General features: G+C 73.3%; 46 protein-coding genes (1 of these 46 running past the window's edge). 31 read left to right on the forward strand and 15 right to left on the reverse strand.

Annotation, left to right across the window (positions count from 1 at the left end):
- A protein-coding gene (gene hemW / locus IE106_RS17910) for a radical SAM family heme chaperone HemW (RefSeq protein WP_189535195.1) crosses the window boundary here: on the forward strand, window positions 1–1,133 show its 3' portion. It extends 100 nt beyond the left edge of the window; the window shows 1,133 of its 1,233 coding nt (coding positions 101–1,233); its start codon lies beyond the left edge, outside the window; it ends in the stop codon at window positions 1,131–1,133.
- 3 nt (window positions 1,134–1,136) lie between these two features.
- Here the strand turns inward: hemW and IE106_RS17915 are convergent, their stop codons facing one another.
- Both IE106_RS17915 and IE106_RS17920 read right to left on the reverse strand, forming a co-directional pair.
- A complete protein-coding gene (locus IE106_RS17915; RefSeq protein ID WP_189535197.1) occupies window positions 1,137–1,943 on the reverse strand; it encodes a DUF3097 domain-containing protein in 807 nt (268 codons plus the stop codon).
- Window positions 1,944–1,953: 10 nt separating this feature from the next.
- Window positions 1,954–2,691 carry an MBL fold metallo-hydrolase gene (locus IE106_RS17920; protein WP_189535199.1) on the reverse strand — a complete coding sequence of 246 codons (738 nt, stop codon included), beginning with the start codon at window positions 2,689–2,691 and terminating at the stop codon, window positions 1,954–1,956.
- 195 nt (window positions 2,692–2,886) lie between these two features.
- Between IE106_RS17920 and hrcA the strand changes: the two genes are divergently transcribed.
- From hrcA to era, 15 genes are all read left to right on the forward strand, one after another.
- Window positions 2,887–3,903, forward strand: a complete 1,017-nt coding sequence (hrcA, locus tag IE106_RS17925) for a heat-inducible transcriptional repressor HrcA (RefSeq protein ID WP_189535879.1) — start codon at window positions 2,887–2,889, stop codon at window positions 3,901–3,903.
- Window positions 3,904–5,040: a molecular chaperone DnaJ gene (dnaJ, locus tag IE106_RS17930; protein WP_189535201.1), complete on the forward strand. Its 1,137-nt coding sequence runs from the start codon at window positions 3,904–3,906 to the stop codon at window positions 5,038–5,040.
- 145 nt (window positions 5,041–5,185) lie between these two features.
- Complete coding sequence (locus IE106_RS17935) at window positions 5,186–6,259, forward strand: nitronate monooxygenase (RefSeq protein WP_189535203.1); 1,074 nt, start codon at window positions 5,186–5,188, stop codon at window positions 6,257–6,259.
- A complete protein-coding gene (locus IE106_RS17940; RefSeq protein ID WP_189535205.1) occupies window positions 6,256–6,999 on the forward strand; it encodes a 16S rRNA (uracil(1498)-N(3))-methyltransferase in 744 nt (247 codons plus the stop codon). Before IE106_RS17935 ends, IE106_RS17940 begins: the two co-directional genes overlap by 4 nt.
- 67 nt (window positions 7,000–7,066) lie before the next feature.
- Window positions 7,067–7,426: a histidine triad nucleotide-binding protein gene (locus IE106_RS17945; RefSeq protein ID WP_189535207.1), complete on the forward strand. Its 360-nt coding sequence runs from the start codon at window positions 7,067–7,069 to the stop codon at window positions 7,424–7,426.
- A 5-nt stretch (window positions 7,427–7,431) separates the two neighbouring features.
- Entirely contained in the window at window positions 7,432–8,337 is a 906-nt protein-coding gene (locus tag IE106_RS17950; protein ID WP_189535209.1) for a ribonuclease Z, read from the forward strand.
- Window positions 8,338–8,348: 11 nt separating this feature from the next.
- Window positions 8,349–9,353: an adenosine deaminase gene (locus IE106_RS17955; protein ID WP_189535212.1), complete on the forward strand. Its 1,005-nt coding sequence runs from the start codon at window positions 8,349–8,351 to the stop codon at window positions 9,351–9,353.
- 81 nt (window positions 9,354–9,434) lie between these two features.
- Window positions 9,435–10,556 carry a PfkB family carbohydrate kinase gene (locus IE106_RS17960; RefSeq protein WP_229840574.1) on the forward strand — a complete coding sequence of 374 codons (1,122 nt, stop codon included), beginning with the start codon at window positions 9,435–9,437 and terminating at the stop codon, window positions 10,554–10,556.
- A gap of 116 nt (window positions 10,557–10,672) precedes the next feature.
- Complete coding sequence (locus tag IE106_RS17965; RefSeq protein ID WP_189535214.1) at window positions 10,673–11,668, forward strand: PhoH family protein; 996 nt, start codon at window positions 10,673–10,675, stop codon at window positions 11,666–11,668.
- Between the two features lie 29 nt (window positions 11,669–11,697).
- Window positions 11,698–12,195, forward strand: coding sequence for an rRNA maturation RNase YbeY (gene ybeY / locus IE106_RS17970; protein ID WP_189535216.1), 498 nt, complete (start codon window positions 11,698–11,700; stop codon window positions 12,193–12,195).
- Window positions 12,192–13,487, forward strand: a complete 1,296-nt coding sequence (locus IE106_RS17975) for a hemolysin family protein (RefSeq protein WP_189535218.1) — start codon at window positions 12,192–12,194, stop codon at window positions 13,485–13,487. The genes ybeY and IE106_RS17975 overlap by 4 nt, the downstream gene beginning before the upstream one ends.
- Window positions 13,484–13,840 carry an MmcQ/YjbR family DNA-binding protein gene (locus IE106_RS17980; protein ID WP_189535219.1) on the forward strand — a complete coding sequence of 119 codons (357 nt, stop codon included), beginning with the start codon at window positions 13,484–13,486 and terminating at the stop codon, window positions 13,838–13,840. The genes IE106_RS17975 and IE106_RS17980 overlap by 4 nt, the downstream gene beginning before the upstream one ends.
- 123 nt (window positions 13,841–13,963) lie before the next feature.
- On the forward strand, window positions 13,964–14,680 hold the full coding sequence (locus IE106_RS17985) for a sensor domain-containing protein (protein ID WP_189535221.1): 717 nt from the start codon (window positions 13,964–13,966) through the stop codon (window positions 14,678–14,680).
- A gap of 58 nt (window positions 14,681–14,738) precedes the next feature.
- Window positions 14,739–15,092: a cytidine deaminase-like protein gene (locus IE106_RS17990; protein WP_189535223.1), complete on the forward strand. Its 354-nt coding sequence runs from the start codon at window positions 14,739–14,741 to the stop codon at window positions 15,090–15,092.
- Between the two features lie 85 nt (window positions 15,093–15,177).
- The gene (gene era, locus IE106_RS17995; protein WP_373295956.1) at window positions 15,178–16,128 is read left to right on the forward strand and encodes a GTPase Era; all 951 of its coding nucleotides are present in this window, start codon (window positions 15,178–15,180) and stop codon (window positions 16,126–16,128) included.
- Between the two features lie 42 nt (window positions 16,129–16,170).
- On the opposite strand, the gene IE106_RS18000 is transcribed toward era, so the two are convergent.
- Window positions 16,171–16,455 (reverse strand): protealysin inhibitor emfourin, encoded by a 285-nt coding sequence (locus IE106_RS18000; RefSeq protein ID WP_189535228.1) that lies wholly within the window; start codon window positions 16,453–16,455, stop codon window positions 16,171–16,173.
- A 10-nt stretch (window positions 16,456–16,465) separates the two neighbouring features.
- A complete protein-coding gene (locus tag IE106_RS18005) occupies window positions 16,466–17,542 on the reverse strand; it encodes a M4 family metallopeptidase (protein ID WP_189535230.1) in 1,077 nt (358 codons plus the stop codon).
- Window positions 17,543–17,835: 293 nt separating this feature from the next.
- Here IE106_RS18005 and leuA point away from each other — a divergent pair, with 293 nt between their 5' ends.
- Together leuA and IE106_RS18015 are read left to right on the forward strand one after the other, a co-directional pair.
- Window positions 17,836–19,605, forward strand: a complete 1,770-nt coding sequence (gene leuA / locus IE106_RS18010) for a 2-isopropylmalate synthase (protein WP_189535233.1) — start codon at window positions 17,836–17,838, stop codon at window positions 19,603–19,605.
- A 347-nt stretch (window positions 19,606–19,952) separates the two neighbouring features.
- Complete coding sequence (locus IE106_RS18015; RefSeq protein WP_373295957.1) at window positions 19,953–20,657, forward strand: TerB family tellurite resistance protein; 705 nt, start codon at window positions 19,953–19,955, stop codon at window positions 20,655–20,657.
- 63 nt (window positions 20,658–20,720) lie between these two features.
- Here IE106_RS18015 and IE106_RS18020 read toward each other — a convergent pair whose 3' ends face one another.
- Complete coding sequence (locus tag IE106_RS18020) at window positions 20,721–22,088, reverse strand: FAD-dependent oxidoreductase (RefSeq protein WP_189535237.1); 1,368 nt, start codon at window positions 22,086–22,088, stop codon at window positions 20,721–20,723.
- Between the two features lie 316 nt (window positions 22,089–22,404).
- Between IE106_RS18020 and recO the strand changes: the two genes are divergently transcribed.
- Together recO and IE106_RS18030 are read left to right on the forward strand one after the other, a co-directional pair.
- The gene (gene recO, locus IE106_RS18025) at window positions 22,405–23,151 is read left to right on the forward strand and encodes a DNA repair protein RecO (RefSeq protein ID WP_189535239.1); all 747 of its coding nucleotides are present in this window, start codon (window positions 22,405–22,407) and stop codon (window positions 23,149–23,151) included.
- A gap of 28 nt (window positions 23,152–23,179) precedes the next feature.
- On the forward strand, window positions 23,180–24,040 hold the full coding sequence (locus IE106_RS18030) for an isoprenyl transferase (RefSeq protein WP_189535883.1): 861 nt from the start codon (window positions 23,180–23,182) through the stop codon (window positions 24,038–24,040).
- Window positions 24,041–24,116: 76 nt separating this feature from the next.
- Here IE106_RS18030 and IE106_RS18035 read toward each other — a convergent pair whose 3' ends face one another.
- From IE106_RS18035 to IE106_RS18050, 4 genes are all read right to left on the reverse strand, one after another.
- The gene (locus IE106_RS18035; protein ID WP_189535241.1) at window positions 24,117–24,536 is read right to left on the reverse strand and encodes a Fur family transcriptional regulator; all 420 of its coding nucleotides are present in this window, start codon (window positions 24,534–24,536) and stop codon (window positions 24,117–24,119) included.
- Between the two features lie 117 nt (window positions 24,537–24,653).
- Window positions 24,654–25,544, reverse strand: a complete 891-nt coding sequence (locus IE106_RS18040) for a metal ABC transporter permease (protein ID WP_189535243.1) — start codon at window positions 25,542–25,544, stop codon at window positions 24,654–24,656.
- Window positions 25,545–25,546: 2 nt separating this feature from the next.
- The gene (locus IE106_RS18045) at window positions 25,547–26,311 is read right to left on the reverse strand and encodes a metal ABC transporter ATP-binding protein (RefSeq protein WP_189535245.1); all 765 of its coding nucleotides are present in this window, start codon (window positions 26,309–26,311) and stop codon (window positions 25,547–25,549) included.
- Between the two features lie 37 nt (window positions 26,312–26,348).
- Window positions 26,349–27,359 carry a metal ABC transporter substrate-binding protein gene (locus tag IE106_RS18050; RefSeq protein WP_189535247.1) on the reverse strand — a complete coding sequence of 337 codons (1,011 nt, stop codon included), beginning with the start codon at window positions 27,357–27,359 and terminating at the stop codon, window positions 26,349–26,351.
- A gap of 143 nt (window positions 27,360–27,502) precedes the next feature.
- On the opposite strand from IE106_RS18050, the gene IE106_RS18055 reads away from it, so the two are divergent.
- The 5 genes from IE106_RS18055 (at window position 27,503) to IE106_RS18075 (ending at window position 35,262) form a co-directional block, all read left to right on the forward strand.
- Window positions 27,503–28,885 (forward strand): glycine--tRNA ligase, encoded by a 1,383-nt coding sequence (locus IE106_RS18055; RefSeq protein ID WP_189535249.1) that lies wholly within the window; start codon window positions 27,503–27,505, stop codon window positions 28,883–28,885.
- Between the two features lie 237 nt (window positions 28,886–29,122).
- Window positions 29,123–29,314 carry a DUF6243 family protein gene (locus IE106_RS18060; RefSeq protein WP_189535251.1) on the forward strand — a complete coding sequence of 64 codons (192 nt, stop codon included), beginning with the start codon at window positions 29,123–29,125 and terminating at the stop codon, window positions 29,312–29,314.
- 90 nt (window positions 29,315–29,404) lie between these two features.
- Window positions 29,405–30,541: a tRNA dihydrouridine synthase DusB gene (dusB, locus tag IE106_RS18065; protein WP_189535253.1), complete on the forward strand. Its 1,137-nt coding sequence runs from the start codon at window positions 29,405–29,407 to the stop codon at window positions 30,539–30,541.
- 400 nt (window positions 30,542–30,941) lie between these two features.
- On the forward strand, window positions 30,942–33,653 hold the full coding sequence (gene ppdK / locus IE106_RS18070; protein ID WP_189535255.1) for a pyruvate, phosphate dikinase: 2,712 nt from the start codon (window positions 30,942–30,944) through the stop codon (window positions 33,651–33,653).
- A 580-nt stretch (window positions 33,654–34,233) separates the two neighbouring features.
- Window positions 34,234–35,262, forward strand: coding sequence for an ArsR/SmtB family transcription factor (locus tag IE106_RS18075; RefSeq protein WP_189535257.1), 1,029 nt, complete (start codon window positions 34,234–34,236; stop codon window positions 35,260–35,262).
- Here IE106_RS18075 and IE106_RS18080 read toward each other — a convergent pair.
- Window positions 35,232–36,389 carry an alkaline phosphatase PhoX gene (locus IE106_RS18080; protein WP_189535259.1) on the reverse strand — a complete coding sequence of 386 codons (1,158 nt, stop codon included), beginning with the start codon at window positions 36,387–36,389 and terminating at the stop codon, window positions 35,232–35,234. The two genes, IE106_RS18075 and IE106_RS18080, sit on opposite strands and share 31 nt — an antisense overlap.
- Window positions 36,390–36,695: 306 nt before the next feature.
- On the opposite strand from IE106_RS18080, the gene IE106_RS18085 reads away from it, so the two are divergent.
- On the forward strand, window positions 36,696–37,121 hold the full coding sequence (locus IE106_RS18085) for a VOC family protein (protein ID WP_189535261.1): 426 nt from the start codon (window positions 36,696–36,698) through the stop codon (window positions 37,119–37,121).
- A gap of 97 nt (window positions 37,122–37,218) precedes the next feature.
- Here IE106_RS18085 and nirD read toward each other — a convergent pair whose 3' ends face one another.
- The 3 genes from nirD to IE106_RS18100 are packed head-to-tail and all read right to left on the reverse strand — an operon-like array spanning window position 37,219 to window position 41,244.
- Window positions 37,219–37,542, reverse strand: coding sequence for a nitrite reductase small subunit NirD (nirD, locus tag IE106_RS18090; protein ID WP_189535263.1), 324 nt, complete (start codon window positions 37,540–37,542; stop codon window positions 37,219–37,221).
- Window positions 37,539–40,061 carry a nitrite reductase large subunit NirB gene (gene nirB / locus IE106_RS18095; RefSeq protein WP_189535265.1) on the reverse strand — a complete coding sequence of 841 codons (2,523 nt, stop codon included), beginning with the start codon at window positions 40,059–40,061 and terminating at the stop codon, window positions 37,539–37,541. The genes nirD and nirB overlap by 4 nt, the downstream gene beginning before the upstream one ends.
- Before the next feature lies 1 nt (window position 40,062).
- A complete protein-coding gene (locus IE106_RS18100) occupies window positions 40,063–41,244 on the reverse strand; it encodes an NAD(P)/FAD-dependent oxidoreductase (RefSeq protein WP_189535267.1) in 1,182 nt (393 codons plus the stop codon).
- Between the two features lie 184 nt (window positions 41,245–41,428).
- Here IE106_RS18100 and IE106_RS18105 point away from each other — a divergent pair, with 184 nt between their 5' ends.
- Entirely contained in the window at window positions 41,429–42,208 is a 780-nt protein-coding gene (locus IE106_RS18105) for a sulfite exporter TauE/SafE family protein (protein ID WP_189535269.1), read from the forward strand.
- Window positions 42,209–42,276: 68 nt separating this feature from the next.
- On the opposite strand, the gene IE106_RS18110 is transcribed toward IE106_RS18105, so the two are convergent.
- Window positions 42,277–42,912, reverse strand: a complete 636-nt coding sequence (locus IE106_RS18110; protein ID WP_189535270.1) for a class F sortase — start codon at window positions 42,910–42,912, stop codon at window positions 42,277–42,279.
- A 253-nt stretch (window positions 42,913–43,165) separates the two neighbouring features.
- Window positions 43,166–43,735 carry a GVDTG sorting domain-containing protein gene (locus IE106_RS18115; RefSeq protein WP_189535272.1) on the reverse strand — a complete coding sequence of 190 codons (570 nt, stop codon included), beginning with the start codon at window positions 43,733–43,735 and terminating at the stop codon, window positions 43,166–43,168.
- Between the two features lie 216 nt (window positions 43,736–43,951).
- Between IE106_RS18115 and IE106_RS18120 the strand changes: the two genes are divergently transcribed.
- The 4 genes from IE106_RS18120 (at window position 43,952) to IE106_RS18135 (ending at window position 48,972) form a co-directional block, all read left to right on the forward strand.
- Window positions 43,952–44,572, forward strand: coding sequence for an NADPH-dependent FMN reductase (locus tag IE106_RS18120; RefSeq protein ID WP_189535274.1), 621 nt, complete (start codon window positions 43,952–43,954; stop codon window positions 44,570–44,572).
- Between the two features lie 12 nt (window positions 44,573–44,584).
- Window positions 44,585–46,318, forward strand: coding sequence for an ABC transporter ATP-binding protein (locus IE106_RS18125; protein WP_189535276.1), 1,734 nt, complete (start codon window positions 44,585–44,587; stop codon window positions 46,316–46,318).
- Complete coding sequence (locus IE106_RS18130) at window positions 46,315–48,159, forward strand: ABC transporter ATP-binding protein (RefSeq protein WP_189535278.1); 1,845 nt, start codon at window positions 46,315–46,317, stop codon at window positions 48,157–48,159. The genes IE106_RS18125 and IE106_RS18130 overlap by 4 nt, the downstream gene beginning before the upstream one ends.
- A gap of 132 nt (window positions 48,160–48,291) precedes the next feature.
- A complete protein-coding gene (locus tag IE106_RS18135) occupies window positions 48,292–48,972 on the forward strand; it encodes a SanA/YdcF family protein (protein WP_189535280.1) in 681 nt (226 codons plus the stop codon).
- The last annotated feature ends 10 nt before the right edge of the window (window positions 48,973–48,982 follow it).

Genomic DNA, 48,982 nt, shown 5'->3' on the forward strand with positions numbered 1-48,982 from the left:
TGCACGTGCCGTACTGCGCGACCCGCTGCGGCTACTGCGACTTCAACACCTACACCGCCACCGAGCTGCGCGGCTCCGGCGGCGTCCTCGCCTCCCGCGACAACTACGCGGCGACCCTCGCCGACGAGGTCCGGCTCGCCCGCAAGGTCCTCGGCGACGACCCCCGCCCCGTGCGGACGGTCTTCGTCGGCGGCGGCACGCCCACGCTGCTCGCCGCGGAGGACCTCGTCCGCATGCTCGGCGCCGTCCGGGACGAGTTCGGCCTCGCGGACGACGCCGAGATCACCACGGAGGCCAACCCGGAGTCCGTCGACCCGGCATACCTGGCCGCGCTCCGCGAGGGCGGCTTCAACCGGATCTCCTTCGGCATGCAGAGCGCCCGGCGGCACGTCCTGAAGGTCCTCGACCGCACCCACACCCCCGGCCGTCCCGAGGCGTGCGTCGCCGAGGCCCGCGCCGCCGGCTTCGACCACGTCAACCTCGACCTGATCTACGGCACCCCCGGCGAGAGCGACGACGACTGGCGGGCCTCCCTCGACGCCGCGATCGGCGCCGGCCCCGACCACGTCTCCGCGTACGCGCTGATCGTCGAGGAGGGCACCGGGCTCGCCCGCCGCATCCGGCGCGGCGAGGTGCCGATGACCGACGACGACGTGCACGCCGACCGGTACCTGATCGCGGACTCCGTCCTCGCCGAGGCCGGGTTCCACTGGTACGAGGTGTCGAACTGGGCCGCCTCCGAGGCGGGCCGCTGCCTCCACAACGAGCTGTACTGGCGCGGCGCCGACTGGTGGGGCGCCGGGCCCGGCGCGCACAGCCACGTCGGCGGCGTCCGCTGGTGGAACGTGAAGCACCCCGGCGCCTACGCCGCCGCCCTCGCGGAGGGCCGTTCCCCGGGCGCCGGCCGGGAGGTCCTGACGGAGGAGGACCGCCGCGTGGAGCGCGTCCTGCTGGAGCTGCGGCTCCGGGACGGCATCCCCCTGTCGCTGCTGCGCCCGGCGGGCCTGTCCGCGGCGGAGCGCGCGGCGGGGGAGGGGCTCCTGGAGACGGGCCCCTACGCCGAGGGCCGCGCCGTCCTCACCCTGCGCGGCCGGCTGCTCGCCGACGCCGTCGTGCGGGACCTGGTGGACTGAGCGCTACGCCGGGGCCGTCACCCAGTCGATCAGCTCCTCGACCCGGCCCAGCAGCGCCGGCTCCAGGTCCCGGTACGACCGGACCCGGCCCAGGACGTGGCGCCAGGCCGCGCCGGTGTTCTCCGGCCAGCCCAGGGCCCGGCACACGCCCGTCTTCCAGTCCTGGCCGTGCGGCACGGCCGGCCAGGCCGGGATGCCCAGCGACGACGGCTTCACCGCCTGCCACACGTCGACGTACGGGTGCCCCACCACCAGGACGTGCGGGTCCGTGACCGACGCGGCGATCCGCGACTCCTTCGACCCCGGCACCAGGTGGTCCACCAGCACCCCGAGCCGGGCGTCCGGGCCGGGTCGGAAGTCGCGGACGATCGCCGGCAGGTCGTCGACGCCCTCCAGGTACTCCACGACGACGCCCTCGATGCGCAGGTCGTCGCCCCACACCTTCTCCACCAGCTCGGCGTCGTGGCGGCCCTCCACGTAGATCCGCCCCGCCCGCGCCACCCGGGCCCGCGCGCCCGGCACGGCGACCGACCCGGACGCCGTACGGGACGGCCGCGCCGGCGCGGGGGCGGCCGGGCGGACCAGGGTCACCGCGCGGCCCTCCAGCAGGAAGCCGCGCGGGACGAGCGGGAAGACCCGGTGCCTGCCGAACCGGTCCTCCAGCGTCACCGCGCCCGCCTCGCACCGCACCACCGCCCCGCAGAACCCGGTGCCGGCCTCCTCGACCACCAGGTCCGGCTCGGCGGGCACCTCCGGCACGGGGGCCTGCTTCTTCCACCGAGGGGTCAGATCCGGGTCGTAGGCACGCATGCGCCAGACGCTACGACACCGCGAACCGGCGGGCCAGCTCATCGCGTTGGGCGCGTACGAACGCGGCGTCCACCACCGCGCCGTGCCCCGGCACGTACAACGCGTCCCGCCCGCCCAGCTCCAGCAGCCGGTCCAGCGCGGCCGGCCAGCACGACGGGATCGCGTCCGGGCCCGCCTGGGGCTCGCCCGACTCCTCCACCAGGTCCCCGCAGAACACCACCTCGGGCGGCCCGTCGCCCGCCGCGCCCGGCACCAGCAGCGCCAGGTCGTGGCCCGTGTGCCCGGGCCCCACGTTCGCCAGCAGCACCTGCCGGCCGCCCAGGTCGAGCGTCCACTCGCCGCACACCAGGTGGTGCGGGTGCACCAGCACGTCCACGGCCTCGCCCGCCTCGTCCGGGGCGACGCCCTCCCGCACCGCGTCCGCCCGCAGCGCGTCCCGCTCCCGCACCAGCACCTCGTCCAGGCCCACGGCGCCGAACACCTGCGCGCCCGCGAACGCGGCGGCGCCCAGCACGTGGTCGAAGTGCGGGTGGCTCAGTGCGATGTGCGTCACGCGCCGCCCGCCCAGCAGCCCCTGGACCTGGGCGCGGATCCGCGCGCCCTCCCCCAGGGTGGAACCCGCGTCGAACAGCAGGGCGGCGTCGTCCCCGACGACCAGCCCGACCGTGGCGTCCCAGCCGGGCAGGCGCCTGCGGCCCACCCCGGCCGCGAGCCGTTCCCACCCTGACTCTTCCCAGCCGACGTCCATACCGCGACGCTATCGGCAATGCCCGCGACCGGCGCGCGGTACGGTGATCGACCGCCGTGCGCCGTCGCGCTCGTCACGTCGCCCTTGCCAGGCATTGACCTCGGCGCCGTACACTGGCCGCGGGGATGATTGGCACTCGAACACGGTGAGTGCCAGCAGACGTCAGCCGACCGGAGCCAGCTGGAGGTGCGCGCCGTGCTCAGTGAACGCAGACTCGAAGTGCTGCGCGCCATCGTCCAGGACTACGTCGGCACGGAGGAGCCCGTCGGCTCCAAGGCGCTCACCGAGCGCCACAAGCTCGGCGTGTCGCCGGCCACCGTGCGCAACGACATGGCGGTGCTGGAGGAGGAGGGCTTCATCGCCCAGCCCCACACCAGCGCCGGGCGCATCCCCACGGACAAGGGCTACCGCCTCTTCGTCGACAAGCTCGCCGGAGTCAAGCCGCTGTCGTCGCCGGAGCGCCGGGCCATCCAGAACTTCCTGGACGGCGCGGTGGACCTGGACGACGTCGTGGGGCGCACGGTCCGCCTGCTCGCCCAGCTGACCCGCCAGGTCGCGGTCGTGCAGTACCCGTCGCTGACCCGGTCGACCGTGCGCCACGTCGAGCTGCTGTCGCTGGCCCCGGCCCGGCTGATGCTCGTCCTGATCACGGACACCGGGCGGGTGGAGCAGCGCATGGTCGACTGCCCCGCCCCCTTCGGCGAGACGTCCGTCGCCGACCTGCGCGCCCGGCTGAACAGCCAGGTCGTCGGACGGCGGTTCACCGACGTGCCGCAGCTGGTGCAGGACCTCCCGGAGTCCTTCGATCCGGAGGACCGCGGGACCGTCTCCACGGTGCTCTCCACGCTGCTGGAGACGCTGGTGGAGGAGACCGAGGAGCGCCTGGTGATCGGCGGGACCGCCAATCTCACGCGCTTCGGGCACGACTTCCCGCTCACCATCCGGCCCGTGCTGGAGGCACTGGAGGAGCAGGTCGTGCTCCTCAAGCTGCTCGGTGAGGCGACGGATCCGGCCATGACCGTACGTATCGGCCACGAGAACGCCCACGAGGGGCTCAACTCCACGTCCGTCGTCGCGGTCGGCTACGGTTCGGGCGGCGAGGCGGTCGCCAAACTCGGCGTGGTCGGACCGACCCGCATGGACTACCCCGGAACGATGGGAGCGGTACGCGCAGTGGCACGTTACGTCGGACAGATCCTGGCGGAGTCGTAAGTGGCCACGGACTACTACGCCGTACTCGGCGTGCGCCGCGACGCGTCCCAGGACGAGATCAAGAAGGCATTCCGCCGGCTCGCCCGCGAGCTGCACCCGGATGTCAACCCCGATCCGAAGACGCAGGAGCGGTTCAAGGAGATCAACGCCGCCTACGAGGTGTTGTCGGACCCGCAGAAGAAGCAGGTCTACGACCTCGGCGGCGACCCCCTGTCGTCCGGCGGGGCCGGAGCGGGCGCGGGCTTCGGCGCGGGCGGCTTCGGGAACTTCTCCGACATCATGGACGCCTTCTTCGGCACGGCGTCCCAGCGCGGCCCCCGGTCGCGCACCCGCCGCGGCCAGGACGCGATGATCCGGCTGGAGATCGAGCTCGACGAGGCGGCCTTCGGCACGACGAAGGACATCCAGGTCGACACGGCCGTCGTGTGCACGACGTGCTCCGGTGAGGGCGCCGCGCCGGGCACCTCGGCGCAGACGTGCGACATGTGCCGCGGCCGCGGCGAGGTGTCGCAGGTGACGCGGTCCTTCCTGGGCCAGGTCATGACGTCCCGCCCCTGCCCGCAGTGCCAGGGCTTCGGCACGGTCGTGCCGACGCCGTGCCCCGAGTGCGCCGGCGACGGCCGGGTGCGGTCCCGCCGGACGCTCACGGTCAAGATCCCGGCCGGCGTCGACAACGGCACGCGCATCCAGCTCGCCGGCGAGGGCGAGGTCGGCCCCGGCGGCGGCCCGGCGGGCGACCTGTACGTGGAGATCCACGAGCTGCCGCACCCGGTGTTCCAGCGGCGCGGCGACGACCTGCACTGCACGGTGACGATCCCGATGACGGCGGGCGCGCTCGGCACGAAGGTGCCGCTGGAGACGCTCGACGGCATGGAGGAGGTCGACATCCGGCCGGGTACGCAGTCGGGCCAGTCGATCCCGCTGCACGGCCGCGGCGTCACGCACCTGCGCGGCGGCGGGCGCGGCGACCTGATCGTCCACGTCGAGGTCCAGACGCCCACGAAGCTGGACGCGGAGCAGGAGCGCCTGCTGCGCGACCTGGCGAAGCTGCGCGGGGAGGAACGGCCGACCGGCCAGTTCGCCCCGGGCCAGCAGGGCCTCTTCTCGCGGCTGAAGGACGCCTTCAACGGACGCTAGCGGGCCCCGGCGGCGCGCTCCGGTGGTCCGGGGCACGCCCCCGGACCACCCCGCCGCCGGCGGGCGCCCGCCGCGGCCGGGCCCGGCCGCGGCGCCCGGAACCGGGGGCTTCGAGGGGGCCGCGGGGGCGTGACACCATGCGTGCATGTCCTCCGCGCTGACCGATCTCTGCCGTTACCCGATCGTGCAGGCCCCCATGGCCGGTGGCGCCTCGTGTCCGCAGCTCGTCGCCGCCGTGTCCGAGGCGGGCGGCCTCGGCTTCCTGGCCGCCGGGTACAAGACGGCCGACGGCATGTACCGGGAGGTCCAGCAGCTCCGGGGCCTCACCGCCCGCCCCTTCGGCGTGAACCTGTTCATGCCGCAGCCGGGCCAGGCGGACGCCGCCGCCGTCGAGGTGTACCGCCAGCAGCTCGCCGGTGAGGCCGCCTGGTACGAGACACCGCTCGGCGACCCCGACGCCGGCCGGGACGACGGCTACGACGCGAAGCTGGCGATCCTCCTCGACGACCCGGTACCGGTCGTGTCCTTCACGTTCGGCTGCCCCGCGCCCGACACGCTGGCGGCCTTCGCGCGGGTGGGCACCCGCACCGTCGTGACGGTCACCGGCCCCGACGAGGCGCGGGCCGCCGAACGCGCCGGCGCCGACGCCGTGTGCGTGCAGGGCGTCGAGGCGGGCGGCCACCAGGGCACCCACCGGGACGACCCGGAGACCGAGGGCTCCGGCACCGGGCTGCTGGCGCTGATCACCCAGGTCCGCGAGGCGGTGCGGCTGCCGATGCTCGCCGCGGGGGGCCTGATGCGCGGCGGCCAGATCGCCGCCGTCCTCGCGGCGGGCGCCGAGGCCGCGCAACTGGGCACCGCGTTCCTGGTGTGCCCGGAGTCCGCCGCCGACCCGCTGCACAAGCGGGCCGTGACGGACCCGCTGTTCACCCACACCGAACTCACCCGCGCCTTCTCCGGCCGCCCCGCCCGGAGCCTGGTCAACCGGTTCGTGCGGGAGCACGGGCCGTACGCCCCGGCCGCGTACCCCGAGGTGCACCACCTGACCAGCGGCCTGCGCAAGGCCGCGGCCAGGGCGAAGGACCCGCAGGGCATGGCCCTGTGGGCCGGCCAGGGCCACCGCCTGGCCCGGGAGCTGCCCGCCGGGCAGCTCGTCGAAGTACTCCACTGCGAACTCCGGTCGGCCGTCTCCGAGCTGGCCGTGGGAGGTACGTCATGACCGCCCCCGTCTTCGTCGCCGACGACCTGACGGCCGCCGCGCCCGGCGCGGTGCTCACCCTGGACGGGCCCGAGGGCCGGCACGCCGTGTCGGTGCGCCGGCTGCGGGTCGGCGAGGAGGTCGTCCTCACGGACGGCGCCGGGCGCGGCGCGTACGGCACCGTCGCCGCCGTCGAGGGCAAGGACCGCCTCGACGTGGCCGTCGCACGGGTGCGGGACGAGCCCGCGCCCGCGCCCCGCATCACCGTCGTGCAGGCCCTGCCCAAGGGCGACCGGGGCGAACTGGCCGTCGAGACGATGACCGAGACCGGTGTCGACGCGGTCGTGCCGTGGGCGGCGTCGCGGTGCATCACCCAGTGGAAGGGCGAGCGCGGCGCGAAGGCGCTGGCGAAGTGGCGGGCCACCGCGCGCGAGGCGGGCAAGCAGTCCCGCAGGCTCCGCTTCCCGGACGTCGCGGAGGCGGCCGGCACCAGGGCGGTGGCCCGGCTGCTGGCGGACGCCGACTTCGCGGCCGTGCTGCACGAGGAGGGCGCCGAGCCGCTCGCCACCGCCCCGCTGCCCGCGACCGGCGACATCGTCCTGGTCGTCGGCCCCGAGGGCGGCGTCGCGCCCGACGAGCTCGCCGCGTTCGCGGAGGCCGGCGCCAGGCCGTACCGGCTCGGGCGGAGCGTCCTGCGCACCTCCACGGCCGGCACGGCGGCGACGGCACTCCTCCTCGGGCGCACCGGACGGTGGTCCTGAGGCGGCCCCCCGGGCGGCGATAGGGTACGGAGGTACCCGCCGTCCGAGTCGAGAGGGGGCCGCCGGCATGGCCGGAGAGCCGCGCAGCGACTGCCTGTTCTGCAAGATCGTGGTGGGGGAGGTGCCGGCGACGATCGTCCGGGAGACGGAGACCACCGTCGCCTTCCGCGACATCAACCCGCAGGCACCCACCCACGTGCTGGTCATCCCCAAGGAGCACCACGCCGACGCCGCCGCGCTCGCCGCCGCGGCGCCGGGGATCGCCGCCGACGTCCTGCGCGAGGCCGGGGAGGTCGCCGCGCAGGAGAAGACCGACGACGCCGGCTACCGGATCGTGTTCAACACGGGCGCCGGGGCCGGCCAGACCGTCTTCCACGCGCACGCCCACGTCCTCGGCGGCCGCGGCCTCGAGTGGCCCCCCGGATAGACCGCGTGTCCGTACGAGAGCTCGTCGTGCTGGGCACCGCAAGCCAGGTGCCCACACGCCACCGCAACCACAACGGCTACCTGCTCCGCTGGGACGGCGAGGGCATCCTCTTCGACCCGGGCGAGGGCACCCAGCGCCAGATGCTGCGCGCCGGGGTCGCCGCGCACGACATCGACCGGATCTGCGTCACGCACTTCCACGGCGACCACAGCCTCGGCCTCGCCGGGGTCATCCAGCGCATCAACCTGGACCAGGTCCCGCACCCCGTCACCGCCCACTACCCGGCGTCCGGGCAGCGGTTCTTCGAACGGCTGCGGTACGCCACCGCCTACCGCGAGCGCGCCGACGTCGTGGAGGCACCCGTCGCCGTCGACGGGCCCGTCGCGCGGACCCCCGGGTACACGCTGGAGGCCCGCCGCCTGTCGCACCCCGTCGAGTCGTTCGGCTACCGGCTGACGGAACCGGACGGCCGCCGCATGCTGCCCGAGCGGCTCGCGGCGCACGGCGTCAAGGGCCCCGACGTGGGCGTCCTCCAGCGGGAGGGCGTCCTGCGCGGGGTCCGGCTGGAGGACGTCAGCGAGGTACGGCCCGGCCAGCGCTTCGCCTTCGTCATGGACACCCGCCTCTGCGACGGCGTCCACGCGCTCGCCGAGGGCTGCGACCTGCTCGTCATCGAGTCGACGTTCCTCGACGAGGACACCGACCTCGCCGTCGAGCACGGCCACCTGACCGCGGGCCAGGCCGCCGCCGCCGCCCGCGACGCGGGCGTCCGGCACCTCGTCCTCACCCACTTCTCGCAACGCTACGGCGACCCGTCCGCCTTCGAACGCCAGGCCCGCGCGGCGGGGTTCGACGGCGAGCTGACCGTCGCCCAGGACCTCGTCCGCGTCCCCCTCCCCAAGCGCCCCTAGGGACCGCCGCCATGAACCTCCCCGAACACCTCCCCAAGGCGGAGCTCCACCTCCACATCGAGGGCACCCTCGAACCCGAGCTGGCCTTCGCCCTCGCCGCCCGCAACGGCGTCGACCTGCCCTACGCCGACACGGAGGAGCTGCGCCGGGCGTACCGGTTCGACGACCTCCGGTCGTTCCTCGACCTGTACTACGCGCTCATGACCGTCCTGCGCACCGCGGACGACTTCGCCGAGCTCGCCGACGCCTACCTGGCGCGGGCCGCCGCCCAGGGCGTCCGGCACGCCGAGATCTTCTTCGACCCGCAGGCCCACACCGACCGCGGCATCCCCCTCGGCACCGTCGTCGAGGGCCTCGCCCGGGCGCTGGAGCGCAGCGAGGAGCGGCACGGCGTCACCACGCAGCTGATCATGTGCTTCCTGCGGGACCGGTCCGCCGAGGCCGCGCGGGAGACCCTCGACGCCGCGAAGCCGTACCTGCGCCACATCGCCGGCGTCGGACTGGACTCGGCGGAGGTCGGCCACCCGCCCGCCGAGTTCCGCGAGGTGTACGAGGCGGCCGCCGCGCTGGGCCTGCGGAAGGTCGCCCACGCCGGCGAGGAGGGCCCGCCCTCGTACGTCCGCGAGGCCCTGGACGTCCTCGGCGTCGAGCGGATCGACCACGGGCTGCGCGCCATGGAGGACCCGGAGCTGGTGCGGCGGCTGGTGCGGGACCGGGTGCCGCTCACCCTGTGCCCGCTGTCCAACGTCCGGCTGCGCGCCGTGGACCTCCTGGAGGACCACCCGCTGAAGGCGATGATGGACGCCGGACTGCTGGTCACCGTCAACTCCGACGACCCCGCCTACTTCGGCGGATACGTGGGGGACACCTTCCACGCCGTCCGCGAGGCCCTCGCCCTCACCGAGGACGACCTGCGCCGGCTCGCCCGCAACTCCTTCGAGGCGGCGTTCCTCGACCACGACGAGGAGCTGCGCGCGCGGTACCTGGCCGAGGTCGACGCGTACACCTTCGACTGACGCGGGCGGGATCGCGGGCCGGGGCGCGCGGCGGATCGGGCACACTGGCAGAACCAGCGCCGCGCGACCGGGGAGCCCGCCGTGACCACGCCCGACCCCATCGGAGGACAGCCGTACCGGCACACCGCCGGCGTCGACCCGCTGGGTACGCTCCGCACCCCCGCGGACCCCGACTGCGACGTGTTCCTGACCGGCACGGTGTTCCTCGACATCGTCTTCACCGGCCTGGACAGCGCCCCGGCGAAGGGCACGGAGACCTGGGCGCGCGGCATGGGCTCCAGCCCCGGCGGCGTCGCCAACATGGCGACCGCCCTGGCCCGGCTGGGGCTGCGCACCTCCCTCGCCGCCGCGTTCGGTGACGACCACTACGGCGAGTACTGCTGGGACGCGCTCGAACAGGGCGAGGGCATCGACCTGTCCCGGTCGCGGACCGTGCCCGGATGGCACTCCCCGGTGACGGTGTCCATGGCCTTCGACGGCGAACGCACGATGGTGTCGCACGGTCACGAGGCGCCGCCCCCGGAGGGGTCCGTCCCCACCTGCCCGCCCCGCGCGCGGGGGGCGGTCGCCTCCCTCGTGCCCGGCCGCTCCGAGGAGTGGGTGGCGCAGGCGGCCCGCCGCCGGACGCGGATCTTCGCCGACGTGGGGTGGGACGAGACCGGCCGCTGGGACCTGGCCGCGCTGCCCGACCTGGAGCACTGCGAGGCGTTCCTGCCCAACGCCGAGGAGGCCGTGCGCTACACCCGCACCGACTGCCCGCGCGCCGCCGCCCGCGCCCTCGCCGACCGGGTGCCGCTCGCGGTGGTCACGCTCGGCGCGGACGGCGCGTACGCCGTGGACGGCGGCACGGGCGAGACGGCCGAGGTGCCGGCCATCGAGGTCGCCGCGCTGGACCCGACCGGCGCGGGGGACGTGTTCGTGGCCGGGTTCCTCACCGGCACGCTCGCCGGGTGGCCGCTCGCCGACCGGCTGGCCTTCGCCGGGCTGACGGCCGCGCTGTCGGTGCAGGAGTTCGGCGGGTCGCTGTCCGCGCCCGGCTGGGTCGAGGTCGCCGCCTGGTGGCAGTACGTCCAGGGCTGCTCCGACCAGGACCCGGCCGCGCTGCGCCGGTACGGGTTCCTCGACGCGCTGCTGCCCGCGCCCACCCGGCCCTGGCCGCTGCGCCGCGCGGTGCCGACCATCGGGTTCCGCCGGTCCCCCTGAGGCGGCGGAAAAGCCTTCTGGGTTGCGAGCCGTACGCCGTACCCTGGACGGTACAGAGGTTGTCGAGCGGCGAGAACCCTGCAACAGGAGGTATGCGCAGGCCACAGTGCCGGCCCATGACTCAGACACCCACAGACCAGGTACGAGCCCACTTCACCGTACCCGCCAAGCATCCGATGGTGACCGTGCTCGGCTCGGGCGACTCCCTGCTCCGCGTGATCGAGCGGGCGTTCCCCCGTGCCGACATCCATGTGCGGGGCAACGAGATCAGCGCGGTGGGCGAGGCCGCCGAGGTGGCCCTCATCCAGCGGCTGTTCGACGAGATGATGCTGGTGCTGCGCACGGGGCAGCCCATGACGGAGGACGCGGTGGAACGCTCGATCGCCATGCTCAAGGAGGAGACCGGGGGAGCGGCCGCGGAGACGCCGTCCGAGGTCCTCACCCAGAACATCCTCTCCAGCCGCGGGCGCACCATCCGTCCCAAGACGCTCAACCAGAAGCGGTACGTCGACGCGATCGACAAGCACACGATCGTCTTCGGCATCGGCCCGGCCGGTACCGGCAAGACCTATCTCGCCATGGCGAAGGCGGTCCAGGCCCTGCAGTCCAAGCAGGTCAACCGGATCATCCTGACCCGGCCCGCCGTCGAGGCGGGCGAGCGGCTCGGCTTCCTGCCGGGCACGCTCTACGAGAAGATCGACCCGTACCTGCGGCCGCTGTACGACGCGCTGCACGACATGCTCGACCCCGACTCGATCCCGCGCCTGATGGCGGCGGGCACGATCGAGGTCGCGCCGCTGGCGTACATGCGCGGCCGGACGCTCAACGACGCGTTCATCATCCTCGACGAGGCGCAGAACACGAACCCCGAGCAGATGAAGATGTTCCTGACCCGGCTCGGCTTCGACTCGAAGATCGTCATCACCGGTGACGTCACCCAGGTCGACCTGCCCAACGGCACCAAGAGCGGTCTGCGGCAGGTGCAGGACATCCTCGACGGCGTGCCGGACGTCCACTTCTCCCGCCTCACGTCGCACGACGTCGTACGGCACAAGCTGGTCGGCCGTATCGTCGACGCGTACGAGAAGTACGACACCCAGAACGGGCGCTGACCATCCGAAGCGAGAGACCGAACAGCACCATGTCGATCGACGTCAACAACGAGTCCGGCACCGAGGTCGACGAGCAGGCGATCCTCGACGTCGCCCGCTACGCGCTCGCGCGGATGCGCATCCACCCCCTGTCCGAGCTGTCGGTGATCGTCGTGGACGCCGAGGCGATGGAGGAGCTGCACCTGCAGTGGATGGACCTGCCGGGTCCGACGGATGTCATGTCCTTCCCGATGGACGAACTGCGTCCGCCGTCGAAGGACGACGAGGAGCCCCCGCAGGGGCTCCTCGGTGACATCGTGCTCTGCCCCGAGGTCGCCGAGCGGCAGGGCCGCGAGGCGCCCACCCAGCACTCCATGGACGAGGAGCTGCAGCTGCTCACCGTCCACGGGGTGCTGCACCTCCTCGGCTACGACCACGAGGAGCCCGACGAGAAGGCCGAGATGTTCGGGCTCCAGGCGGCGATCGTCGACGGCTGGCGGGCGGAGAAGGGCCTGACCGGCCCCTCCCCGGCGCCGACCGTCTCATGACCGGTCAACTCGTCCTGGGGGCCGTGGCGCTGGTCGTGGTCGCGTGGCTCGCCGCCTGTGCGGAGGCGGGCCTCGCGCGCGTCTCCAGCTTCCGGGCCGACGAGGCGGTGCGGTCCGGGCGGCGCGGCGCGGCCAGGCTCGCCCAGGTGGCCTCCGACCCCACCCGGTACCTGAACGTGGCGCTGCTCGTCCGGGTCGCCTGCGAGACGGCCGCGGGCGCGCTCGTCACGTACGCCTGCCTGGAGGAGTTCCGGGAGACGTGGAGCGCGCTGGTCGTGGCGATCGGCGTGATGGTGCTCGTCTCGTACGTCGCCGTCGGCGTCTCGCCGCGCACCATCGGCCGCCAGCACCCGCTGAACACGGCGACGGCGGCGGCGTACGTGCTGCTGCCGCTGGCCCGCGTCATGGGGCCGGTCCCCCAGCTGCTGATCCTCATCGGCAACGCGCTCACCCCCGGCAAGGGCTTCCGCAAGGGGCCGTTCGCGTCCGAGGCGGAGCTGCGCGCCATGGTCGACCTGGCGGAGCAGGAGTCCCTCATCGAGGACGACGAGCGCCGCATGGTGCACTCGGTCTTCGAGCTGGGCGACACCCTGGTCCGCGAGGTGATGGTGCCGCGCACGGACCTGGTGTCGATCGAGCGGTACAAGACCGTCCGGCAGGCCCTGACCCTCGCGCTGCGTTCGGGCTTCTCGCGCATCCCGGTCACCGGGGAGAGCGAGGACGACGTGGTCGGCATCGTGTACCTGAAGGACCTGGTCCGCAAGACGCACATCAACCGGGAGTCGGAGGCCGACCTGGTGTCCACGACGATGCGGGCGGCGTCGTTCGTGCCGGACACCAAGAACGCCGGCGACCTGCTGCGCGAGATGCAGCGGGAGCGCAACCACTGCGCGGTGGTCATCGACGAGTACGGCGGCACGGCCGGGATCGTCACCATCGAGGACATCCTGGAGGAGATCGTCGGTGAGATCACCGACGAGTACGACCGCGAGCTGCCGCCCGTCGAGGAGCTCGGCGACGGCCGCTACCGGGTGACGGCCCGCCTCGACATCGGCGACCTCGGCGAGCTGTTCGGGCTCGACGCCTACGACGACGAGGACGTGGAGACGGTCGGCGGGCTGCTCGCCAAGGCGCTCGGCCGCGTCCCGATCGCCGGGGCGACGGCCGTGGTCGACCTGCCCGACGGACGGGCGCTGCGGCTGACCGCCGAGTCCCCGGCGGGCCGCCGCAACAGGATCGTGACCGTGCTGGCCGAGCCGGTGCCGCCGGAGCCGGAGGACGAGGCCGCGTGACCCCCGAGCAGCTGAGGGCGTTCTGCCTGGACTTCGACGCCGCGGTGGAGGAGTTCCCCTTCGGCCCGCGGACCTCGGTCTTCAAGGTCGGCGGGAGGATGTTCGCCCTCGGCGCGCTCGACGCGCGGCCGCTCACCGTGAACCTCAAGTGCGAGCCGGAGAACGCGGTCCGCCTGCGGGCCGAGCACCCGGACGCCGTCGTCCCCGGCTACCACATGAACAAGCGGCACTGGAACACGGTGACGGTCTCCGGGCTGCCGGCGGCCCTGGTCAGGGAGTTGATCGAGGACTCCTACGACCTGGTCGTCGCCGGCCTGCCGAGGGCCGAGCGGCCGCGCCGGGACCGGCCGTAGCCCCACGCGGAGTGGTCGTCGGTGGCGGCGGTTATCCTCACTGCGGCCCGCGAGGGCGGGGAGGGGGGAACCGCTGGCTCCCCGAGATCACTACTGTTGTTGGGGAGTCGAATCCTTATGCGTATGCGTATGCGTCGTGGCGCCGTCGTGGCGCTCACCACGTCCGCCCTGTTCCTGACCGCCGCGTGCGGCGGCTCGTCCGAGAAGAAGGACGACCAGCCGAAGGCCGCCGAGAGCGGCGGCAGCGCCGAGCAGAAGCCCGCCGCCGCCGCGCTCACCGACGCGCAGATGAAGGCGGGCCTCCTGGAGGTCGCCGACCTGCCGACCGGCTGGAAGGTCGAGCCGGCCGCCTCCTCGGACGACCGGCCGCAGGCGGAGAAGCCCGAGTGCCGGCCGCTGGCGCTGCTGATGTCCGCCAAGATCGACGGCGCCACGATGGGCGGGAACCGCGAGTTCGCCCGGGGGAACGACAGCGCGATGCTGGCCCAGCAGATCTTCACCTACGCCGACGGCGCCGCCGCGACCGCCTTCGTCAAGAGCGTGACCGACGCCATCGGCCCGTGCGCGACCTTCACGACCGCCCAGGACGGCGAGAAGATGACGATCACCTCGCAGAAGCTGACCGTCCCGCAGGTCGGCGAGGAGGCCGTCGGCGTGCGGCTGACCATGGACATCCCGCAGCTCGGCATGAAGCTGGAGTCCGACGTGCTGGTCGCCCGCCAGGGAGCCGGCCTGACGCGCCTGGCGTACGTCCCGATGGGCGGGAAGCCCGACCACTCGGCCTTCGAGGATCTGGCCAAGCGCGGTGGCGACAAGTTCGCCAAGGGCGCCCAGGGCTGAGGCCCCCGACGTCCGGGGCGGCCGGGGTCTCCCCGGCCGCCCTGCTTATGCTCGGGACATGACGCAGAGCACCGAACTCGACCCCGAGGACCGCAAGATCATCACGCTGGCGCGCAGCGCCCGTGCCCGCAACGGCGTGCCCGAGGGCGCGGCGGTCCGGGACGAGACCGGGCGGACGTACGTCGCCGGGACGGTCGCGCTGGAGTCGCTCCGGCTGAGCGCGCTGCAGACCGCCGTGGCGATGGCCGTGGCCAGCGGGGCGAAGTCCCTGGAGGCGGCGGCCGTCGTCTCCGACGCGGAGGCCGTCTCCGACGCCGACCGCGCCGCCGTCCGCGACCTGGGCGGCCCCGCCACCCCGGTCCTCCTCGCCGGCCCCGACGCGGCGGTGCGCGCCCGGGTGACGGCGGGCTGACGACCGGCCGCGGGGCACGGGCCGCGGGCCCGCGCGCGGCGGGCCGGGTCCCGCGCGGTACGTGGCCGTGCCGGGATCGGGGAGAATGGCTGCCATGAGCGTTCGTAAACCAGAAACCGAAGCGACCCACCGCGCGGGCTTCGCCTGCTTCGTCGGGCGCCCCAACGCCGGCAAGTCCACCCTCACGAACGCTCTGGTCGGTCAGAAGGTGGCCATCACCTCCAACCGGCCCCAGACGACCCGGCACACCGTGCGCGGCATCGTGCACCGGCCCGAGGCGCAGCTCGTGCTGGTCGACACCCCGGGCCTGCACAAGCCGCGCACCCTCCTCGGCGAGCGGCTCAACGACATCGTCCGCACGACGTGGGCGGAGGTCGACGTGATCGGCTTCTGCCTGCCCGCCGACCAGAAGGTCGGCCCCGGCGACCGGTTCATCGCCAAGGAGCTGGCGGGGGTCAAGAAGACCCCGAAGATCGCGATCGTCACGAAGACCGACCTCGTCGACTCCAAGACGCTCGCCGAGCAGCTCATCGCCATCGACCGGCTCGGCGAGGAGCTGGGCATCGAGTGGGCGGAGATCGTCCCGGTGTCGGCCGTCGGGGACAAGCAGGTCCAGCTCCTCGCCGACCTGCTGGTCCCGCTGCTGCCCGAGGGGCCGGCGCTGTACCCCGAGGGCGACCTCACCGACGAGCCCGAGCAGGTCATGGTCGCCGAGCTGATCCGCGAGGCCGCGCTGGAGGGCGTGCGGGACGAGCTGCCGCACTCCATCGCGGTGGTCGTCGAGGAGATGCTGCCCCGCGAGGACCGTCCCGCCGACAAGCCGCTGCTGGACATCCACGCCAACGTCTACATCGAGCGCCCCAGCCAGAAGGGCATCATCATCGGCCCCAAGGGCAAGCGCCTGAAGGAGGTCGGCATCAAGTCCCGCAAGCACATCGAGGCCCTGCTCGGCACGCCGGTCTTCCTCGACCTGCACGTCAAGGTCGCGAAGGACTGGCAGCGCGACCCCAGGCAGCTGCGGAAGCTCGGGTTCTGACGCCACCGGACCGGCGGGCCGCGTGCCGCGGGAGGGCGCGCGTCAGGCGCCCTCCCGCAGCACGCGGGAGACCAGCTCCCGCTGGGCCTCGGTCAGGTGCGGCTCCGCGCAGCGGACCGTGCGGCCGTCGACCGTGATCTCGTAGCCGAAGCCGTCCGGCATCCCGGGCGCGCCCCGCGCCGCGCCCCCCGCCCCATCCCCGGCCCCCTCCAGGGCGGCCCCGGCCAGGGCGTGCCAGGAGTCCGCGTCGGGCCGGCCGGCGGTGTCCACCGCCGCCCGGCGCTCGATGCCCGCGAAGCCGCCCGTACGTCGCACCTCGATACGCATGGCTCCTGTCCTACCCCCTGGTGGGCACCCCCACCGTCGACCACGCCTTGAGCACCGCCTCGGTCTCCGCGCCGTCGTCGCCGAACCGCTCGCGCGCCGCCGCGACCGTCAGCCGGGCGAACGTCGCGAAGTCGGCCGTCTCCTTGAGCTTGCCGCCCGTCAGCACGTCGTACCAGATCTGCCCGGCCCGCTCCCAGGCGTGCCCGCCCAGCGCCGTGGCCGCCAGGTAGAAGGCGTGGTTGGGGATGCCCGAGTTGATGTGCACCCCGCCGTTGTCGGCGGCCGTTTCGACGTAGTCCTCCATCTTCGCGGGCTGCGGGTCCTTGCCGAGGACGTCATCGTCGTACGCCGTGCCGGGGGCCTTCATGGAGCGCAGCGCCACGCCCCGCACCCGGTCCGTCAGCAGGCCCGCACCGATCAGCCAGTCCGCCTCCTCGGCGGTCTGCCCCAGCGCGTACTGCTTGACCAGCGTCCCGAAGACGTCCGACACGGACTCGTTGAGCGCGCCCGGCTGGCTGAAGTAGGCGAGGTTCGCGGTGTACTGCGTGACGCCGTGGGCCAGCTCGTGGCCGATCACGTCGACCGGGAGGGTGAAGTCCCCGAAGACCTCGCCGTCGCCGTCGCCGAACACCATCTGCTCGCCGTTCCAGAAGGCGTTGCCGTACTCCCGGTCGTAGTGCACCGTCGCGTCCAGCGGCAGCCCGGCGCCGTCGATGGAGTCCCGCCCGTAGACGCGGAGGAACAGCTCGAACGTCGCGCCGAGCCCGGCGTACGCGCGGTTGACGGTCGCGTCCCCGGTGGGCCCGTCGCCCTCGGCGCGGACCTTCCTGCCGGGCAGGCGGGTGCGCTGCTCGGCGTCGAAGACCGTGCGGCGCGGCTCGCCCGAGGCCGCCGGCGTGCCGCGCGGGGCGGGGCGGACGCCGGTGACCGTGGTGAGGCGGCGGGCCGTGCGGTTCGCCTCGTCGGTGACGAGGGTGCGGCGGGCGGCCGCGGCGACGGCGGGGTCGGCGGAGCGGGCCAGCCGGTCGAGGAGGTGCGGCGGGACGATCGTGCAGAACACCCGGGTGGGGGAGTGGTACGCAGTCATGTGTGGCAATGTGGCATCGTGTCATCGCCATGTCACCGAATGCGACGGTGATTGACGAGAAGGAGTGATAACTCACCATTCGACGGTTGGTGGGCCGCAGTCCCGCATACTGAAACGGCACCTCCGCCTCCGCCGCCCCTGGGCTACGCTGCTGCGCATCATGCGTTTCGGGCTGCTTCTCCTTAGCTGCCGCGGCGAGGGCCTGTAGTCGTAGGCCGACCCCCTCCCCGCGGAGTCTGGTGCTGCTTCGACCCGTCGGCCGTCCTCTCACCGGACCCGAGGAGCCCTACGCAATGTCCCAGCCCACCGCTCAGCCCGTCGGCCGTCGCACGCCCCTCACCACCGCGACGCACACGCAGAAGCCGTCCGGGATGCCGATCCACAAGTACGGCGCGTACGAGGCCGTCGACCTCCCCGACCGCACCTGGCCGGACCGCCGGATCACCAAGGCGCCGCGCTGGCTGTCGACCGACCTGCGGGACGGCAACCAGGCACTGATCGACCCGATGTCCCCGGCCCGCAAGCGCGCGATGTTCGACCTGCTCGTCCGCATGGGCTACAAGGAGATCGAGGTCGGCTTCCCGTCCTCCGGCGAGACCGACTTCGCGTTCGTCCGGTCGATCATCGAGGAGGGCGCGATCCCCGAGGACGTGACGATCTCCGTACTGACCCAGGCCCGCGAGGACCTGATCGAGCGGACCGTCGAGTCCCTGCGCGGCGCCCACAGGGCGACCGTGCACCTGTACAACGCGACGGCCCCGGTCTTCCGCCGGGTCGTCTTCCGCGGCTCCAAGGACGACATCCGGCAGATCGCCGTGGACGGCACCCGCCTGGTGATGGAGTACGCCGACAAGGTCCTCGGCGACGACACGGTCTTCGGCTACCAGTACAGCCCGGAGATCTTCACCGACACCGAGCTGGACTTCGCGCTGGAGGTCTGCGAGGGCGTCATGGACGTCTGGCAGCCCGAGGAGGGCCGCGAGATCATCCTGAACCTGCCCGCGACCGTGGAGCGCTCGACGCCGTCCACGCACGCGGACCGGTTCGAGTGGATGTCCCGCAACCTGTCCCGCCGCGAGTTCGTCTGCCTGTCCGCGCACCCGCACAACGACCGCGGCACGGCCGTCGCGGCGGCGGAGCTGGCCGTCATGGCCGGCGCCGACCGCATCGAGGGCTGCCTGTTCGGGCAGGGCGAGCGCACCGGCAACGTCGACCTGGTCACCCTGGGCATGAACCTGTTCAGCCAGGGCGTCGACCCGCAGATCGACTTCTCGCAGATCGACGAGATCCGCCGGACCTCCGAGTACTGCAACCAGATGGAGGTCCACCCGCGCCACCCCTACGCGGGGGACCTGGTCTACACCGCCTTCTCCGGCTCCCACCAGGACGCCATCAAGAAGGGCTTCGACGCGATGGAGGCGGACGCCGCGGCCGCCGGCCGGACCGTCGACGAGATCGAGTGGGCCGTCCCGTACCTGCCGATCGACCCGAAGGACGTCGGCCGGTCCTACGAGGCCGTCATCCGGGTCAACTCGCAGTCCGGCAAGGGCGGCATCGCGTACGTCCTGAAGAACGACCACAAGCTGGACCTGCCGCGCCGGATGCAGATCGAGTTCTCGCGGATCATCCAGGCGAAGACCGACGCCGAGGGCGGCGAGGTCACCCCGGCCGACATCTGGGCCGTCTTCCAGGACGAGTACCTGCCCAACCCGGACAACCCGTGGGGCCGCATCCAGCTGCGGTCCGGGCAGACCATCACCGACAAGGACGGCACGGACACGCTGACCGTCGAGGCCGTCGTCGACGGCGCCGACACGGTGCTGACCGGCTCCGGCAACGGCCCGATCTCCGCGTTCTTCGACGCGCTGAACACCGTCGGGGTCGACGTACGGCTGCTGGACTACCAGGAGCACACGATGAGCGAAGGCGCCTCCGCACAGGCCGCCTCGTACATCGAATGCGCCATCGACGGCAAGGTGCTGTGGGGCATCGGCATCGACGCCAACACCACCCGCGCCTCGCTGAAGGCGGTCATCTCGGCCGTCAACCGCTCCGCGCGCTGACGGGCCCCGGACCGCCCTCCCGCGGGGCGGCGCGCGCGGGCGCCGGGGGAAGGGCGTGCTCAGGGCCCCGCGCCCGCGCGCGACCGCCCCTCCGGCACCCGCGCGCCCCCGCGGATCCACGGGCGGGCCGGGGGCGCGCCCCCGGCCTCCCCGCGCCCTCCCGACCCCTCGGCCCCACCCCCGGCGGCCCCCCTCCCCGCGCCCCCGCAGGGCCGTGCTCCGCCCGCCGGGGGCGGGGTTCGGCCATGTCCGTGGCGTTCTCACGACGAGGTGCTGACGCCGCATCATCGATGTGGCTAACATCACGTCCACGTCGGCAAGGTGGCCGAGGCGTCAGGAGGTGCGACGTGCTGCCAGCGCGGGAACCACACGGCCCGAGTGACCGGAGACTCCGCATGTGGTCCGTCCACACCTCGTGGCACACGATCGGCGACGGCGAGTTCTTCTGCCCCGGCTGCGGTGGCGACCGCAACTACCGGCGCCGCACGGGCCGCCGCCGTCTCACCGTCCTCGGCGTCCCGCTGCTGTCGCGCGGGCCGGCGGGCCCGGTCGTCGAGTGCGCCGCCTGCCACGACCGGTTCGGCACGGAGGTGCTGGACCACCCCACGACGGCCCGGTTCTCGGCGATGCTCCGCGACGCCGTGCACACCGTGGCCCTCGCGGTCCTCGCCGCCGGGGGCACGTCGTCGCCCACGACCGTGCGGACCGCCGTCCTTGCCGTACGGGCCGCCGGGTACGACGACTGCACGGCCGACAGCCTCACCGGCCTCGTCGAGGCGCTGGCCGCCGACACCGGCCGCTACCTCGCGGACGTCGACGGGCCCTGCGGCGCCGCCCTCGCCATCGAGCTGCACGAGGCGCTGGAACCGCTCGCCCCGCACCTGGCGGCCGCCGGGCGGGAGTCGATCCTCCTCCAGGGCGCCCGCATCGCCCTGGCGGACGGCGCGTACATCCAGGCCGAGCTGGACGTGCTCACCACCGTGGGCAACGCCCTGCTCCTGAGACCCGAGGACACGGCCCGGCTCATGGAAGCGGCGCGCGCCCCGTTCTGAGCGCCCCCGCCGTGGCGGGGAGCGTCAGGACGGGGCGCGCGCCGCGGTCCGTCGGCCGCCGGGTCAGACCTCGACGCCGCTCGCCCGCAGCATCTCCTCGCGCTCCACGATCTTCACGCGCTCGCGGCCCTCGGCCTCGCCGCGGGCCCGCTCGGCCGCGTCCAGCCGGTACCAGCCGTCCCACGTCGTGTACGCGACGCCCTTGCCCTCCAGGAACTCCACCACGGCGTCCTCGCCCGGCGCGTCCGGCGTGTGCAGCCGGCCCTCGCGGTGGTCCTCCAGCAGGTTCGCGACGGTCTCGTTGGCGTCGCCCTTGGTGTGGCCGATCAGACCGATCGGGCCGCGCCGGATCCAGCCGGTCACGTACGTGGACGTGACGTGCTCGCCGCCCTGCACCACCCGGCCGCCCTCGTCCGGGACGGTGCCGGAGGCGGCGTCCCACGGCAGCTTGGGCAGCTCCTCGGAGAGGTAGCCCACCGCGCGGTACACGGCCTGGACGTCCCAGGTGGTGAACTCGCCGGTCCCCTTCACGTTGCCGGTGCCGTCCAGCTCGGTGCGCTCGGTGCGCAGGCCGGTGACCCTGCCGTCCTCGCCGACGATCTCGGCGGGCGACTCGAAGAAGTGCAGGAACAGCTTGTGCGGCCGGTCGCCGACGTCGCGGATCGCCCAGTTCTCCAGGGTCTTGGCGACCATGTCGACCTGCTTGTTGGAGCGCCGCGCCTCGATGGACCCCTGGTCGTAGTCGATGTCCTCGGGGTTGACGATGACCTCGATGCTCGGGGAGTGGTCCAGCTCGCGCAGCTCCATGGGGCTGAACTTCGCCTGGGCCGGGCCGCGGCGGCCGAAGACGTGGACCTCCAGCGCCTTGTTGGCCTTCAGGCCCTCGTAGACGTTCGGCGGGATCTCGGTCGGCAGCAGCTCGTCGGCGGTCTTGGCGAGGACGCGCGCCACGTCCAGGGCGACGTTGCCGACGCCCAGCACCGCGACCTTCTCGGCCTCCAGGGGCCAGGTGCGCGGCACGTCGGGGTGGCCGTCGTACCAGGAGACGAAGTCGGCGGCGCCGTACGAGCCGTCGAGGTCGACGCCGGGTATGCGCAGCTCCCGGTCGGCGTCGGCGCCCGTGGAGAAGACCACGGCGTCGTAGAAGGCGCGCAGGTCGTCCAGGGTGATGTCGGACGGGTAGGAGACGTTGCCGAAGAGGCGGACCTGCGGCTTGTCCAGGACCTGGTGGAGGGCGGTGACGATGCCCTTGATCCGCGGGTGGTCGGGGGCGACGCCGTACCGGATGAGGCCGAACGGCGCCGGCATCCGCTCGAACAGGTCGATGGAGACACCCGGGTCGCCGGCGGCCTCGGACTTCAGCAGCGCGTCAGCGGCGTAGATACCGGCCGGGCCGGCACCGACGATCGCGACCCGCAGGGGGCGGGGCATGGCAGGTTCCCTTCGACAGTCAGCACTTCTCGCCCGCCAGCCTCACAAGCACAGGGGTGGAGCGGTACCCGCTTCGGAGCTATGACCACATAAGGCGGACTTATGGGTCCCCGAAGTGAGGGTTGGGGGAGGCGGCCCGGTTGGGCCGTGATCACCACCCTATGGGGGGCCTTTCCGGCGCCCCGCGCCGGGGGTCGGCGTCCGGAGCGGGGCGCCGGAGGGGAGCGCGGGGAGGGAGGCCGGGGCGGGGGCCCGGAGCGGTGGGCGGCGCGGTGGGCCGGGGCCGGCGCCCCGTCCCGTACGGGACAATGGGGCCATGAGTCTGTTCCGGGATGACGGCGTCGTGCTGCGCACGCAGAAGCTGGGCGAGGCCGACCGGATCATCACGTTCCTCACCCGGGGCCACGGGCGCGTACGGGCCGTCGCGCGCGGGGTGCGCCGCACCAAGTCGAAGTTCGGCGCCCGGCTCGAACCCTTCTCCCACGTGGACGTCCAGTTCTTCGCCCGCGGCTCCGAACTCGTCGGGCGCGGCCTGCCGCTGTGCACGCAGACGGAGACCATCGCCGCGTACGGCGGCGGCATCGTCACCGACTACGCCCGCTACACGGCCGGCACGGCCATGCTGGAGACGGCCGAGCGGTTCACCGACCACGAGGGCGAGCCCGCCGTCCAGCAGTACCTGCTGCTCGTCGGCGCCCTGCGCACCCTCGCGCGCGGCGAGCACGCCCCGCACCTCGTCCTCGACGCCTTCCTGCTGCGCTCGCTCGCCGTCAACGGCTACGCGCCCTCCTTCGAGGACTGCGCCCGCTGCGGCATCCACGGGCCGAACCGCTTCTTCTCGGTCGCGGCGGGCGGCGTGGTCTGCGCCGACTGCCGGGTGCCCGGCAGCGTCGTACCCTCGGCGGAGGCGGTCGGCCTGCTCAGCGCGCTGCTGACCGGCGACTGGGAGACGGCGGACGCGTGCGAACCGCGCCACGTCAGGGAGGGGAGCGGACTGGTGTCCGCCTATCTGCACTGGCACCTGGAGCGCGGGCTGCGTTCGCTCCGCTACGTGGAGAAGTAGAGAACTAGGAGATGTGAGCCGCATGGCCATGGCACGACGCGGAATCCTCGGGCGCTCCAGGCGCCAGCACAAGGACCCCGAGCCGCACCCGTCCGGCGCGCGCCCGCCGAAGATCCCCGGCGAGATGGTGCCCGACCACGTGGCGATCATCATGGACGGCAACGGCCGCTGGGCCAAGGACCGCGGCCTGCCCCGCACCGAGGGCCACAAGGTCGGCGCCGAGCGCGTCCTGGACGTGCTCCAGGGCGCGATCGAGGTGGGCGTCGGCAGCATCTCCCTGTACGCGTTCTCCACCGAGAACTGGCGGCGCTCCCCCGACGAGGTGCGCTTCCTGATGAACTTCAACCGGGACTTCATCCGCAAGACCCGCGACGAGCTCGACGCGCTCGGCATCCGGGTCCGCTGGGCCGGCCGCATGCCCAAGCTGTGGAAGTCGGTCGCCCAGGAGCTCCAGATCGCCCAGGAGCAGACCAAGGACAACGACCGCCTCACGCTGTACTTCTGCATGAACTACGGCGGCCGCGCCGAGATCGCGGACGCGGCGCAGGCCCTCGCCGCGGACGTGAAGGCCGGCCGGCTGGACCCGGCGAAGGTCACCGAGAAGACCTTCGCCAAGTACCTGTACTACCCGGACATGCCGGACGTGGACCTGTTCCTGCGGCCGAGCGGCGAACAGCGCACGTCCAACTACCTGCTGTGGCAGAGCGCGTACGCCGAGATGGTCTTCCAGGACGTGCTGTGGCCCGACTTCGACCGCCGCGACCTGTGGCGGGCCTGCCTGGAGTACGCCCAGCGCGACCGCCGCTTCGGCGGCGCCGTGCCGAACGAGCAGCTCCTCGCGATGGAGGCCGCGATGCGGGGCGACGAGGGCCCCGCCGCCGGGGGCTGAGCCCGGCCGGCCGCCGTACGCGCGAAGGGCGCGGCTCCCCGGGAGCCGCGCCCTTCCCCGTCCCGCCCGCCGGGGATCAGCCCCGGGGCACCGCCGCGCAGTCCGCGCACGTGCCGAAGATCTCGACCGTGTGCGCCACGTTCACGAAGCCGTGCTCGGCGGCGACCGACTCGGCCCACTCCTCGACGGCCGGGCCCTCCACCTCGACGGCCTTGCCGCAGCCGCGGCACACCAGGTGGTGGTGGTGCTCGCCGGTCGAGCAGCGGCGGTAGACGGCCTCGCCGTCGCTGGTGCGCAGCACGTCGACCTCGCCCGCGTCGGCGAGCGACTGCAACGTGCGGTAGACCGTCGTCAGGCCCACGGAGTCCCCGCGGTGCTTGAGCATGTCGTGCAGCTCCTGGGCGCTGCGGAACTCGTCCACCTCGTTCAGCGCCGCCGCGACGGCGGCGCGCTGCCGGGTCGACCGTGCACGTACGCCGGATCCTGCCGTCGCCACAGGTGCCTCCTTGCCTCGGCCCGCTGACTCGTACGTCTCGTACGTCCGCTTACGTCGGGCCATTCTGCCAGGCCCCGTGCCGGGGCCCCGCAGCCGTGATGCCGTCACTCGGCCGATTCAGACCTTGACGTCGTCCGCCGTCCCGGGGGACGGCCGCACGCCGTCGTACGCGCCCGTCGCGGCCCCGGCCGTCCGCGCGCGGCGCCGGGCCAGCGGCGCGGCCAGCGCGGTGAACACCACGAACACGGCGATGGCCAGCAGCACGATCGTCGCACCGGGCGGGACGTCCTGGTAGTACGTGGTGACGGTGCCGGCCAGCGTCACCGCCGTCCCGATGAGCACCGCCACCGCGAACGTGGCGCGGAAGCTCCGCGTCAGCTGCTGCGCCGCCGCCACGGGCACCACCATCAGGGCGCTGACCAGCAGCAGCCCGACGACGCGCATGGCGACGGTCACGGTCACCGCGGCCGTCACGGCGACGAGCAGGTTCAGTGCCCGCACCGGCAGGCCGGTCACCCGCGCGAACTCCTCGTCCTGGCTGACGGCGAACAGCTGGCGGCGCAGCCCCAGCGAGACCGCCAGGACGAACGCCGCGAGCACGCAGATCGCGACCACGTCCTCCTGGGACACCGTCGCCAGCGAACCGAACAGGTAGCTGACCAGGTTCGCGTTGGAGCCGTCCGGGGAGAGGCTGGTCAGCAGCACGCCGCCGGCCATGCCGCCGTAGAAGAGCAGGGCGAGCGCGATGTCGCCGCGCGTGCGCCCGTACATGCGGATCAGCTCCATCAGGACGGCGCCGGCGATCGAGACGAGCCCGGCGACCCACACGGGGTTGGCCGACATCAGGAAGCCGAGGCCGACGCCGGTCATGGCGACATGGCCGATTCCGTCGCCCATCAGGGCCTGCCGCCGCTGCACCAGGTGGATGCCGACGGCCGGAGCGGTGACGCCGACCAGGACGGCGGCGAGGAGCGCCCGCTGCATGAACGCGTGGTCGAGGAATTCCATGGTCAGGTCAGCAGTCCCGTGCGGAGCGGCTCGTCGGCCGCGTGCGGATGTACGTGGTCGTGGCCGGGCAGCGCGTGCTGGCCGACGGCCTCCGGGGGCGGCCCGTCGTGGACGACGCACCCGTCGCGCAGGACGACCGCGCGGTCGATCAGCGGCTCCAGCGGGCCCAGCTCGTGCAGGACGAGCAGCACGGTCGTGCCGGCCGCGACCTGCTCGCGCAGGGTCGCGGCGAGGACCTCCTGGCTGGCCAGGTCGACGCCCGCCATCGGCTCGTCCATGATCAGCAGCTCCGGCTCGGAGGCGAGGGCCCGGGCGATCAGCACCCGCTGGTGCTGGCCGCCGGAGAGCGCCCACACCGAGTCCTTCGCCCGGTCGGCGAGCCCGACCAGCTCGATGGCCCGGTCCACGGCCGCGCGGTCCGCCCTGGACGGCCGGCGCAGCTTCGTGCGCGAGAGCCGCCCGGACGACACGACCTCGCGGACCGTCGCCGGGACGCCGCTGGCGGCCGTGGTGCGCTGCGGTACGTAGCCGACGCGCGCCCAGTCGCGGAAGCGGCGCAGGTCGGTGCCGAACAGGGAGACCGTGCCGCCGGTGAGCGGCACCTGGCCGATGACGGAGCGGACGGCGGTGGACTTGCCGGAGCCGTTGGCGCCGAGCAGGGCGACGACCTCACCGCGGCGGACGGCGAGGTCGACGCCGCGCAGCACGGGGCGGGAGCCCAGCGTGGCCGTGGCCGCCCGGACGGAGATGACGGGCTCGCTGCTCACCGTGCCTCCAGGGGGTGTGCGGGAAGGGAAGGGCGGGTCACTTCGCGCCGAGGGCCTTCTGGAGGGCCGCCAGGTTGGACTGCATGACCTCGAGGTAGTCAGCGCCCTTGGACCGCTCGGTGATTCCCTCCAGCGGGTCCAGGACGTCGGTCTTCAGGCCGGTGTCCTTCGCGAGGGTCCTGGCGGTCCGGTCGCTGGCGAGGGTCTCGAAGAAGACGGTGGTGACCTTCTCCTTCTTCGCGACGGCCTGGAGCTCCTTGACGCGGGCGGGGCTGGGCTCCGACTCGGGGTCGACGCCGGAGATGCCCTCCTGGTCCAGGCCGTAGCGCTCGGCGAGGTAGCCGAACGCGGAGTGGGTGGTGATGAACGTGCGGGTCGTGGTGTTCTTCAGGCCCGCGCGGAACCGGCCGTCGAGGGCGTCGAGCTTCTTCACCAGCTCGTCGGTGTTCTTCTCGTACGTCGCGGCGTTGGCCGGGTCGGCCTTGGCGAGGCGCTCGCCGACGCCCTTGGCGACCTCCGCGTACTTCACCGGGTCGAGCCAGACGTGCGGGTCGCCGCCGGCCTCGGTCGCGTGGTCGTGCTCGTGCTCCCCGGCGGGGGACTCCTCGGCGTGGGTCTCCCCGGCGTGGGCCTCGTCCTCGTGGCCGGTGTGGTCCTCGTGGGTGCCGTGCGTCTCCAGGGTGGTGAGCGTGGCCGCGTCCACCGTGTTCTCGACGCCCGCCTGCTTGATCGCCTCGTCGACGGCGGGCTGGAGGCCCTTGAGGTAGAGGATGAAGCCGGCGTCGCCGAGGTCGGCTATCTGGCGCGGCTTGAGCTCCAGGTCGTGCGGCTCGACTCCGGGCCGGGTCAGCGTGGTCACGGAGACCTTGTCGCCGCCGATCTGTTCGGCGAGGAACTGCATCGGGTAGAACGACGCCACGACGTCCAGTTTGCCGTCTTTGCCCTTCTCCGCACCTCCGGAGGAGCCGGAGCAGGCGGAGAGGGCGACCAGGCCGAGGGCGGCGGCGCCGGCGACGGCGGCGGTGGATATGGGGCGTCGTACGTTCATGACACTCATTTTCAACTTTCCTGGAAACGATTGTCAACAAAGCGGGCAAGTGGCCCCCGCCACCCACCGATTTGATCCCAAGGGCTCGCGCGCCGCTAATCTGAGGCATTCGCCGTTCGTCATCGTCGTATGAAGAGAGCACCGTGGCCGCCGACAAGATCGACACCATCGTCAGCCTGAGCAAGCGCCGTGGCTTCGTCTACCCCTGCAGCGAGATCTACGGCGGCCAGAAGGCCGCCTGGGACTACGGGCCGCTCGGTGTGGAGCTGAAGGAGAACATCAAGCGCCAGTGGTGGCGCTACATGGTCACGTCCCGCGAGGACGTCGTCGGTCTCGACTCGTCGGTGATCCTGGCCTCCGAGGTCTGGGAGGCCTCCGGCCACGTCGCGACCTTCACCGACCCGCTCACCGAGTGCACCTCCTGCCACAAGCGCTTCCGCGCCGACCACCTGGAGGAGGCGTACGAGGAGAAGCACGGCCGCCCGGCCGCGAACGGCCTCGCCGACCTGAACTGCCCGAACTGCGGCAACAAGGGCCAGTTCACCGAGCCCAAGCAGTTCTCCGGCCTGCTCTCCACGCACCTCGGCCCGACCCAGGACTCCGGCTCCGTCGCCTACCTGCGCCCCGAGACCGCGCAGGGCATCTTCACCAACTTCGCCCAGGTGCAGCAGACCTCGCGCAAGAAGCCGCCGTTCGGCATCGCGCAGATGGGCAAGTCCTTCCGGAACGAGATCACTCCGGGCAACTTCATCTTCCGCACCCGCGAGTTCGAGCAGATGGAGATGGAGTTCTTCGTCAAGCCGGGCGAGGACGAGCAGTGGCAGGAGTACTGGATGGAGCAGCGCTGGAACTGGTACACCGGCCTGGGCCTGCGTGAGGAGAACATGCGCTGGTACGAGCACCCGAAGGAGAAGCTCTCCCACTACTCGAAGCGCACCGCCGACATCGAGTACCGCTTCCGCTTCGGCGGCAGCGAGTGGGGCGAGCTGGAGGGCGTCGCCAACCGCACCGACTACGACCTGAGCGCGCACTCCAAGGCCTCCGGCGCCGACCTGACGTACTTCGACCAGGAGGCCGGCGAGCGCTGGACCCCCTACGTGATCGAGCCGGCCGCCGGCGTGGGCCGCACCATGCTGGCCTTCCTCCTGGACGCGTACGTCGAGGACGAGGCGCCCAACGCCAAGGGCAAGCTGGAGAAGCGCACCTCGCTGCGGCTCGACCCGCGCCTGGCGCCGGTCAAGGTCGCGGTCCTGCCGCTCTCCCGCAATCCGGAGCTGTCCCCGAAGGCCAAGGGCCTCGCCGCGGACCTCCGCCAGAACTGGAACATCGAGTTCGACGACGCGGGCGCCATCGGCCGCCGCTACCGCCGCCAGGACGAGATCGGCACGCCGTTCTGCGTCACCGTCGACTTCGACACGCTCGAGGACAACGCGGTGACCGTCCGCGAGCGCGACTCGATGAAGCAGGAGCGCGTCTCCCTCGACCAGATCCAGGGCTACCTCGCCACCCGCCTGATCGGCTGCTGACGCACCCCGCACGACACGCGAGGCCCCCGGCTCCCCAGCGGGACCGGGGGCTTCGCCGTCCCGCCGTCGCTCCGGCGGGACGGGGGGGATATTCGGATGCCCGCCCGCGCCCTGCCCGGTACGGTCGTCCCCATGTCCTCCTTCCTCCCGATCTACGAGTGAGAGTGCGCCGGGCCCCGAAGCCCGCGGCGCCCCAGCAGACATCCGGACGACTTCTCACCCCCTGAGGGAGACCCCATGGCCAAGAGCCGCAACAACCTGCTCGGCGTGGGCGGGCAGCGCAAGAAGCTGTCCCGCCTGGAGCAGCAGGGTTCCGCGTCCCACGGTGCCGGGCGCGCGGAAGCCGCCGACGCCAAGCAGGAGCTGCTGCGCAGGATGCGCGAGCGCAACCGCGCGCAGGAGCAGCAGGAGCAGGAACCGCAGGGCTGACCCCTCCGCGGCACGTGGGCCCGGTCGCCTTCCCGGCGGCCGGGCCCACGTGCGCCCGGGGAGCGCGCGCGGTACGGGACAATGGGGGGCATGACCGCGTTCAGCCCCCTCTCCATCGGCCCGCACACCGTGCAGCCGCCGGTGGTGCTCGCCCCGATGGCCGGTATCACCAACGCACCGTTCCGCACGCTCTGCCGCGAGTTCTCCGGCGGCAAGGGCCTGTTCGTGAGCGAGATGATCACCACCAGGGCGCTGGTCGAACGCAACGAGAAGACCATGCAGCTCATCCACTTCGACGCGTCCGAGACGCCGCGCTCGATCCAGCTGTACGGAGTGGACCCCGTCACGGTCGGCAAGGCCGTCCGCATGATCGTGGACGAGGACCTCGCGGACCACATCGACCTGAACTTCGGCTGCCCCGTGCCCAAGGTCACCCGCAAGGGCGGCGGCTCGGCGCTGCCGTTCAAGCGGCCGCTGCTGCGGGCGATCCTCCGCGAGGCGGTCACCGGCGCCGGGGACCTGCCGGTCACGATGAAGATGCGCAAGGGCATCGACGACGACCACATCACGTACCTCGACGCGGGCCGCATCGCCGTGGAGGAGGGCGTCACGGCGATCGCCCTGCACGGCCGCACGGCCGCCCAGCACTACGGCGGCACCGCCGACTGGGACGCGATCGCCCGGCTGAAGGAGCACGTCCCGGAGATACCGGTGCTCGGCAACGGCGACATCTGGTGCGCGGACGACGCGCTGCGGATGATGCGCGAGACCGGCTGCGACGGGGTCGTCGTGGGCCGGGGCTGCCTGGGCCGCCCCTGGCTGTTCGGGGACCTCGTGGCCGCGTTCGAGGGCACGGGGACGGCGGCGGCGCCCACGCTGCGCGAGGTCGCGGACGTCATGGTGCGCCACGCCCGGCTGCTGGGGGAGTGGATCGGGGACGAGGCGCGGGGTGTCGTCGACTTCCGCAAGCACGTCGCCTGGTACCTGAAGGGCTTCGCCGTCGGGTCCGAGATGCGCAAGCGGCTGGCGGTCACCTCGTCCCTGGACGAGCTGCGCGCTCAGTTGAGCGAGCTGGACCTGGACCAGTCGTGGCCCGCGGGCGCGGACGGACCCCGGGGCCGGACGTCCGGGAACAACCGGGTCGTCCTGCCGGACGGCTGGCTGAAGGACCCGTACGACTGCGCCTCGGTGGGTGAGGACGCCGAACTGGACACGTCCGGCGGCTGACCCGGGGGTGGACCGCAGACGTCCGGATCGTGGAATCAGCGAGCGGGCGGTGGCGTGATTCTCGCCACCCCTGATCGGGCGTCTGCTCAGATGAGCGTGTTTCGCGTGGTTGTACTTCTCAAAGGGTGGCACTCAGTGCCACCCTTTCTGTTTTCAAGAAGTGAAGACAAGTGTGAAGGGTAGGTGCTCAGATGAGCGATCCTTGGGTGGTTTTTGACCATGACGCTTCAAGGGGTGAACCCTTCGCGCCGCTGACGGCAACCGTCCCGTAACTTTCGATCTGCTGGCGGACGGGTGGTTAAGGCCGTACGACGGGTAGGCGTACCTCCCCAGACGCCTTCGATCTGGGTATGTTCCTCGCCGTCAGGGCAGCCACGTCGTCCTCGAGGAGTCGAGACCCGTGTCGGAAAACAAAGATCAGAAGTTCGTGTACGACTTCACCGAGGGCAACAAGGACCTCAAGGACCTTCTCGGCGGCAAGGGTGCCAACCTCGCCGAGATGACCAACCTCGGTCTCCCGGTGCCTCCGGGCTTCACGATCACCACCGAAGCGTGCAAGGTCTACCTGGAGAGCGGCGCCGAGCCGTCCGCGCTCCGCGACGAGGTGAGCGCGCATCTCGACGCGCTCGAAGAGAAGATGGGCAAGAAGCTCGGCCAGGCCGACGACCCGCTCCTCGTCTCCGTCCGCTCCGGTGCCAAGTTCTCCATGCCCGGCATGATGGACACGGTCCTCAACATCGGTCTCTCCGACGCCTCCGTCGAGGGCCTCGCCAAGCAGTCCGGCGACGAGCGGTTCGCGTGGGACTCCTACCGGCGCCTCATCCAGATGTTCGGCAAGACCGTCCTCGGCGTCGACGGCGACCTCTTCGAGGAGGCCCTCGACGAGGCGAAGAAGGCCAAGAAGACCGCGGTCGACACCGACCTGGAGGCCGCGGACCTCAAGAAGCTCGTCAAGCAGTTCAAGAAGATCGTCAAGACCGAGGCCGGCCGCGACTTCCCGCAGGACCCGCGCGAGCAGATGGACCTCGCCATCAAGGCCGTCTTCGACTCCTGGAACGGCGACCGCGCCAAGCTGTACCGCCGCCAGGAGCGCATCCCGCACGACCTCGGCACCGCCGTCAACGTCTGCTCGATGGTCTTCGGCAACCTCGGCCCGGACTCCGGCACCGGCGTCGCCTTCACCCGCGACCCCGCCTCCGGCCACCAGGGCGTCTACGGCGACTACCTGCAGAACGCGCAGGGCGAGGACGTCGTCGCCGGCATCCGCAACACCGTGCCGCTCGCCGAGCTGGAGTCGATCGACAAGACGTCGTACGACCGGCTCATGGGCATCATGGAGACGCTGGAGAACCACTACAAGGACCTCTGCGACATCGAGTTCACCATCGAGCGCGGCCAGCTGTGGATGCTCCAGACCCGCGTCGGCAAGCGCACCGCCGCCGCGGCCTTCCGGATCGCCACCCAGCTCGTCGACCAGGGCCTCATCGACGAGGCCGAGGCGCTCCAGCGCGTCAACGGCGCGCAGCTCGCCCAGCTGATGTTCCCGCGCTTCGACGAGGGCGCGAAGGTCGAGCAGATCGGCCGCGGCATCGCCGCCTCGCCGGGCGCCGCCGTCGGCAAGGCCGTCTTCGACTCGTACACCGCCGTCAAGTGGTCCCGCTCCGGCGAGAAGGTCATCCTCATCCGCCGCGAGACCAACCCCGACGACCTGGACGGCATGATCGCCGCCGAGGGCATCCTCACCTCGCGCGGCGGCAAGACCTCGCACGCCGCCGTCGTCGCCCGCGGCATGGGCAAGACCTGCGTCTGCGGCGCCGAGGAGCTGGAGGTGGACACCAAGCGCCGCCGGATGACCGTGCCGGGCGGGCACGTCGTCGAGGAGGGCGACGTCGTCTCCATCGACGGCTCCACCGGCAAGGTGTACCTGGGCGAGGTACCCGTGGTGCCGTCGCCGGTCGTCGAGTACTTCGAGGGCCGGATGCACGCCGGCGCCGACGACGCCGACGAACTGGTCCAGGCGGTCCACCGGATCATGGCGTACGCGGACCGCGTCCGCCGGCTGCGCGTCCGCGCCAACGCCGACAACGCCGAGGACGCCCTGCGCGCCCGCCGGTTCGGCGCCCAGGGCATCGGCCTGTGCCGCACCGAGCACATGTTCCTCGGCGACCGCCGCCAGTACGTCGAGCGGCTGATCCTCGCGGACACCGACGCCGAGCGCGAGGAGGCCCTCCAGGCGCTGCTCCCGCTGCAGAAGGACGACTTCGTCGAGCTGTTCGAGGCGATGGACGGGCTGCCCGTCACCGTCCGCCTGCTCGACCCGCCGCTCCACGAGTTCCTGCCCGACATCACCGAGCTGTCGGTGCGCGTCGCCCTCGCGGAGGCCCGCAAGGAGCCGCACGAGAACGAGCTGCGCCTGCTCCAGGCCGTGCACCGGCTGCACGAGCAGAACCCGATGCTGGGCCTGCGCGGCGTCCGCCTCGGCCTGGTCATCCCCGGCCTGTTCACGATGCAGGTGCGGGCCATCGCGGAGGCGGCCGCCCAGCGCGTCGAGGCCAAGGGCGACCCGCGCGCCGAGATCATGATCCCGCTGGTCGGCACCGTGCAGGAGCTGGAGCTGGTCCGGGACGAGGCCGAGCAGGTCATCGCCGAGGTGCAGCAGCGCACCGGCGTGGACCTGCGGCTGGCGCTCGGCACGATGATCGAGCTGCCGCGCGCGGCCGTCACCGCCGGGCAGATCGCGGAGTGCGCCGAGTTCTTCTCCTTCGGCACCAACGACCTCACGCAGACCGTCTGGGGCTTCTCCCGCGACGACGTGGAGGCCAGCTTCTTCACCGCGTACCTGGAGAAGGGCATCTTCGGGGTGTCGCCGTTCGAGACGATCGACAAGGACGGCGTCGGCGCCCTCGTGCGCAGCGCCGTGGAGGCCGGCCGGGCCACCCGCCCGGACATCAAGCTCGGCGTGTGCGGCGAGCACGGCGGCGACCCGGAGTCGGTGCACTTCTTCCACGAGGTGGGCCTGGACTACGTCTCCTGCTCGCCGTTCCGGATCCCGGTCGCCCGCCTGGAGGCCGGCCGGGCCGCGGCCCAGTCGAGCGGCAGCGACAGCCGCTGACCCACCCGGTCCCGCCGCGGCGCCCCCGCGGCGGGACCCCCACGGGCACCGGAGCCGCCGTCTGTCACCCGACCCTCACCGATCGGCGGCGGCTCCGGGTCACGGAGATACGGGGCGGACACCTTTGTGCGGAGGTGTCCGCCCCGTACCGTTTCCTGGGCATCCGTCCTGCGCGGAAGGTGTGTGCCTGTTGAATTGAGTCCGGTTGAATTCCGTGCCAGTTGAAGCGCGGACTATTTACGGAAGATTGACATCCCGTCAATTTCGCGGCTTGGCTGAGCAAACAAACGGGCGGAGCGCGGCCACCGGATCCCCACCCGCCGACCGCGCCCCATTACCCCTGCCAGACAGGAGAGCCGCAACCTTTCAGTCCCGCCGCCAGGCGCGAGAAGCCCCCCACGGTCTCCCGACGCGCCATCTCGGTCCTGAAGGTTTCCCGTCCGACGGCGTACAGCTTTTCGGTTCCGGGCCCCCGTCCGCGACGCGTTTCAACTGTGGCTGAAATGCCGTGGTAACAACCTGTGATGGCATGCATACTCCTTGGTGGGGGGTGATTGCGGATGCAACAGGTGGGGGTTCAGTGCTTCGTATACATTTCACCGGCGCGGATCTCGCCGGGGTCCGGATGGCGGCCCGGCCCGACGCGCTGTGGGAAACGATTCTCAGCTTTCACCGTTTGCGGGACCGACGGGGCGGCCTGGTCTACGGGGAATGGCGCTCCGAAACCCGGACGCGGTTGAACGGTGAAACACGGCTGCTGGGTGCCCTCGTTCCGACGCGGGGGTATTTCCCGGACTTCCTCACTCCGCCGGAGGGCCTCCAGGGGTTCGACACGGCGCTGGAGGCCGTGCGCGCCACACCGCCCGCCCGGCTCCACACGGAGCTGACCGTGCTCGCCGCGGAGCGCCCGGCCGCCGGCCCCCTGCCCTCCTGGGCGATGGCCCTCGCCGAAGGGCGCCCGGAGCCCTTCAGCCGGCTCCTGGGGGCGTTGCGCGGCTACCACCGCGCCGCCGTCGAGCCGTACTGGACGTACATCCAGGCGCGGGTGGAGGCGGACCGGGCGGTGCGCGGCCGGGCGCTGCTCGACGGCGGCGCCGAGGAGCTGCTGGCGTCCCTGCCGCCGATGCTGCGCTGGCGCACGCCCGTCCTGGAGGCGGACTACCCGGTCGACCGCGACGTGCGGCTCGACGGGCGCGGGCTGCTGCTCCAGCCGTCGTACTTCTGCCGGGGCACGGCCGTGATGTACCGCAACCCCGAGCTGCCGCCTGTCCTCGTCTACCCGGTGACGCACACGGACGCCCCCGCCGCCGCCGGCGAGCAGGGCGGGGCGCCGCTGGGGCGGCTGGTGGGCCACACCCGCTCCGCCGTCCTCAAGGCCATCGGGCAGGGCGGCACGACCAGCGAGCTGGCCCGCCGCGCCGGGGTCTCCCTCGCCTCGGCCAGCCAGCACGCGGGCGTCCTGCGCGACGCCGGCCTGGTGGTGACCCTGCGCCGGGGCAGCTCGGTGCTGCACACCCTGACGCCGCTGGGCGCCGCCCTGCTGCACGGCGGCGCCCAGCCGCTGCGGGAGCGCCGCCGCTACGCGCGGAACGGCCCCGTCACCTCGTAGGTGATGCCGCCGGACGAGCTGCCCGTCGTACCGCGCTGGCTGGAGAAGTACAGCCGGCGGCCGTCGGGCGAGAACGCCGGGCCGCAGATCTCCGAGCCGGACTGGTTGAGGATCCGCACGAACGGCGCGACCACGTCGTCCGGCGTGATCAGGCAGATCTCCATGTTGCCGCCGTCCTCGGCGACGTACAGGTCGCCCGAGGACGCGCCGGTGATGTTGTCGACGCCGGTCAGCGGGGCGGTGCCGGAGACCAGCGAGTCGTCGTACTCGAGCTCGTAGGTGCTCGACGCCAGGTTGAGCCGCCACACGCGGCCGTCGCCCTTGGTGGTGAACCAGACCGTGTCGTTGGCGTAGTGGCAGCCCTCGCCGCCGTTGAACAGCTTGGCGCCGGAGACCTGGTCGCGGGTGGGGGTGGGGGAGCCGTCCGGGTCCGGCACGGTCGCCCAGGTGAAGGAGCCCGACGTGGCCGTGCCGGCCTTCAGCACCTGCAGGGTGCCCGAGGACAGGTCGCCCCAGGTGCGGGGGACGAACCGGTAGAAGCAGCCGTCCGACGCGTCCTCGGTGAGGTAGACGACCTTGCGGACCGGGTCGGCCGCGGCGGCCTCGTGGTTGAAGCGGCCCATCGCGTCGCGGCGCACCGCGGCCTTCACGCCCCACGGGTCGGTCTCGTACACGTACCCCGTGCTGACCTCCTCGCAGGACAGCCAGGTGTTCCACGGGGTCGCGCCGCCGGCGCAGTTGCGGTTGGTGTTGGAGAGGATGCGGTACGCGCCGGTGATGTTGCCCGACCCGTCGAAGCGGACGGCGCTCGCGCCGCCCGTGCTGGAGATCTCGGAGTTGGAGACGTAGATCCAGCCGCTCCCGTCGGCGAAGCAGGCGCCGCCGTCCGGGGCGGCGTGCCAGACGTAGGACGTGCCGCCCACCCGCTGCCCGGACCGGGCGACGACCCGGCTGGTGAAGCCGGCCGGGAGCTGGATGCCGTTCGCGTCGGCGGCGCCGAGCGCTCCGTACGGACCGGGGCCGGGCTGGGCCGGGGCGGCGTAGGCCGCGCCCCGCATCATCGTGTAGCCGAAGGCCGCGGCCGCGCCGCCCGCGACCGCTCCGCGCAGGAAACTACGACGTTCCACTTCATCACTCCACTGGGGTGGTGACCGCCCCGTCGCACCGGTCGGCGACGGGGTCGCGCGCTGCCGGAACCTAGGAGTCCCGGATTGACGGTGCACCAACAAGCGGTGAAGGGGAAGAAGAGTTCGGCGGTCGGCTCTCCGGGGCCCTCCCGGAGCCCCCCGGCCGCTCCCGCCGGAGGCCGCGTGCAGGCGGCCGGGGGGGCCGCCGGGCACCGGGCGGAACACGTCCGCGCGGCGGCGATGAGTTCCGGCGGGAGCGGCGGTCTACCCCTCCGCAACGGCCACACCGGATGGAGAGAGCCCGCCATGGAACAGATGATCTTCGTGAACCTGCCGGTCAAGGACCTCGACGCGGCCAAGGGCTTCTGGACGGAGCTCGGCTACTCGTTCAACCCGCAGTTCACCGACGAGAACGCGGCCTGCCTGGTCTTCAGCGACACGATCTACGCGATGCTGCTCACGGAGCCGTTCTTCAAGACCTTCACGAAGAAGGAGATCGCCGACGCGTCCGCCTCCACGGAGACGATCATCGCACTGAGCGCCGAGAGCCGGGCCCGGGTGGACGAGCTCGCCGACAAGGCGCTGGCCGCCGGCGGGACCCCGGCCTACGAGCCGCAGGAGTACGGCGACGCCATGTACAGCCGCTCCTTCCAGGACCTCGACCACCACATCTGGGAGGTCGTGTGGATGGACGTCGAGAAGATGCAGGAGCAGGGCGCCGCGCAGGGCTGAGCGGGGCGCGCCCGCACACGCCGACGCACACGCCGACGGCGACGGGGACCGTGGCGGTCACGGTCCCCGTCGCCGTCTCCCGGCCCGCCCCGTACCGTCAGCTCGTGCGCACCGGGTACACCGCCACCGCGACCTCGTCGTCGTCCAGGCAGCGGCCGGTCTCCAGGTCGAAGCGCTGCTTCAGCAGCGGCGACGCGACGAACGTGCGCCCGTTCGCCGAGCCGATCAGGCCCCGCGACAGCACCTGGGCGCCGGTGAACGGGTCCCGGTTGTCGATCGCGTACAGCCGCCCCGACCGGTCCCGGAACAGCGCCGCCTGCCGGCCGTCCGGCAGCAGGGCGGCCATGCCCCGGCCCGGCGTCAGCACGGTGGTGTCGCAGATCGGCAGCCAGTCGTCGTCGTGCGAGAGCTCCAGTTTCATCGGGCGGACACACCTTCCAGGGTGAGGAACGTCAGGTCGGGCTTGATCTGGCCCCGCTCCGGCACGAACCGCACCGACGGGTCCGGCGCGTCGGGGGCGTTCACGAAGGACACGAACCGGGCCAGCCGCTCCGGGTCCGCGAGCGTCTCGGACCACTCGTCGCGGTAGCCGGCCACGTGCCGGGACATCAGCGCGTCGAGCTCCTCGCCGATGCCCAGCGAGTCCTCGACCACGACCTCCCGGACGTGGTCGAGACCGATCCGCTCCACCCACGGGGCGGTGCGCTCCAGCCGCTCGGCGGTGCGGATGTAGTACATCAGGAACCGGTCGATCAGCCTGATCAGCGCGGCGTCCGACAGGTCCTTCGCCAGCAGGTCCGCGTGGCGCGGCGTCGCGCCGCCGTTGCCGCCGACGTACAGGTTCCAGCCGTTCGCCGTGGCGATGACGCCGAAGTCCTTCGACTGGGCCTCGGCGCACTCGCGCTGGCAGCCGGACACCGCCGACTTCAGCTTGTGCGGCGCCCGCAGGCCGCGGTAGCGCAGCTCCAGGTCGATCGCCATGCGCACCGAGTCCTGCACGCCGTACCGGCACCAGGTCTGCCCCACGCAGGACTTCACGGTCCGCAGCGCCTTGCCGTACGCGTGCCCCGACTCGAAGCCCGCGTCGACCAGCCGTGCCCAGATCGCCGGGAGCTGCTCGACGCGCGCGCCGAAGAGGTCGATCCGCTGACCGCCCGTGATCTTCGTGTAGAGCCCGAAGTCCCGCGCCACCTCGCCGATGACGATCAGCTTCTCCGGGGTGATCTCCCCACCGGGGATGCGCGGCACGATCGAGTACGAGCCGTTGCGCTGCATGTTGGCGAGGAAGTGGTCGTTGGTGTCCTGCAGCGCGGCCTGCTCGCCGTCGAGGACGTAGCCGTGGGACAGGGACGCCAGGATCGAGGCGACGGTCGGCTTGCAGACCTCGCAGCCCTCGCCGCCCTTGGCCTCCTCCCGCCCGTAGCGGTCCAGGAGCTCCGCGTACGAGGCGATCCGCAGGACCTGCACGATCTCGTACAGGTCCTGCCGGGTCTGCGGGAAGCAGCCGCACAGCCCGCCGTCGCCGGTCTTCGGCAGCAGCTGCTGGATGACCTTGACGCAGCTGCCGCAGCCCGTGCCGGCCTTGGTGCACTTCTTCACCTCGGGCAGCGTGGCGTGCTCGCAGATCGCGCCCTTGGAGACGTTGTGGCAGGAGCAGATCACCGCGTCGTCCGGCAGCGACTCGGGCCCCAGCGCGACCGGCGCGCCCGCGCCCGCCGGGAGGACCAGCTGCTCGGGGGAGACCGGCGGCACCGAACCGGTCAGCGGCCGCAGCATGCCGTACGCGTCGGCGTCGCCGACCAGGACACCGCCGAGCAGTCGGCCGTCCGTGTCGACGACGAGCTTCTTGTACACGCCGGACCGCGAGTCCGCGTACACGACGTCCAGGCAGCCCTCGGCCGCGCCGTGCGCGTCGCCGAACGACGCCACGTCCACGCCGAGCAGCTTCAGCTTCGTGGAGGTGTCCGCGCCGGTGAACGACGACTCCCGCCCGGCGATGGCGTCCGCGGCCGTCAGCGCCATCTCGTTGCCCGGCGCCACCAGGCCGTACACCCTGCCGTCCACCGCGAGGGCGCACTCGCCGATCGCGTAGACCGCCGGGTCGGAGGTGCGGCACCGCTCGTCGATCGCGATGCCGCCGCGCTCGCCGACCGTGAGGCCGCAGTCGCGGGCCAGCTGGTCGCGGGGGCGGACACCGGCGGAGAACACCACCATGTCCGCGGCGAGTTCGGAGCCGTCCGACAGCTTCATGCCGGTGACCGCGCCGTCGTCCCCGACGGTCACCTCCTGCGTGCCCACGCCCGTGTGGACGGACAGGCCCATGCCCTCGACGGTGCGCAGCAGCGCGGCGCCGCCGCCCTCGTCCACCTGGACCGGCATCAGCCGGGGCGCGAACTCCACGACGTGGGTGTCGAGTCCGAGGCCCTTGAGCGCCCCGGCCGCCTCCAGCCCCAGCAGGCCGCCGCCGACGACCGCGCCGGTCCTCGCGCTCTTGGCGTACTCCTCGATGGCGAGGAGGTCCTCGATCGTGCGGTAGACGAAGCAGCCCTTGGCGTCCTTGCCGGGGACCGGCGGCACGAACGGGTACGAGCCGGTCGCCAGGACCAGCGTGTCGTACGCGACGGTCAGCCCGGACCGCGCGGTGACGGTGCGGGCCTCCCGGTCGATCGCGACCGCCGGGTCGCCGGTGCGCAGTTCGACGCCGTGCTCGGCCATGAAGCCCTCGGGCACCATCGACAGGTCGTCGGGCGTGCGGCCGGAGAAGTACGAGGACAGCTGGACCCGGTCGTACGCGGGGCGGGGCTCCTCGCACAGGACGACCACGCGGGCCCGTCCGGTCACACCGCGCTCGGCGAGGGCCTCCAGGAAGCGCTGGCCGACCATGCCGTGGCCGACGAGGACGATGGTGGGCGTGTGCGCCGCCCCGGGCGTGTTCGGCATGTCAGGAGCCTCCGTCATGGGTGAGCAGGTGGAGCAGGGACGCGTCGGGGAGGGCCTCGTCGCCCTCCCACGCCCGGGCGAGCGTGCCGACCGCGCCGAGGTCGCCGAGCAGGACGCCGCCGACCAGCCGGTCGCCCCGGACGACGACCTTCCGGTACGCGCTGCGGGTGGCGTCGGTGAGCCGCACGGTGTCGTCGCCGGGCCGGGGGACGGCCTCGCCGAACGCGGCCAGTTCGAGGGCGTCCAGGCTGAGCCGGGTCAGCGCCCGGGTGCCCCGGTAGGCGGCGGCGCCCCCGGCCAGGACGGTGGCGAGCACGTCGGCCTGCTCCAGGGCGGCGCCGGCCAGTCCGTAGAGCCGGCCCTCGTGCTCGGCGCAGTCGCCCACGGCGTGGATGTACGGGTCGGAGGTGCGCAGCCGGTCGTCGACGACGATCCCGCGCCGCACGTCCAGCCCCGCCTCCAGGGCGAGCCCGACGCGCGGGCGGACCCCGCAGGCGAGGACGACCAGGTCGGCGTCGAGCACGAACCCGTCGGCCAGCTCGACGGCGCTCACCGCGCCCGACGCGGCCTTCAGGCCGCGCACCCGGCACTCGGTGTGCACCTCCACGCCGAGCCCCGCCAGGTGGCGGCGCAGCAGCTCGGAGGCGTCGGCGTCCAGCTGGCGCTCCATGAGGTGCTCGCCCTGCTGGGCCAGCACCACCTCGGCGCCCCGGGCGGCCAGCGCGCGGGCGGCGGACACCCCGAGCAGCCCGCCGCCGATGACCACGGCGCGCACCCCGGGCCCCACCCGCGCGTCCAGCGCCAGGCAGTCGTCGAGCGTCCGGAACGCGTGCACCCCGGCGGGCAGCCGGTCGCCGCCGGCGAGGCCGCGCAGCGGCGGCAGCACCGGGTTCGAGCCGGTGGCCAGGACCAGCCGGTCGTACGCGACGCGGGTGCCGTCCGCGCAGCGCACCTCGCGGGCGTCCCGGTCGATGCCGGTGACGCGCGTCCCGCGCCGCGCCGGCTCGCCGCGGGGCGCGGGCAGGGCGATCACCTCGGGCCCGTACCTGCCGGCCAGGACGTCCGCGAGCAGCACCCGGTTGTACGGGGCGTGCGGCTCCTCGCCGAGCAGGGTGACGGGCAGCCGTTCGGCGAGGCGCGCCCCCGCCGTGCCACCGCCGACCACCACGATCCGTGAACTCATGTCCAGCAGCGTGCGTCGGCGGTGTTTCCCGTCGGGATCCCGTTTGTTTCACGCGCGGAAAGCTGACCTCAGCGGGGGTGCCCACCGGTGGTGAGGGCGGCGGCGGCCCTCCCGCCCGGAGCCCGGCGGGGGCGGGGGAGGGCCCGGCGGGGGGCACTTCGGGGCGCCGCATAGGGTCATGAGCATGCCGGACATCTCGCTGACCGCCCTCGTGCTGCTCTGCCTCGCCGCGCTGCTGGCGGGCTGGATCGACGCGGTGGTGGGCGGCGGCGGGCTGCTGCTCCTGCCGGCGCTGCTGCTGGGCGTGCCGCACGTGCCGGCCGCGCAGTGCCTGGGGACGAACAAGGCGGTGTCCATCGTCGGCACGACCGGCGCGGCCCTGACCTACCTGCGCAGGACGCCCGTGCCGGTGCGGACGGCCGCCGGGATCGGCCTGGCCGCGCTCGCCGGTTCGATGGGCGGGGCGTTCCTCGCGGCGGGCGTCAGCAGCGAGGTGCTGCGCCCGGTGATCCTCGCCGTGCTGCTGGGCGTCGCGGCGTTCGTGCTGCTGCGGCCGTCGTTCGGGACCGGGACGGTGCCCCGGGGGCCGGTGCGGCGGGCCCGGGTCGTCACCGCGGTCGTGCTGGTGGGCGGCGGGCTGGGCTTCTACGACGGGCTGTTCGGGCCCGGCACCGGCACGTTCCTGGTGCTGGCGCTCACGGCGGTGCTGCACCTGGACCTGGTGACCGCCTCGGCCACCGCGAAGGTCGTCAACGTGTGCACGAACGCCGGCGCGCTGGCGATGTTCGCGTACCAGGGGAACGTCCTGTGGCGGCTGGCGGCGCTGATGGCGGTGTTCAACCTGGCGGGCGGCACGCTGGGGGCGCGGATGGCGCTGCGCAGGGGCGCGGGGTTCGTGCGCGGGGTGCTGCTGATCGTGGTGTTCTCGCTCGTCGCGAAGCTGGCGTTCGACCAGTGGGCGTGACGGCGGGGCGGGGCTGTGGCGCGGCGCGGGTGTGACGGCGGCGCGGGGCGGAGCCGGAGCCGGAGCGGTCAGCGCGCGCCGACGAGGTGGGCGTACACGACGACGTTGCCCTGGTAGCCGGTCTTCGGGGAGAAGCCGCCGCCGCAGGTGATGACGCGCAGCTCGGCGCGGTCGGACCGGCCGTACACCTTCTCGTCGGGGAAGTCGTCGTTGTCGTACACCTCGACGGCGTCGACGGCGAACACGGCGGTCCGCCCGTCCAGGCGGGTCACCTCGACGCGGTCGCCCTTCTTCAGGGCGCCCAGCGCGTAGAACACCGCGGGGCCCTCGTCGTCGTCGACGTGGCCCGCCATGATCGCCGTGCCGCGGGCGCCGGGCGGGGTGCCGCCCCCGTACCAGCCGGCCAGGTTGCGGTCCCCGGCCGGGGGCACCTCGAGGCTGCCGTCCGCGGCGAGGCCGAGCCGGATGACGGGCGCGTCGACGCCGATGCGCGGGACGCGGACCCGTACCGGCGCGGACGGCGGCATCGGCTCGGCGGCCGCGGGGGCGTACCGGCCGGGCCCGGCCGTGAACGCCTCGGCGGCGGAGGGGACGGGCGGGTCCAGCTCGCCCGAGCCGCTCTGCACCAGCCACAGGCCGACGCACGCGGCGATGGCCAGGCCCCAGCCCTTGCCTCGGGTGCCGGTGTCGGTGGGGCTGCTCATGGGGGTGGGACCTCCGGGTGCGGGCCCCTCGCGGGACGGGGTCCTCGCCGGAGGGGCCCCGCGGACGGGGGGTCCCCGCCCCCGCCGCGGTCTCGGGGCCGCGCGGCGGGGGCGGGAGTCGGGGGAGGGACGGGGAGCCGGGAGGAGGAGCGCCTCGCCGGTGGGGGCGGCGGCCGCCCGCCGGGGGAGGGGCGCCCCGCCGAGGGGCGGGCGGGGCGTCCCGTCGAGGGGGCCGGCCGTGATCAGGGCGGGGTCAGCCGTGGTCGCCGTTCGCGCGGCGGCGCAGCGTCCAGGCGCCCGCCGCGGCGGCGCCGGCCAGGATCGCCGCGCCCGTCGCGACGCGTGCGGCGTCGGGGCCGGCGCTGCCGCCCACGCCCGTCTTCACGTGGCCGTGCGGACCGTCCTGGGTGGGGTGGTGGGTCGGCTGGTGCGTCGGCTGGTGCGTCGGGTGGTGGGTGGGGCCGCCGCCGTGCCGGACCACCAGGTCGCCCGCGGCGGTCCTGCCGTTGTCGCAGGCCACGCCGATGCCGTAGGTGCCCGGCTTGGCGTGCTCCGGGACGCGGAAGGTGCCGGTCGCCGTGTCCTTGTGGGCGCCGGGGCGCACCTTGAACTCGCCGGCGCCGAGCGCCCGCGCGTCGCCCACGCCGTGCCCGTCCGGTCCGCAGGCGCGGGTGCTGACGGTGACGCTCGTGCCCGGGGCGGCGGTGGAGGGGGATATCTCCAGGGTCCCGAGGTCGCCGGCGTACGCCGCGGGGGCGGCGAGGGCGCCGAGGCAGACGGCCGCGAGCGCGGTACCGGTCAGCGAGCGGGCAGTGGTGCGCATGGGATCCTCCGGGCAGCGCTTCGAGCGGGTGTCCTGCTCTCCGAGGTAAGGCCAGGACCGCCCCCCGCGCCTGCTGACCCACCGTCAGGAAAAGTCTCCGGCCAGGACGTCTTCGCAGGTCGGAACGGTGAACCCGCCCCGTGGTGCGAGGCGTTCCGAACGGGTGACGCGAGCGGCGCTTGACCTGAAGTTTGGTTGAGGTGTGAGGCTCCCCGCATGGACCTCACCACGGAAACCACCCCGCGACCCACCTCCTCCGAACAGCCCCTGAAGCTGGCCGTCATCGTCGGCAGCAACCGCGAGGGACGCTTCGCCCCGATCGTCGCCGACTGGTTCACCTCCCGCGCCCGGCAGCGCGCCGACTTCACCGTCGACGTCGTCGACCTCGCGCGGACCGTACTGCCGGCCGCCCTCTCCCACACCCCCTCGCCCGAGGCCCGCGCCGCACTGGCGGAGGTCAGCCCCCGGCTCGCCGCCGCCGACGCGTTCGTCGTCCTCACCCCCGAGTACAACCACTCCTACCCGGCCCCCCTGAAGAACCTCGTCGACTGGCACTACACGGAGTGGCAGGCCAAGCCCGTCGCCTTCGTCTCCTACGGCGGCGTCTCCGGCGGCCTGCGCGCCGTCGAGCACCTGCGCCAGGTCTTCGCCGAACTGCACGCCGTCACCGTCCGCGACACGGTCTCCTTCCACAACGCCGGCGGCCTCTTCACCGACGACGGCGGGCTCAAGGACCCCGCCGGGCCCGACGGCGCCGCGAAGCGCATGCTCGACCAGCTCGGCTGGTGGGGCCGCGCCCTGCGCACCGCCCGCGCCGCCCACCCCTACGCGGGCTGAGGAGCGGCGGCCGTGCTGCTGCGCCTGCTCCGCGCCCGCCTCCGCCCCCACCGGCGGCTGCTCGCCCTCGTCGTCGTCCTCCAGCTGGTCCAGTCCCTGGCCGGCCTGCTCCTGCCGACCCTCAACGCCGACCTCGTCAACGGCGGCGTCCTGCGCGGGGACACCGGCCACGTCCTCGCCACCGGCGGCGCCATGGCCGCCGTCACGCTCCTCCAGGTCACCGCGGCGGGCGCCGCCGTGTTCGCCGCGGCCCGCGTCGCCATGGGCGTGGGCCGCGACCTGCGCTCCGCCGTCTTCCGCCGCGTCCAGGAGTTCTCCGTACGGGAGGTGGGCCGCTTCGGGCCCGCCTCCCTCGTCACCCGCACCACCAACGACGTCCAGCAGGTCCAGACGCTCGCCGTGCTCGCCCTGACCACCCTGGTCGCGGCGCCCCTGATGTGCCTCGGCGGCATCGGGCTGGCCCTCGCCCAGGACGTGCCGCTCGCCCTGCTCCTGCTGCTGTTCGTGCCGCTGCTCGGCGGGACCGTGCTGCTCGTCGTGCGGCGCATGCCCCCGCTGTTCCGCACCACCCAGGAGCGTCTCGACCGGGTCAACCAGGTGCTGCGCGAGCAGATCGGCGGCGTCCGCGTCGTCCGCGCCTTCGTCCGCGACCGCCACGAGCAGCGCCGGTTCGGCACCGCCAACGACGAGCTGACGGCCGTCTCGCTGCGGGTGGGCCGGCTGACCGCGCTCATGTACCCGATGGTCATCGTCGTCTGGGAGCTCGCCACCGTCGCCGTCGTCTGGGCGGGCGGCCACCGGCTGGAGGCCGGCACGCTCCAGGCCGGCGCCCTCATCGCGTTCCTCGGCTACCTGCTCCAGATCTTCATGGCCGTGATGATGACGATGTTCCTGCTCATGCAGGTGCCCAGGGCCGAGGTCAGCGCCGAGCGCATCCGCGAGGTCCTCGACACCGAGCCGACCGTCGTCCCGCCCGCCGACCCGGTCCGCTCCCTGCGCGGACCCGGGCACCTGGAGGTCCGCGACGCCCGCTTCGGCTACCCGGGCGCGGAGGAGCACGTGCTGCACGGCGTCTCCCTCACCGCGCGCCCCGGCCGCACCACCGCCGTCATCGGCTCCACCGGCAGCGGCAAGACGACCCTGCTGGGCCTGGTGCCGCGGCTGTTCGACCCGACCGGCGGCACCGTCCGCGTCGGCGGCGTGGACGTCCGCGACCTGGACCCCGACCTGCTGGCCCGGACCGTCGGCCTGGTGCCGCAGAAGCCGTACCTGTTCTCCGGCACCGTCGCCTCCAACCTCCGCTACGGCAGGCCCGGCGCGACCGACGAGGAGCTGTGGCACGCCCTGGACGTCGCCCAGGCGCGTGAGTTCGTCGAGGCGCTCCCCGAGGGCCTGGACGCCCCCGTCGAGCAGGGCGGCACGAACCTGTCCGGCGGCCAGCGCCAGCGCCTCGCCATCGCCCGCGTCCTGGTGGCCCGCCCGCAGGTGTACCTGTTCGACGACTCGTTCTCGGCGCTCGACCACCGCACCGACGCGCTGCTGCGCGCCGCGCTGGCCGAGGAGACCGCGGACGCCACCGTCGTCATCGTCGCCCAGCGCGTCGCCACCATCCGCGGCGCCGACCGCATCGTCGTCCTCGACGAGGGCCGGGTGGTCGGCACGGGCACCCACGAGGAGCTGCTGCGCGACAGCCCCACGTACCGGGAGATCGTCCTGTCCCAGCTCACCGAGGAGGAGGCCGCATGAGCCGCCCCGCCCGTCCCGCCCCCGGGCCCCGCGGCCCCGGCACGCCCGCCGCGCCCGTCCCGGAGCGGTCGCTGGACTTCCGCCGCTCCGGGCTGCGCCTGCTGCGCGTCTTCGCCCCCGAACGCGCCCTGCTGCTGGGGTCCCTCGCCGCGGCCGTCGCGTACGTCGCCCTGGCCGTCCTCATCCCCAAGCTCCTCGGCGACGCCACCGACCTGGTGGTGTCCGGGGCGCGCACGGCCGGCGGGGCGGACTTCGGGGCCGTCGCCGACGTCCTCGGGCTGGTCCTCGCCGTGGCCGCCGCCTCCGCCGCGTTCGCCTGGCTCCAGGCGCGCCTGGTCATGACCGCCGTCCACCGCGCCGGGCACCGGCTGCGCGCCCGGGCGCAGGCCAAGCTGTCCCGGCTGCCGCTCGCCCACCTCGACCGGCAGCCGCGCGGCGAGGTCCTCAGCCGGCTCACCCACGACGTCGACAACGTCACCCAGACCATGCAGCAGGCGTTCATCCCGATGACCCGCGCCCTGCTCACGGTCCTCGGCGTGCTGGCGATGATGACCTGGATCTCACCGCTGCTCGCCCTGGTCGCGGTGGGCACCGTGCCCGTGTCGGTGTTCGCCGCCGCCCGCATCGGCAAGCGCGCCCAGCCGCAGTTCGTCCGCCAGTGGGCGGTCACCGGCAAGCTCAACGGGCACGTCGAGGAGATGTACTCCGGCCACGCCGAGGTGCGGGCCTTCGGCCGGGGCCGGGAGGCCGTGGAGACGTTCGACGCCCTCGGCGACGACCTGTACCGGGCGAGCTTCCGCGCCCAGTTCGTCTCCGGGCTCATCCAGCCCGCCATGGCGTTCGTCGGCAACCTCAACTACGTCCTCGTCGCCGTCGTCGGCGGGCTGCGGGTGGCCTCCGGGACGCTGTCCATCGGCGACGTGCAGGCCTTCGTGCAGTACTCCTACGAGTTCAACGGCCCGGTCAACCAGATCGCCGCCATGGCGAACCTCCTCCAGTCCGCCGTCGCCTCCGCCGAGCGCGTCTTCGACCTGCTCGACGCCGAGGAGGAGTCCCCGGACCCCGCGCCCGCCGGCACCGGCGCGCCCCCGGCCCGCCGGGCCGGGCACGTCGCCTTCGACCGCGTCTCCTTCCGCTACGACCCGGCGAAGCCCCTCATCGAGGACCTGTCCCTCACCGTCGAACCCGGCCGCACCGTCGCCATCGTCGGTCCGACCGGCGCGGGCAAGACCACCCTGGTCAACCTCCTCATGCGGTTCCACGAGACGACCGGCGGCCGCATCCTCGTCGACGGCACCGACGTCACCGCCCTCTCCCGCGACGAGCTGCGCTCCGGCATCGGCATGGTCCTCCAGGACACCTGGCTGTTCGGCGGCACGATCGCCGAGAACATCGCGTACGGCGTCCCCGGCGACGTGCCCCGGGAGCGGATCGTCGAGGCGGCCATGGCCACCCACGCCGACCGGTTCGTCCGCACCCTGCCCGACGGCTACGACACGGTCCTCGACGAGGACGGCGCCGGGCTCAGCGCGGGCGAGAGACAACTGGTCACCATCGCGCGGGCGTTCCTCACCGAGCCGTCCGTCCTCGTCCTCGACGAGGCGACCAGCGCCGTCGACACCCGCACCGAGGTGCTGATCCAGCGGGCCATGGCGTCCCTGCGCGCGGGCCGCACCTCCTTCGTCATCGCCCACCGCCTCTCCACGATCCGCGACGCCGACGTGATCCTGGTGATGGAGGCCGGACGCATCGTCGAACAGGGCACGCACGAGGAGCTCCTGGCGGCCGGCGGCGCCTACGCCCGGCTGTACGCGGCGCAGTTCGAGCGGGCCGCCGCCTGACCGCCCGGCACGGCGGGGGGACGCACGTCACACCCGCCGCCCGGCCGTCCGGCGAACCGGGGGGCCGGCGGGCGCGTCGGACAGGACGAGGGGGCGCGCACCGCGCGTGCCGGGGCGACGGGAGGGCTCGTGATGCGGGGCTGGACGCGCGGACTGGTGCCGGGCACGCGGCGGGGGCAGCGGCGGCTGGCGCAGGGCGTGATGCTGGCTTGCGTCCTGGCGCTCGCGCCGGCGACCTGGCTGCACACCAGCACCGCCGGCAGCCTGCGCACCGCCGCCGACGTACCGGCCCGCGACGTGGCCGTGGTGTTCGGCGCCGGCCTGTGGAAGGGCCGCCCCACCCCGTACCTGGCGCACCGGCTCGACACGGCCGCCGAGCTGTACCGCACGGGCAAGGTGAAGGTCGTCCTCGTCACCGGCGACAACAGCCGCGCCGACTACGACGAGCCGGACGCCATGCGCGCGTACCTCGTCGAGCGCGGCGTGCCCGGCACGCGGATCGTCAACGACCACGCCGGCTTCGACACCTGGGACTCCTGCGTCCGCGCCAAGCGGATCTTCGGCGTCGACCGGGCCGTCCTCGTCACCCAGGGCTTCCACGTCCGGCGGGCGGTCGCCCTCTGCCGCGCGGCCGGCGTCGAGTCGTACGGCGTCGGGGTCGCCGAGCCGCACGACGCGGTCTGGTACTACGGCGGGGTCCGCGAGCTGGCCGCCGCGGGGAAGGCCGCCGCGGACGTGGTCCTGCGGCCGGACCCGGTCTTCCTCGGCCGGCAGGAGACCGGCGTCACCGAGGCCCTCGCGTCGGCCGGCTGAGCCCCCCCCC

Origin of the sequence: Streptomyces roseolilacinus (assembly GCF_014649335.1) — a bacterium.
GTDB lineage: Bacteria > Actinomycetota > Actinomycetes > Streptomycetales > Streptomycetaceae > Streptomyces > Streptomyces roseolilacinus.

What these genes read in the sequence shown, in the direction of transcription:
- IE106_RS17955 (WP_189535212.1), top strand. Translation starts at nt 8,349, where the DNA reads ATGAACCTCCCCGAACACCTCCCCAAGGCGGAGCTCCACCTCCACATC.
- IE106_RS18130 (WP_189535278.1), top strand. Translation starts at nt 46,315, where the DNA reads ATGAGCCGCCCCGCCCGTCCCGCCCCCGGGCCCCGCGGCCCCGGCACG.
- IE106_RS17920 (WP_189535199.1), bottom strand. Translation starts at nt 2,691, where the DNA reads ATGGACGTCGGCTGGGAAGAGTCAGGGTGGGAACGGCTCGCGGCCGGG.
- ybeY (WP_189535216.1), top strand. Translation starts at nt 11,698, where the DNA reads ATGTCGATCGACGTCAACAACGAGTCCGGCACCGAGGTCGACGAGCAG.
- IE106_RS18050 (WP_189535247.1), bottom strand. Translation starts at nt 27,359, where the DNA reads ATGAACGTACGACGCCCCATATCCACCGCCGCCGTCGCCGGCGCCGCC.
- IE106_RS17985 (WP_189535221.1), top strand. Translation starts at nt 13,964, where the DNA reads ATGCGTATGCGTCGTGGCGCCGTCGTGGCGCTCACCACGTCCGCCCTG.
- IE106_RS18085 (WP_189535261.1), top strand. Translation starts at nt 36,696, where the DNA reads ATGGAACAGATGATCTTCGTGAACCTGCCGGTCAAGGACCTCGACGCG.
- IE106_RS18000 (WP_189535228.1), bottom strand. Translation starts at nt 16,455, where the DNA reads ATGCGTATCGAGGTGCGACGTACGGGCGGCTTCGCGGGCATCGAGCGC.
- IE106_RS17915 (WP_189535197.1), bottom strand. Translation starts at nt 1,943, where the DNA reads ATGCGTGCCTACGACCCGGATCTGACCCCTCGGTGGAAGAAGCAGGCC.
- IE106_RS17945 (WP_189535207.1), top strand. Translation starts at nt 7,067, where the DNA reads ATGGCCGGAGAGCCGCGCAGCGACTGCCTGTTCTGCAAGATCGTGGTG.
- IE106_RS18110 (WP_189535270.1), bottom strand. Translation starts at nt 42,912, where the DNA reads ATGAGCAGCCCCACCGACACCGGCACCCGAGGCAAGGGCTGGGGCCTG.
- IE106_RS17940 (WP_189535205.1), top strand. Translation starts at nt 6,256, where the DNA reads ATGACCGCCCCCGTCTTCGTCGCCGACGACCTGACGGCCGCCGCGCCC.
- IE106_RS18120 (WP_189535274.1), top strand. Translation starts at nt 43,952, where the DNA reads ATGGACCTCACCACGGAAACCACCCCGCGACCCACCTCCTCCGAACAG.
- IE106_RS17935 (WP_189535203.1), top strand. Translation starts at nt 5,186, where the DNA reads ATGTCCTCCGCGCTGACCGATCTCTGCCGTTACCCGATCGTGCAGGCC.
- IE106_RS18060 (WP_189535251.1), top strand. Translation starts at nt 29,123, where the DNA reads ATGGCCAAGAGCCGCAACAACCTGCTCGGCGTGGGCGGGCAGCGCAAG.
- IE106_RS18030 (WP_189535883.1), top strand. Translation starts at nt 23,180, where the DNA reads ATGGCACGACGCGGAATCCTCGGGCGCTCCAGGCGCCAGCACAAGGAC.
- IE106_RS18105 (WP_189535269.1), top strand. Translation starts at nt 41,429, where the DNA reads ATGCCGGACATCTCGCTGACCGCCCTCGTGCTGCTCTGCCTCGCCGCG.
- IE106_RS18040 (WP_189535243.1), bottom strand. Translation starts at nt 25,544, where the DNA reads ATGGAATTCCTCGACCACGCGTTCATGCAGCGGGCGCTCCTCGCCGCC.
- leuA (WP_189535233.1), top strand. Translation starts at nt 17,836, where the DNA reads ATGTCCCAGCCCACCGCTCAGCCCGTCGGCCGTCGCACGCCCCTCACC.
- IE106_RS18115 (WP_189535272.1), bottom strand. Translation starts at nt 43,735, where the DNA reads ATGCGCACCACTGCCCGCTCGCTGACCGGTACCGCGCTCGCGGCCGTC.
- dusB (WP_189535253.1), top strand. Translation starts at nt 29,405, where the DNA reads ATGACCGCGTTCAGCCCCCTCTCCATCGGCCCGCACACCGTGCAGCCG.
- era (WP_373295956.1), top strand. Translation starts at nt 15,178, where the DNA reads ATGGCTGCCATGAGCGTTCGTAAACCAGAAACCGAAGCGACCCACCGC.
- IE106_RS17975 (WP_189535218.1), top strand. Translation starts at nt 12,192, where the DNA reads ATGACCGGTCAACTCGTCCTGGGGGCCGTGGCGCTGGTCGTGGTCGCG.
- IE106_RS18020 (WP_189535237.1), bottom strand. Translation starts at nt 22,088, where the DNA reads ATGCCCCGCCCCCTGCGGGTCGCGATCGTCGGTGCCGGCCCGGCCGGT.
- IE106_RS17990 (WP_189535223.1), top strand. Translation starts at nt 14,739, where the DNA reads ATGACGCAGAGCACCGAACTCGACCCCGAGGACCGCAAGATCATCACG.
- IE106_RS17965 (WP_189535214.1), top strand. Translation starts at nt 10,673, where the DNA reads ATGACTCAGACACCCACAGACCAGGTACGAGCCCACTTCACCGTACCC.
- recO (WP_189535239.1), top strand. Translation starts at nt 22,405, where the DNA reads ATGAGTCTGTTCCGGGATGACGGCGTCGTGCTGCGCACGCAGAAGCTG.
- nirD (WP_189535263.1), bottom strand. Translation starts at nt 37,542, where the DNA reads ATGAAACTGGAGCTCTCGCACGACGACGACTGGCTGCCGATCTGCGAC.
- nirB (WP_189535265.1), bottom strand. Translation starts at nt 40,061, where the DNA reads ATGCCGAACACGCCCGGGGCGGCGCACACGCCCACCATCGTCCTCGTC.
- IE106_RS18005 (WP_189535230.1), bottom strand. Translation starts at nt 17,542, where the DNA reads ATGACTGCGTACCACTCCCCCACCCGGGTGTTCTGCACGATCGTCCCG.
- IE106_RS18135 (WP_189535280.1), top strand. Translation starts at nt 48,292, where the DNA reads ATGCGGGGCTGGACGCGCGGACTGGTGCCGGGCACGCGGCGGGGGCAG.
- IE106_RS18100 (WP_189535267.1), bottom strand. Translation starts at nt 41,244, where the DNA reads ATGAGTTCACGGATCGTGGTGGTCGGCGGTGGCACGGCGGGGGCGCGC.